53 protein-coding genes and 2 tRNA genes (1 of these 55 running past the window's edge) are annotated in these 57,671 nt (G+C 41.3%); 24 read left to right on the plus strand and 31 right to left on the minus strand.

Features of this window, described 5'->3' with window-relative positions; all coding sequences use genetic code 11:
- Positions 1–88, plus strand: an 88-nt coding sequence (locus FJX03_06130; GenBank protein MBM3633262.1) for an IS1595 family transposase, incomplete at its 5' end; no start/stop codon positions are given.
- A 143-nt stretch (positions 89–231) separates the two neighbouring features.
- On the opposite strand, the gene FJX03_06135 is transcribed toward FJX03_06130, so the two are convergent.
- A complete protein-coding gene (locus FJX03_06135) occupies positions 232–957 on the minus strand; it encodes a hypothetical protein (GenBank protein ID MBM3633263.1) in 726 nt (241 codons plus the stop codon).
- 500 nt (positions 958–1,457) lie between these two features.
- Between FJX03_06135 and accB the strand changes: the two genes are divergently transcribed.
- From accB to FJX03_06150, 3 genes are all read left to right on the plus strand, one after another.
- Entirely contained in the window at positions 1,458–1,928 is a 471-nt protein-coding gene (gene accB, locus FJX03_06140) for an acetyl-CoA carboxylase biotin carboxyl carrier protein (GenBank protein ID MBM3633264.1), read from the plus strand.
- Between the two features lie 10 nt (positions 1,929–1,938).
- Positions 1,939–3,327: an acetyl-CoA carboxylase biotin carboxylase subunit gene (gene accC / locus FJX03_06145; protein ID MBM3633265.1), complete on the plus strand. Its 1,389-nt coding sequence runs from the start codon at positions 1,939–1,941 to the stop codon at positions 3,325–3,327.
- A gap of 80 nt (positions 3,328–3,407) precedes the next feature.
- Positions 3,408–3,872, plus strand: a complete 465-nt coding sequence (locus FJX03_06150; protein ID MBM3633266.1) for a RidA family protein — start codon at positions 3,408–3,410, stop codon at positions 3,870–3,872.
- Here FJX03_06150 and FJX03_06155 read toward each other — a convergent pair.
- A complete protein-coding gene (locus FJX03_06155; protein MBM3633267.1) occupies positions 3,861–5,342 on the minus strand; it encodes a deoxyribodipyrimidine photo-lyase in 1,482 nt (493 codons plus the stop codon). The two genes, FJX03_06150 and FJX03_06155, sit on opposite strands and share 12 nt — an antisense overlap.
- A gap of 140 nt (positions 5,343–5,482) precedes the next feature.
- Between FJX03_06155 and FJX03_06160 the strand changes: the two genes are divergently transcribed.
- Positions 5,483–6,100, plus strand: a complete 618-nt coding sequence (locus tag FJX03_06160; GenBank protein ID MBM3633268.1) for a glutathione S-transferase — start codon at positions 5,483–5,485, stop codon at positions 6,098–6,100.
- A 56-nt stretch (positions 6,101–6,156) separates the two neighbouring features.
- On the opposite strand, the gene FJX03_06165 is transcribed toward FJX03_06160, so the two are convergent.
- On the minus strand, positions 6,157–7,812 hold the full coding sequence (locus FJX03_06165) for a cytochrome c biogenesis protein DipZ (GenBank protein MBM3633269.1): 1,656 nt from the start codon (positions 7,810–7,812) through the stop codon (positions 6,157–6,159).
- 393 nt (positions 7,813–8,205) lie between these two features.
- Here FJX03_06165 and FJX03_06170 point away from each other — a divergent pair, with 393 nt between their 5' ends.
- From FJX03_06170 to FJX03_06185, 4 genes are read left to right on the plus strand one after another with little or no spacing between them, the layout of a single operon-like run.
- Complete coding sequence (locus FJX03_06170) at positions 8,206–8,502, plus strand: DUF2282 domain-containing protein (protein ID MBM3633270.1); 297 nt, start codon at positions 8,206–8,208, stop codon at positions 8,500–8,502.
- 43 nt (positions 8,503–8,545) lie between these two features.
- Positions 8,546–9,424, plus strand: coding sequence for a DUF692 domain-containing protein (locus tag FJX03_06175; protein MBM3633271.1), 879 nt, complete (start codon positions 8,546–8,548; stop codon positions 9,422–9,424).
- Entirely contained in the window at positions 9,336–10,184 is an 849-nt protein-coding gene (locus tag FJX03_06180; protein MBM3633272.1) for a DUF2063 domain-containing protein, read from the plus strand. Before FJX03_06175 ends, FJX03_06180 begins: the two co-directional genes overlap by 89 nt.
- Positions 10,154–10,603 (plus strand): DoxX family protein, encoded by a 450-nt coding sequence (locus tag FJX03_06185; protein MBM3633273.1) that lies wholly within the window; start codon positions 10,154–10,156, stop codon positions 10,601–10,603. The genes FJX03_06180 and FJX03_06185 overlap by 31 nt, the downstream gene beginning before the upstream one ends.
- On the opposite strand, the gene FJX03_06190 is transcribed toward FJX03_06185, so the two are convergent.
- Positions 10,541–11,665 (minus strand): aminotransferase class I/II-fold pyridoxal phosphate-dependent enzyme, encoded by a 1,125-nt coding sequence (locus FJX03_06190; protein ID MBM3633274.1) that lies wholly within the window; start codon positions 11,663–11,665, stop codon positions 10,541–10,543. The genes FJX03_06185 and FJX03_06190 overlap by 63 nt on opposite strands.
- 339 nt (positions 11,666–12,004) lie before the next feature.
- Here FJX03_06190 and FJX03_06195 point away from each other — a divergent pair, with 339 nt between their 5' ends.
- The 3 genes from FJX03_06195 to FJX03_06205 all read left to right on the plus strand — a co-directional run bounded on the left by FJX03_06195 (position 12,005) and on the right by FJX03_06205 (position 17,427).
- Positions 12,005–12,394: an acyl-CoA thioesterase gene (locus FJX03_06195; GenBank protein MBM3633275.1), complete on the plus strand. Its 390-nt coding sequence runs from the start codon at positions 12,005–12,007 to the stop codon at positions 12,392–12,394.
- Positions 12,395–12,642: 248 nt separating this feature from the next.
- Complete coding sequence (locus FJX03_06200) at positions 12,643–14,583, plus strand: hypothetical protein (GenBank protein ID MBM3633276.1); 1,941 nt, start codon at positions 12,643–12,645, stop codon at positions 14,581–14,583.
- Positions 14,584–17,427 (plus strand): translocation/assembly module TamB, encoded by a 2,844-nt coding sequence (locus FJX03_06205; protein ID MBM3633277.1) that lies wholly within the window; start codon positions 14,584–14,586, stop codon positions 17,425–17,427. It abuts the gene before it with no gap.
- A gap of 42 nt (positions 17,428–17,469) precedes the next feature.
- On the opposite strand, the gene lpxK is transcribed toward FJX03_06205, so the two are convergent.
- Complete coding sequence (lpxK, locus tag FJX03_06210; GenBank protein MBM3633278.1) at positions 17,470–18,447, minus strand: tetraacyldisaccharide 4'-kinase; 978 nt, start codon at positions 18,445–18,447, stop codon at positions 17,470–17,472.
- A 143-nt stretch (positions 18,448–18,590) separates the two neighbouring features.
- On the opposite strand from lpxK, the gene FJX03_06215 reads away from it, so the two are divergent.
- Positions 18,591–20,045 (plus strand): TrkH family potassium uptake protein, encoded by a 1,455-nt coding sequence (locus FJX03_06215; GenBank protein ID MBM3633279.1) that lies wholly within the window; start codon positions 18,591–18,593, stop codon positions 20,043–20,045.
- 17 nt (positions 20,046–20,062) lie between these two features.
- Here FJX03_06215 and FJX03_06220 read toward each other — a convergent pair whose 3' ends face one another.
- The 4 genes from FJX03_06220 to FJX03_06235 form a co-directional block, all read right to left on the minus strand.
- Positions 20,063–22,030 (minus strand): acetoacetate--CoA ligase, encoded by a 1,968-nt coding sequence (locus FJX03_06220; GenBank protein MBM3633280.1) that lies wholly within the window; start codon positions 22,028–22,030, stop codon positions 20,063–20,065.
- Positions 22,031–22,042: 12 nt separating this feature from the next.
- Positions 22,043–22,930: a ParB/RepB/Spo0J family partition protein gene (locus tag FJX03_06225; protein MBM3633281.1), complete on the minus strand. Its 888-nt coding sequence runs from the start codon at positions 22,928–22,930 to the stop codon at positions 22,043–22,045.
- The gene (locus FJX03_06230) at positions 22,927–23,718 is read right to left on the minus strand and encodes a ParA family protein (GenBank protein MBM3633282.1); all 792 of its coding nucleotides are present in this window, start codon (positions 23,716–23,718) and stop codon (positions 22,927–22,929) included. The genes FJX03_06225 and FJX03_06230 overlap by 4 nt, the downstream gene beginning before the upstream one ends.
- Positions 23,719–24,076: 358 nt before the next feature.
- Positions 24,077–25,024 carry a hypothetical protein gene (locus FJX03_06235; protein MBM3633283.1) on the minus strand — a complete coding sequence of 316 codons (948 nt, stop codon included), beginning with the start codon at positions 25,022–25,024 and terminating at the stop codon, positions 24,077–24,079.
- A gap of 179 nt (positions 25,025–25,203) precedes the next feature.
- On the opposite strand from FJX03_06235, the gene recJ reads away from it, so the two are divergent.
- From recJ to FJX03_06250, 3 genes are all read left to right on the plus strand, one after another.
- Positions 25,204–27,012, plus strand: coding sequence for a single-stranded-DNA-specific exonuclease RecJ (gene recJ, locus FJX03_06240; protein MBM3633284.1), 1,809 nt, complete (start codon positions 25,204–25,206; stop codon positions 27,010–27,012).
- The gene (locus FJX03_06245; protein MBM3633285.1) at positions 27,012–27,683 is read left to right on the plus strand and encodes a hypothetical protein; all 672 of its coding nucleotides are present in this window, start codon (positions 27,012–27,014) and stop codon (positions 27,681–27,683) included. Before recJ ends, FJX03_06245 begins: the two co-directional genes overlap by 1 nt.
- 80 nt (positions 27,684–27,763) lie before the next feature.
- Positions 27,764–28,894: a beta-lactamase family protein gene (locus tag FJX03_06250; GenBank protein ID MBM3633286.1), complete on the plus strand. Its 1,131-nt coding sequence runs from the start codon at positions 27,764–27,766 to the stop codon at positions 28,892–28,894.
- 22 nt (positions 28,895–28,916) lie between these two features.
- Here FJX03_06250 and FJX03_06255 read toward each other — a convergent pair whose 3' ends face one another.
- From FJX03_06255 to FJX03_06280, 6 genes are all read right to left on the minus strand, one after another.
- Positions 28,917–30,719, minus strand: a complete 1,803-nt coding sequence (locus FJX03_06255) for an ATP-binding cassette domain-containing protein (protein MBM3633287.1) — start codon at positions 30,717–30,719, stop codon at positions 28,917–28,919.
- On the minus strand, positions 30,716–31,105 hold the full coding sequence (locus FJX03_06260; protein ID MBM3633288.1) for a hypothetical protein: 390 nt from the start codon (positions 31,103–31,105) through the stop codon (positions 30,716–30,718). Before FJX03_06260 ends, FJX03_06255 begins: the two co-directional genes overlap by 4 nt.
- Positions 31,066–31,141 (minus strand) — tRNA-Ala (locus FJX03_06265). Before FJX03_06265 ends, FJX03_06260 begins: the two co-directional genes overlap by 40 nt.
- A 65-nt stretch (positions 31,142–31,206) precedes the next feature.
- Entirely contained in the window at positions 31,207–32,334 is a 1,128-nt protein-coding gene (locus FJX03_06270) for a Fic family protein (protein ID MBM3633289.1), read from the minus strand.
- Between the two features lie 357 nt (positions 32,335–32,691).
- Positions 32,692–33,027, minus strand: coding sequence for a 4a-hydroxytetrahydrobiopterin dehydratase (locus FJX03_06275; GenBank protein MBM3633290.1), 336 nt, complete (start codon positions 33,025–33,027; stop codon positions 32,692–32,694).
- Between the two features lie 31 nt (positions 33,028–33,058).
- Positions 33,059–33,580, minus strand: a complete 522-nt coding sequence (locus FJX03_06280; protein ID MBM3633291.1) for a hypothetical protein — start codon at positions 33,578–33,580, stop codon at positions 33,059–33,061.
- A gap of 179 nt (positions 33,581–33,759) precedes the next feature.
- On the opposite strand from FJX03_06280, the gene FJX03_06285 reads away from it, so the two are divergent.
- Positions 33,760–34,482 carry an N-acetylmuramoyl-L-alanine amidase gene (locus FJX03_06285; protein ID MBM3633292.1) on the plus strand — a complete coding sequence of 241 codons (723 nt, stop codon included), beginning with the start codon at positions 33,760–33,762 and terminating at the stop codon, positions 34,480–34,482.
- Here the strand turns inward: FJX03_06285 and FJX03_06290 are convergent.
- Genes FJX03_06290 through rapZ form a run of 3 tightly spaced genes read right to left on the minus strand, consistent with a single transcriptional unit; the run spans position 34,469 to position 36,127 of the window.
- Positions 34,469–34,753: an HPr family phosphocarrier protein gene (locus FJX03_06290; GenBank protein MBM3633293.1), complete on the minus strand. Its 285-nt coding sequence runs from the start codon at positions 34,751–34,753 to the stop codon at positions 34,469–34,471. The two genes, FJX03_06285 and FJX03_06290, sit on opposite strands and share 14 nt — an antisense overlap.
- Before the next feature lie 13 nt (positions 34,754–34,766).
- Positions 34,767–35,213: a PTS sugar transporter subunit IIA gene (locus FJX03_06295; protein MBM3633294.1), complete on the minus strand. Its 447-nt coding sequence runs from the start codon at positions 35,211–35,213 to the stop codon at positions 34,767–34,769.
- A 32-nt stretch (positions 35,214–35,245) separates the two neighbouring features.
- Complete coding sequence (gene rapZ, locus FJX03_06300) at positions 35,246–36,127, minus strand: RNase adapter RapZ (GenBank protein ID MBM3633295.1); 882 nt, start codon at positions 36,125–36,127, stop codon at positions 35,246–35,248.
- Between the two features lie 228 nt (positions 36,128–36,355).
- Here rapZ and FJX03_06305 point away from each other — a divergent pair, with 228 nt between their 5' ends.
- A complete protein-coding gene (locus tag FJX03_06305; GenBank protein ID MBM3633296.1) occupies positions 36,356–37,096 on the plus strand; it encodes a putative folate metabolism gamma-glutamate ligase in 741 nt (246 codons plus the stop codon).
- Positions 37,097–37,136: 40 nt separating this feature from the next.
- On the opposite strand, the gene mlaD is transcribed toward FJX03_06305, so the two are convergent.
- Together mlaD and FJX03_06315 are read right to left on the minus strand one after the other, a co-directional pair.
- Entirely contained in the window at positions 37,137–37,625 is a 489-nt protein-coding gene (gene mlaD, locus FJX03_06310; protein MBM3633297.1) for an outer membrane lipid asymmetry maintenance protein MlaD, read from the minus strand.
- A 26-nt stretch (positions 37,626–37,651) separates the two neighbouring features.
- Positions 37,652–38,122, minus strand: coding sequence for a DNA starvation/stationary phase protection protein (locus tag FJX03_06315; protein MBM3633298.1), 471 nt, complete (start codon positions 38,120–38,122; stop codon positions 37,652–37,654).
- 217 nt (positions 38,123–38,339) lie between these two features.
- Between FJX03_06315 and FJX03_06320 the strand changes: the two genes are divergently transcribed.
- Entirely contained in the window at positions 38,340–39,158 is an 819-nt protein-coding gene (locus tag FJX03_06320; protein MBM3633299.1) for a class I SAM-dependent methyltransferase, read from the plus strand.
- Positions 39,159–39,253: 95 nt separating this feature from the next.
- Here the strand turns inward: FJX03_06320 and FJX03_06325 are convergent, their stop codons facing one another.
- From FJX03_06325 to FJX03_06370, 10 genes are all read right to left on the minus strand, one after another.
- Positions 39,254–42,853: a vitamin B12-dependent ribonucleotide reductase gene (locus FJX03_06325; protein MBM3633300.1), complete on the minus strand. Its 3,600-nt coding sequence runs from the start codon at positions 42,851–42,853 to the stop codon at positions 39,254–39,256.
- Between the two features lie 410 nt (positions 42,854–43,263).
- Positions 43,264–44,064: a porin family protein gene (locus tag FJX03_06330; protein ID MBM3633301.1), complete on the minus strand. Its 801-nt coding sequence runs from the start codon at positions 44,062–44,064 to the stop codon at positions 43,264–43,266.
- A gap of 141 nt (positions 44,065–44,205) precedes the next feature.
- Positions 44,206–45,219 (minus strand): hypothetical protein, encoded by a 1,014-nt coding sequence (locus FJX03_06335; protein MBM3633302.1) that lies wholly within the window; start codon positions 45,217–45,219, stop codon positions 44,206–44,208.
- A 66-nt stretch (positions 45,220–45,285) separates the two neighbouring features.
- Positions 45,286–46,047: a hypothetical protein gene (locus tag FJX03_06340; GenBank protein ID MBM3633303.1), complete on the minus strand. Its 762-nt coding sequence runs from the start codon at positions 46,045–46,047 to the stop codon at positions 45,286–45,288.
- A 223-nt stretch (positions 46,048–46,270) separates the two neighbouring features.
- Positions 46,271–46,762: a copper chaperone PCu(A)C gene (locus FJX03_06345; protein ID MBM3633304.1), complete on the minus strand. Its 492-nt coding sequence runs from the start codon at positions 46,760–46,762 to the stop codon at positions 46,271–46,273.
- A gap of 6 nt (positions 46,763–46,768) precedes the next feature.
- Entirely contained in the window at positions 46,769–47,443 is a 675-nt protein-coding gene (locus FJX03_06350; protein MBM3633305.1) for a site-2 protease family protein, read from the minus strand.
- Entirely contained in the window at positions 47,444–48,517 is a 1,074-nt protein-coding gene (gene nagZ / locus FJX03_06355) for a beta-N-acetylhexosaminidase (protein ID MBM3633306.1), read from the minus strand.
- Between the two features lie 58 nt (positions 48,518–48,575).
- Positions 48,576–49,955, minus strand: a complete 1,380-nt coding sequence (locus FJX03_06360; protein ID MBM3633307.1) for a hypothetical protein — start codon at positions 49,953–49,955, stop codon at positions 48,576–48,578.
- Positions 49,956–51,707: an arginine--tRNA ligase gene (locus FJX03_06365; GenBank protein MBM3633308.1), complete on the minus strand. Its 1,752-nt coding sequence runs from the start codon at positions 51,705–51,707 to the stop codon at positions 49,956–49,958.
- Between the two features lie 160 nt (positions 51,708–51,867).
- Positions 51,868–51,941: transfer RNA gene (locus tag FJX03_06370), tRNA-Cys, on the minus strand.
- Positions 51,942–51,948: 7 nt separating this feature from the next.
- Between FJX03_06370 and FJX03_06375 the strand changes: the two genes are divergently transcribed.
- From FJX03_06375 to FJX03_06390, 4 genes are all read left to right on the plus strand, one after another.
- Complete coding sequence (locus FJX03_06375; protein ID MBM3633309.1) at positions 51,949–52,758, plus strand: protein-L-isoaspartate O-methyltransferase; 810 nt, start codon at positions 51,949–51,951, stop codon at positions 52,756–52,758.
- Entirely contained in the window at positions 52,758–53,093 is a 336-nt protein-coding gene (locus FJX03_06380; GenBank protein ID MBM3633310.1) for a sulfurtransferase, read from the plus strand. The genes FJX03_06375 and FJX03_06380 overlap by 1 nt, the downstream gene beginning before the upstream one ends.
- Before the next feature lie 212 nt (positions 53,094–53,305).
- Positions 53,306–54,961: a TolC family outer membrane protein gene (locus FJX03_06385; GenBank protein MBM3633311.1), complete on the plus strand. Its 1,656-nt coding sequence runs from the start codon at positions 53,306–53,308 to the stop codon at positions 54,959–54,961.
- Between the two features lie 347 nt (positions 54,962–55,308).
- Complete coding sequence (locus FJX03_06390; protein ID MBM3633312.1) at positions 55,309–56,100, plus strand: DUF2497 domain-containing protein; 792 nt, start codon at positions 55,309–55,311, stop codon at positions 56,098–56,100.
- A 315-nt stretch (positions 56,101–56,415) separates the two neighbouring features.
- Here FJX03_06390 and FJX03_06395 read toward each other — a convergent pair whose 3' ends face one another.
- Complete coding sequence (locus FJX03_06395; GenBank protein ID MBM3633313.1) at positions 56,416–56,643, minus strand: hypothetical protein; 228 nt, start codon at positions 56,641–56,643, stop codon at positions 56,416–56,418.
- A gap of 353 nt (positions 56,644–56,996) precedes the next feature.
- Here FJX03_06395 and FJX03_06400 point away from each other — a divergent pair, with 353 nt between their 5' ends.
- On the plus strand, positions 56,997–57,671 hold the 5' portion of the coding sequence (locus tag FJX03_06400) for a tetratricopeptide repeat protein (GenBank protein MBM3633314.1). Its footprint extends 2,637 nt past the window's final position; 675 of the gene's 3,312 nt are visible here — the first part of the coding sequence; the start codon lies at positions 56,997–56,999; the stop codon falls past the right edge of the window.

Raw genomic sequence — 57,671 nt, forward strand, 5'->3', positions numbered from 1 at the left:
GAAGGAATGTGAGTGGCGTTTTAACAACCCTGACCCGAAAGCTCAATTAAAACAGTTAAAACAATGGGTTCAAGAGTTCTTAAACTAGTTATCTAGGACAGCCCCTAATTTTAAATTAGTTATTGATGGCAAAGGACAAAAAAAAGCTTATAAATTTTGATCAGTCACTTTTCTTTATATCGCAATTTATTTCATCCTCAATATCCACCATTGATATAAAGAGGCTCTGTATTAGAAATGATAAATTATACCGGCTTTTCCTGCATGTTCAGCAATACCAGTGTTAAAACTGCCATTTTCGCGGTACATATGATTTGTAGGAAAACTTGCAGTTTTGGTAATCATCTTACTTTTAGCCATAAAAGAATAGGAGACTCGAAAACTCAGGTTATCAAAAGCAGGGAGGGAAGTTTCCACCCCTATCTCTATTAAGGGGCGTAGGGATCGTTTTGACAAAGGAGCGGAGATTTTGTCTGCTTTTTCAAATAAGTTATGATGAAAGTATATTGTTTTGATACCTATACCCCCATAAAGCATGGTTCGTGAACTACTAAAATATCCACAGCGGAATAGTAAGGTGGCCCCAACGCCTTTGCGACCAGAAAGATAAATAAAACTTATATCCTCAGCGGCTTTTTTTATTCCGCTCTTTGTAAAATCAAATTTGCCTTCTAGACCAAAATATAATTTTTTCCTAAAAATTTGTCCCCACCCGAAAAAAAGTTCTGCGCAGGGTAATGTTTGTATAGTCGTTGAGTTAAAAGTGTCAGCATTTGCATTTCCAGGATTTTGCTCTGCATTGATGTAGGTATTTTGTTGGATATGGCCAAGGCTTGCGCCAATATAATAGCCGTCAAATTTTGCCTGCACGGGCGCCACGAAGCCCAGATTGGTACTCAATGCAAAAACGGCGATCTTTTTAATTATTTTAAAATCGTATACTTGAATAATTTCCATTTCATATCCTTGATTAAATAAATTTTCTAAAAGTCAATTTTAGTTAAATAAGAGCTAAGAAAAATTTTTGATAAAACCTTGAACACAAAAGACCGTTAATTCTATAGATTTATAAAATTAAAATGTCAATTTATTGAGATGCCCAAATTAACAAATGCCCATAATTTGACTTATTGACTTAGGAAAATAAAAATAAGAGGAGAATGATAAATGTACGTTCAAGCAGAAAATTTTTGTTCTCCTGCTTTTTTCAAATATTTTGAAAGGTTCGGTGACTTCCTTAATTCTAAATTTTCTTAAAGAAAAGTGTTTGAGAAGAAAGGGGCAAACTTGAATATGACAGGGAGAAGGAGCTTATAGTTCTCAGTATTGATCGATTACCTAACTTGGACTTTTAGAAGCCGTTGGTATAATGCCCAGTTAACGCAAAGGTTGCAGTATGAGTCACAAAACGGTATACCTAGGCCATAGAATGTTTTATTTAGAGGATTTTGGGGTATATGGCGACAAAGTTTAAGATTGATGGTGATGCAATTCGTCAACTGGCAGAAATTCTTGTCGATACGAAATTAACTGAAATTGAATATGAAGATGAAGGGCGTCGCATTCGGGTTTCTCGAGGAGGGGGGATTCACTCATCAACAGTTATGACTCAAGAGACTATTTCAGGGGATTCTGCGTTTGTTCCTTCACCACAAAATACAGCACCATCACATCCCTTAACGTTAAGCAGTCACCCTGGGACGGTTAAATCGCCCATGGTAGGCACAGCTTACATGTGCTCTGAGCCGGGTGCCGCTCCGTTTGTAAAGGTTGGGGACGTTATTACAAGTGGTCAGACACTAATGATAATTGAAGCAATGAAAGTTATGAACCCTATTAAAGCTCCTCAAGCCGGCAAAGTTACTCAAATTTTTGCCAAAGATGGAACGCCGGTTGAATTTGGCGAACCTCTAATGATTATTGAATAAGTTGATGAAAATGTCGTCCCTTACTTCCATTCTAAAAGTTCCCTCATCAGCTGAGCCTAAGCTATTTGACAAAATATTGATTGCTAATCGAGGTGAAATCGCTCTTCGGATTCAACGGGCTTGTCGTGAAATGGGTATTAAGACTGTCGCTGTACATTCAACAGCGGATGCTACATCTATGCACGTTCGTCTTGCTGATGAAAGTGTTTGTATCGGGCCCCCTTCCGGGCGCGATAGCTATTTAAAGATGTCCGCTATTATTAGTGCAGCAGATATCACGGGCGCAACAGCTATTCATCCGGGCGTAGGGTTTTTATCTGAAAATGCTGCCTTTGCGGGTATGATTGAAGAACATGGTATGACCTTTATCGGGCCAACGCCCGAGCATATTACCCTGATGGGAGATAAGATTACGGCAAAGAAAACCATGATTGATCTTGGTATTCCGGTTGTTCCCGGATCTGATGGGGGCGTTGATACGGATGATCAGGCCATTGAGCTGGGTAATACCATCGGATATCCCCTACTTATTAAAGCTACAAGTGGGGGTGGTGGAAAAGGAATGAAAGTTGCCAATACGGCTGAAGAATTGCCTCAAGCCTTGCGCCTAGCCCGAGCTGAAGCGAAAGCAAATTTTGGCAATGATCAGGTTTATATGGAAAGATATTTGAAGCGTCCTCGCCATATCGAAGTTCAGATTTTGGCAGACGCATATGGCAATGTTGTGCATTTGGGTGAGCGGGATTGTTCAATCCAACGACGTCATCAAAAGATTTGGGAAGAAGCGCCTTCGCCAGGCCTTTCCCCTGAAAAGAGAATAGAGCTTGGTCAAATTGTCACCAAGGCCATTAAAAAGATGGGATATCGAGGGGTTGGAACTTTAGAATTTCTTTATGAAGATGGGGAATTTTTCTTTATGGAAATGAATACCCGTTTGCAAGTCGAACATCCCATCACAGAAATGGTGACGGGTATTGATTTGGTCAAAGAGCAAATCAAAGTTGCGGCCGGTTTTCCCCTCACGTTGCGCCAAGAAGATATTAAGTTTACAGGACACGCGATTGAATGCCGTATTAACGCAGAACATCATGAAACTTTCGTTCCGTCTCCGGGAGAAATTACAGGTTATCATGCGCCGGGAGGTTGGGGCGTGCGTGTGGATAGTCATCTCTACCAGGGTTATCATGTTCCGCCTCATTATGACAGTTTGGTTGCAAAACTCATTGTATATGGGGATACACGCCAAGAATGTCTTAAGCGGGTAGAGCGAGCATTACGAGAATATGTGATTGATGGTATTGAGACAATACTCCCTCTTCACCGAACTTTAGTTGACGACCCCGATATTCAACGGGGAGATTACGATATTCATTGGCTTGAAAAGAAACTTAAGATGTGACGTCATCAAGGGTTATTTAATGGTCTTTTCAGGATTTTGTATATTTTCATTATGTTAAAATTGGATGAAAGATTCGCATTATGGTTTCTATTGATCAACTGCTCGCCTCTTTAAATATCTTTTTGCCAACCCCTCCTTTAGCTGTTGCGAATTATGTTCCTTATGTAATTGAAGGAAATAGAGTCATTATTTCTGGACAACTTCCTGTGAACGATGGCCAAGTTACCTTTAAGGGGAAAATTGGCCACGAAGTGTCTTTAGAAGAGGGACAGATGGCTGCAAGACTTTGCGCCATTAATATTCTCACTCAATTGAAAGTGGCATGTGAGGGGGATTTGGGTCGGGTACAAAGATGTTTGCGACTCGGTGGGTTTGTAAATTGCATTCCTGACTTTGCCGACCATGCTAAGGTCATTAATGGGGCGTCAGATTTAATGGTTGAAGTTTTTGGTGAAAATGGTCGTCATGCGCGTGCAGCAATTGGGGTTAGCTCTTTGCCATTAGGCGCTGCTGTTGAAGTTGAGGCAACTTTTCTAATCAGTTGATAAATAAGTTAAATTTTCAATTTTCATTTGCTGGTAGGCCCCAAGAGCTCTAGCGCGTGCTGCTGCATGATCCACGATAGGGTATGGATAAGTTTTGCCAATTTGAATCCCTGCTTTTTCAAGAATGGGCATCGGTGCTTGCCAAGGTTTATGGATGTATAAATTTGGGAGGGCTTTAAGTTCTGGCACCCAAAGACGAATGTAAGCACCTTCGGGATCAAATTTTTCAGCCTGCAAAGTTGGATTAAAAATACGAAAATAAGGTGCAGCATCTACACCGCAACCTGCTGCCCACTGCCAATTCATTGCATTGCTCGCAAGATCAGCATCCACAAGTGTATCCCAAAACCATCGTTCACCATCTTGCCAGGGGATAAGGAGATGCTTGACTAAAAATGAGGCAACAATCATGCGAACACGATTATGCATCCACCCCGTGTGCCATAATTCTCTCATGCCGGCATCAACGATAGGATAACCAGTCAGCCCTTTCTGCCAAGCTTTTAAACCCTCAGGGTCATAACGCCAGGGGAAAGCTTTAAATTGAGGGCGCAAAGGGTCATCACTCATGTGAGGGAAATGATACGCTAAGTAATAAGCAAATTCCCGCCAACCAATTTCTGCAAGAAATGTGTGACTATCTTGCGAGCTAGCTGGGTTTTGGACTTGCTGTGCTCGAATCACGTGCCATATTTGATTGGGACTTATTTCTCCCCAATGAAGGTGAGGTGATAGGCGAGAAGTTCGTTCATTTGCTGGGAAGTTGCGTTGAAGTTGGTATCCTACAAGATTTTCCTCGACAAAGGTGCTTAAACGTTCATGTGCTCCCCTTTCTCCTGGTGTCCAAAACTCTTCAAATCCTGCTGCCCAATTGGGCGCAACTGGTAATAAATCCCACGCTTCTAACTTATCTGAAGTCTCTTGTATAGTTGGGATGTATTGCGGGCTTGGATGGGGACGTTCAGGTCTTAAGATTTTTAGACAATGATTCCAATAGGAAGAAAATATTTGATAAGGTTTCCCAGATTGATTAAGCATAGTTACGGGATCTGAAAGTAGATTGCCTTTAGAAACTTGGCATATTATTCCGTAGGTTTGGAAAAATTCTTGAAGTACACTTTCATCAGGGTCAATTGATGTTCCATAACGCCGATTCATGAAAATTTGGGTGGCACCGACCTTTTGAATAAGCTCAAGAAGAATCGTTTTTGCATTTCCCCGCCGAAGACATAAATTTGGCAGCTGCGATTGTAAAGTTAGTAAACTTTTATGTAACCACCATCGAGAGGCTCCCCCTAAAAGACGTTTTATGGTGTGATCCTGATCGTCAAAAATAAACAACGGGAGAATAGGTTGGCCCGTTTTCAAAGCAGCCTGTAAAGCAGGATTGTCTGATAATCTTAAATCCTTTCGAAACCATAGGATGACAGGAGGCTGAGACGCGGAAGATTTGCTAATTGCCAGGGTCATATAAATTTCTCCATTTGAAATAAATAACCTTAAATGAGATAGTTGTCGAGATGGCATAGATGCCTCTTTTTCACTTAAGCTTTTAAAGCCATTGGTGGTGCTAAAACAAACAAGAAGATACCTGACAGGATAAATTTTTCATGACCGTACCTCTACCCATTTTGTATACATTTCGTCGCTGCCCCTATGCAATGCGTGCTCGCTTGGCAATTTATACAGCTAAAATTTCCCATGAACATCGAGAGGTTGATTTAAAGAATAAACCCCCTGAGATACTGGCGATTTCCCCTAAGGGTACGGTTCCTGTCCTGCAGTTGATGGATGAAAGAATTTTGGAACAAAGTCTAGATATTATGAAATGGGCGTTAAAAAATCCTCTATTATCTGAACACGATATTCAATTGATTCATGAAAATGATACGGTGTTTGCTCAAGCTTTAAATCGTTACAAGTACCCTAACCGATATCCTGAAGAAGCCAGCACAAATCATCGGGAGCAGGGTGAGATTTTTTTGAAAAAGGTAGAAAACAGGCTCACTCCGTTTTTAACGGGAAGTACGCTTACCTTAGTTGATATGGCCATTTTTCCTCTCATTCGCCAATTTATTTTAGTTGATAGGGCATGGTTTGAGAAGCAGTCTTACCCTCGATTAAAAGTATGGTTAGATTGTTTTACAACAAGTACCTTATTTGAGGAAGTGATGCGGCCGTATTCCCCTTGGTCAGCAGGGGATAAACCTATTTTCATTTCTTTTTAATTTGTCTGATGCCTGCAAGAAGCATCTTTCAAACTTTGGGGATGAGAAGTCTATACCTAACGACCAAAGGTAAAGGCATAGGCTTGCAAACCAGGCTCTAGGGCTTGAATTTCTAGCTGACCTTCTGCGAAAGAGGGTAAAGACACTAATTCGTATAGGGTATCTTTTGTAATTGTGACTTCATCATTTTTAACATCTGCACCAGAATTTTTTCCGAGACCCTGACTATTCAAAGTGATTTTTGCCTTGAGAGGCTGACCAGTCTCGCTTCCAAGAACAAGAAAGACTTTTTTGGCATTGAAATGAAGTTTGAGTTTTGCCTGGGCTTCTTTACATACACTTCTTTGTTTTTCAACAATCCATTTTCCTTCTAAAGACCAGCTATTAAGAGTGATATCACTAACATTTGGGTAATCAAAAGGTTGATCGGGAATGATGACGGAAGGGGAGGCAAATCTTTCGGCGCGTTCAGACCCTAAATAAGTTTCTGGAGTTATGGGATCGGTACCAATTTCTTTGGCTTCTACCGGAGTTTCTCCTTTTGAGGTTAATCCTAATAGATAGCGGATGTTGGACTCGGTGACATCATAATTTCCTTCACCAAAATGGGTATAAACTATTTTTCCTTCTCGGTCGATTAAGTAGTGGGCAGGCCAATAGCGATTTTTAAAATTAAGCCATGTTTTAAAGGCATTATCCAACGCTACACTGTAGTGAATATTATGTTGTTTAACGGCATTTTGGACATTTTTCAAATCCATCTCGAAGGCAAATTCGGGGGTATGAATGCCAATAATAACTAAGCCATTATTTCGATAGGTTTCATCCCATTTTATTAAATGAGGCAGCGTTCTCACACAATTTATACAAGAGTAGGTCCAAAAATCAATCAAAACGACTTTTCCTTTGAGGGAGTCTAAACTTAAAGGGGGGGAATTAATCCAATTTTGAATTCCAGCAATATTAGGAGCAGTATAGGGAGCCGGCAATCCATTTATTAATCCCTCTGAGGGGGGATTAATATTTTCTTTTGGCGCTTCTGTCGGAGCAAAGGAAGCTCCTGCAGGCCAAGCAGAATAAACAACGCTTATTAAAATAATAATTCCAAGCATTTTTCGAATAACGCCTGTATATGATTTCAGGGAAGAAACCTGTTTCATAATTCTTCTGCCCATTAAAATGAGAAACAACATAGGTAAAGATGCTCCGAGACTGAAAGATAGCAGGGTAAAGACAGTCTCAATGGTTGTTTGTTGCGTAACAGTTTGAACGATAACAGCTGCCATAATGGGACCAGCACAAGGGATCCAAATACATCCAATACCCACACCTAAAAATAATCCTCCTAGAAATCCCGAGTTGATAGCTTGGGTTTGCGCCAATTTTTCACCTAAATTGGCAAAATGAGTGGTCCATTTTGTAAATTTCTCACTTAAGGAATCGGAAATAAGCACAAGACCAAAAAGAAAGAGGAGAACAAAGGAGATATATCGAATGACGTTCACATCAATGCCGAGAGCTGTAATTAACTGGCGGGATAGGAGTGTTAACGCTGAGAAAGAAATCACAAAGCCGACAATGATGCCGTAGGGCCGCCACCTTGCCCCTTCAATGCCGACAGATAAAACAATAGGTAAAATGGGAAGGATACAAGGAGAGAGAATGAGGCCCAAACCCTCTAAAAATGCAAGTCCATATGCGAAAAAATTCATTTTGACCTCAATTCAGAACAAGAACTTAAACTCATTAATTTAATGCTATGTTTAAAATATTTATTAATCAAGGAACTTTAAAATACATTAATAATTTTCTAATTAATCTTGCGAAGATTGTTAATAAGCTGTTTTTTAAAACTAAAATACATAATTACTTTAAATTGGAATTGACCGGTATGAATGCCCATTGGGAGAAAATACGTGTAAAGGAATGAAACACAAGCCCCTTAGTCTACGGGAGCTAAGTCTGTATTAAGCAATATAACATTTTGATATGACAGAAAATTTTTTATCTTCATAATCTTTTTACCTCTTGTCTGTTATAAAAAATAATGTTGTCATAATACGTGTGACTACAGCAAAATTGGATTTATATTTTATTAAAGGGGAATTATCTTGAAAACTTCCTATATTTACTCTGCTCTAGTCACAGCAATTAGTATATCTGTGGCGAATGCCGAAAATGAGCCACCAAAAAACGACCATGAAAGATGTTATGGAATCGCCAAAGCTGGTGAAAATGAATGTTGGGGAACAGACAGAAATGGTGAAAAACATGCCTGCTATTCGTGGTCTGTTGAAGACAACGATCCTTACGCTTGGATTTTGGTACCCAAAGGGACATGTTTCGGAAGGAAGGGAACGCTAAAACCGCCACCTGTTCCGACAAAAAAGTCTCCCGTTTGATATCGTTAAGACACGGATTATGAAAGAATAGGAATCATTATTTATGAGTTTTACAGGCTTATCTCCACGTCAAGCGTCTGCAGGTGTTGGTTTGCGTAGGCCCCATTATACAGATTTCTTAAATGAAAAGCAGCCGATAGCTTGGTTAGAGGTTCATGCAGAAAATTTCTTGAACTTTGATACACCAGCTTTCAAAATCCTGGAGCGATTGCGTCAGGATTATCCCGTCAGTTTCCATGCTGTTAATTTGTCTTTAGGATCAAGTGATGGCATTGATGAAGAACATGTGAAGCGTGTGAAAGCTCTTATCGAGCGTATCAATCCATTTTTTGTGTCAGACCATCTTTCGTGGGGGCGGATTGATGGATACTACCTCAATGATCTGTTGCCGATTCCTTATACGCACGAGGCTTTAACTCTATTCGCCTCAAACCTTTCCCGCATACAGGATTTATTAGAGCGCCCTTTATTAATTGAGAATCCTTCTTCATACTTACAATTTCAGGTGAGTGAAATGAGCGAAGCAGAATTTTTAGGAGCTTTGGTACATCGGGCTGGTGCGGGTGTTCTCTTAGATATCAATAACATTTATGTCTCTTGTTCTAATCACGGATGGGATGCTCAGCAATACTTAAAAGCCATTCCCGCCGGAAAAGTCAAAGAAATGCACCTCTCGGGCCATGTCCTGCAAGGCAAACTTCGTATTGATGATCATGGGTCACAAGTTTGTCCCGAAGTTTGGGATTTATATCAAAAAGCCATAAATATCTTTGGTCCTGTCCCGACTCTCATCGAATGGGATAGCAATGTTCCGAGCTTGACTACATTGTTAGATGAAGCCTCAAAAGCACAAACGATTCTTGATTCTGTGCGCGTTCCTTCTAATACGACTCGAAAGGAACGCCATGTCCGGTTTGGGTAAAATACAACGGGATTTTCGAGAGTTTATTCTGGGTCATGGGTATGAAGATTTTATGCAGCATATAAAATCCACAGATTTACCTAAGGAAGAGTCTCTGGATGTTTACCATCATAATATTTTTTCCGTTCATCATCGCAGCTTAGTTAATGATTACCCCTTAGTATTTTCAATTATAGACGACACAACAGCGCGTCGTATGGTTCGCGCGTACGTTGAAGTCAGTTTACCATGTACAGGTTCCTTAGAAGACTGGGGAGGCGGATTCATATCTTTTATCCAGCGATATGAATTGGCGTCGCAATGGCCCTACTTAACAGAAATGGCTCAATTTGAATGGGCTAAACATATCGCCTATTGCGCAAAAGAAAAACCATTGTTAAATCCTGAGGATATGAGAAAACTTGTGGATTCTAGCCAAAAAGAGATTAGTTTTCATTTCCAACCCTCTTGTCAGTTGATGGCTTTTCTTCATCCCTTAGAACAAATTATTCAGACTCACCAAAATGAACCCAAAAAGCCTTTATCCGATTTAAAGGGAACATCTTATGCCCTTATTTTAAAGCATCAGGGGCACATTAATGTGTATTGGGTTTCTGCTTCTTTATTTGTTTTCATAAACCGCTTAAAAGAAGGTCAAGATATTGAAGTTGCCTTTGCTGCAGCCCAAGTTTTAGAACCAGAATTTGATGCTCAAGAAGCATTCAGTTTTCTTTTACAACATCCCATTTTATGCCGAGAAGGAGACGAAACATGTGTTTGACTAAAAAATTAACCCGTCTGTTTGAACGACTTGAGTATTATGGCTGGCCTGTCCTTTTGCTGGGCATTCGATTCTGGATGGCATTTACATTTGGCAGAACGGCAATCGTAAAAGTTAAACACCTAGACGCAACATTAAGTTTATTTCGATTTGAATATCATATTCCTTTTATATCTCCGGATATTGCAGCCTATCTGACAATGTTCTTTGAACTTGCTTGCCCGGCGTTATTAATTCTTGGCCTGATGACCCGACTGGCAACAATTCCGCTGCTTGTGATCGTCGGGGTTATACATTTCACATACATAACCCACCACGATCATATGGATTGGATACTGATGTTGGGTGTCCTTCTATTAAAGGGTGCCGGTCCCCTCTCGCTTGATGCCTTGTGGTGTCGACGGTATGTCACAAGATAACGGCCCGTCTATAGCGCATTCATCTAGAGCCTGAAGAAGCGCTTGGTTATTATTCTTTGTAGAAACCGAAATGCGAATAGCACTGGGGATGGCCCAGCGGCAACTGGCAACATAAATGCCCCTGTTCAAAAGTCTTGCAAAAGTTTTATCAAAATCCTTTAAAATCACCATCACAAAATTGGACTGACTCGGATAGACCTTACTAACGCAAGATAAACCTTTTAAGCTTTGAACAAGTTTATCCCGCTCTTGCTTTATGATCTCCCAAGATTGTTTAAGAGGAGTGGAATGAGTTAAACCTTCGCGCACCGAATCTTGTGTGGGAATAGAAAAGCTGAAGGGAGCCTGAACATAGAGAAGGGTGTTGATAATGCGTTTGTCTGCCAAGATAATTCCACAGCGTGCACCCGCCATACCCCACGCTTTGGACAGGGTTCTTAAGATGACAAGATTATCATATTTATGAAGCATCTTAGCTGCAGACTCCTGATCAGAAAACTCAATGTAAGCTTCGTCAATGACCACAAGTCCATTAATGGTTTGGCATATGTTTTCAATTGTTTCGGTGCGGACTTGGGTACCCGTTGGATTGTTGGGATTGCATAAAATAAAGATTTTTGGATCAATATTTTTAATGTTTTTAACAGAAATGTCTTCAAAATTGTCGCCTGTTAACGGAATTTTCTTAATAGGTAAATCATATAAAGTTGCCCAATGTTCATAGGCAAAATAAGTGGGATCGGTTACACAAATTACGTCACTGGGGGGTTGCGCAAAACCTCTTAAGATTAAATCAATGCCATCTGCTGAACCCACGGTAAAGAGAAGATTTTCGGGCGTTAAACTTTCATTCCCAATAAAATCCAAGTAAAGTTGCTTGAGTTCCAAGGGATCAATCATTGGATAATTTGGCAAATATGGGGAAAGGGGATTGGTATTGTTTGACAGATCAATTTGAAAGGGAATTTGTGAAAAATGCTTTTTCAAAGGTCCTTGAAGACCCAATTTTTTTATACTATCGCGGGCTTGGGGGTGAATTGTTAACATTGGCTTCGCGGACATATTCTTTTCCTTTCAATATTATTTTTTTGTGACGCACTTGACGTATCAGGTCATAACATTACTTTTTGGTTCATCCAACTTTCAGATTCTTAAGTTTTAAATTCGCGATCGATGCAGCTTCGCAAATTTATGAAAGTTTTTCCATAAGTTTTTTACGTAATTTCCAATTTTTCAATATAATTGATTGCTTAGGCGCCTTTAAACATAAGATTTGTGACTTGTTTTGACGTTTCCCAGCTCACCATTCTTTGAAAATAAACTAAAAATAAATTATTCATATCTTACACTGTAAAAAGCATCGTTTTTTTAATATGTGATAATAGAAAGTCGTCGAGTTCTATGGAAACATTTTTGCCACCGAATCGATTATTGTCAACGCGGGCTATTGCTATGCCATCAGACACAAATCCAAGTGGCGATATTTTTGGTGGTTGGCTCGTTGCTCAAATGGACTTAGCTGGTGGGAGTGTTGCTGCTGTTAGGGCAAGAGGACGCGTTGCAACAGTTGCTATTGATTCTCTCGTATTCCACGAACCTGTTTTTGTGGGCGATGAAGTGAGTTGTTATGCAGAAGTCACGCGCATTGGTTTTTCATCCTTAACGCTTCGCATAGAGGCCTGGGTTCGTCGGGCGTTGCGAGACGAGGTTATAAAGGTTACTGAAGGAACCTTTACCTTTGTTGCTATAGACAATGATCATAAACCTCGGGAAGTCCCCAAAGATAAGTAATTCTTTCTCCTTTTACGCCTCCTTTTTTTACCGCCTAAGAAGCCGGCCTGAAAAGCCACCCCAGAAGCAATCCTTGTATTTTATTTAATGAATAATTAGGGCTGTGATTTTTAGAGTGTGAATTGCCGCATCCTTACGCTCCTTGCAATGATGGGAAGGTGATTCCTTGTTTATCATTGCTTTCGCCCTTGCTATACTCAACTTTATTGAAGCCACCATCCGTAAATGGAACGACGTATAGGAATTTGATGTCATACTTGAAAAAAAGAAAAAAGTTAAAACTTCAAGCACGTCTCCATTCTGGCTCTTGGGTTCGTTATATGTTTTTTTGGGCTTCGTCTCCGGGTTTTTGGCTCTTGTTGTGTTTACCTTTGATGGGGGGGTGTTCTTGGTTTTTTGAAGAAGCCAATAAAGAGGTTGCAGAAGATATGAAGCTTGATCTTCCCCGCATCCCTTATACAACTAAGATTAATCTCAAAAGCGGGGAAGAATTTGTTAAGGAAGCTGATGACCACTTAAAAGCCGTCTCATTGTTAATAAAACTGGAAAAGCATCCCTCAACAAGTCTTCACGGTTTTCATCAACGCATTCGAAATGATATTGAAAGACTTAAGGAAGCTTTAGCTGAAAAAGGATATTTTGACGGTCAGGTAGATTTTGTAATTAACGACAAAGTTTCTCCTCTTGAGGTAACTTTGACGTATACGCATGGTGAACGATATCGAATATCAAAGATTACGGTTCTTGCTACCGAAAACTCTCGAGAACCTTTGCCCATTTCTCAAAGTAAAGCCGCAAAATTTCATCAACTAAACATTAATGATGAAGTGGACTTAAATCGTATTCAAGATGCCACTCTGCGGCTAGCTAAATATTTACGGGATCATGGATATCCATTTGTTGAAATGGCAGAGCCGGAAGCCGAAATTGATCGAGAGGCCAAACGTTTGCATATTCTCTTCCGGGTGAATTCTGGTTGTCACAGTTTCTATGGAAAAACAAATATTGAAGGATTAAAAAATCTTAATCCCCAATTTGTCCGAAATCGATTTGGTTGGAAAGAAGGCGGGTCTTCTGATGAACGTGAATTGGATAATACAAATCGAAAATTAATGGGAACAGGACTGTTTTCTGGAGTTGAAATTAAACCCGACGAAGCAGCAGGTGAGACTAAGGTGGTGCCTTTGAAAGTTCGGGTAACAGAAGGCCCGCCACGCACCATTGGAGCAGGTCTTAAATATGCGACAACGGAAGGTTTTGGTGGACAGGCTTTTTGGTCGCATCGTAATATTTTTGGTTCGGGTGAAAATCTTGGGACGATGCTTCGCATTTCTCCCAAATTTAGCAGAGCCAAGATTGATCTTGATATTCCTGATATTTTTGCGCCGGAGCAGCATTTGCGTAGTGAAATCAGTGGAACTCGTGAGAAAAATCGGGCCTATACGAGTCGCTCTTTAGATGTGGGTATGCGTCTGGAACATCCTTTTTCTGAAACGATAAAAGGAATGGTCGGGATAACGGGAGAGGTTGGCAAATCAAAGCGCGCTAACGTTATCTTCTTGAATCGATGGGTAGGATTACCTCTTGAAGTGCAAATTGATGAATCAAATGATCTCATTGATCCTACAAAGGGAGGGCGCTTAAGCGTGGAAGTCACCCCTTATTTTGGCAAATCAGGATTAGATAAGAAAATTTTAATTTCCACGGCAAAAGGAAGTTATTACTTAAGACTCATGAAAGATAGTCGAGCTGTGATTGCGGGTTGGGCTCATGGGGGAACCATTGGGGTATCCTCAATCGACAATTTGGCACCCAACAAACGCTTTTATGCAGGGGGTGTTGGTTCTGTGCGTGGGTATGGATATAAACTTTTGGGCCCCCTTGATGGGAGTCGTATTCCTGTGGGAGGGCGATCCATTCTAGAATATGGCCTTGAAGGACGTTTTAAAGTGACTGATACAATTGGGTTCGTCGTATTTGCTGAGGCAGGTACTGTCTCTGGTCAAGCGACACCCGATCTTTCGAGTCAAGCACGCCTATGGGGAGTGGGTGCAGGAATTCGCTATTACACAGGTATTGGCCCCATTCGCTTTGATGTGGCAGTGCCCATGAAACGGCGTCGGGACGGATCACCCAAACCAATAGATTCTGCCTATCAATTTTACATAAGCATAGGGCAGGCATTTTAAATGAAATTATGGAGATGGATTATCAGAATTGTACTTGTGACATTAGGCATTTGCTTATTTGTGTTGCAATCACAGCACGCTAAAAAAACGCTTCTGGAATTCATTGTGAATCAACCATTTAAAAACTCATCCTTCAAACTTGAAGTGGAAGGAGTTCGAGGTCTTTTTCCTTTTCAATTTGAGGTGACGACACTTGAATTGAAAAATAAGGAAGAGCATGTGGCTTCATTGTCAAATATCTCGGCAGTTTGGTCTGTGCCTGATTTGTTAAGTCAGAAAATAAAAGTGAACCTCGTCGTGGCTCATAAATTGGTAGGTGATATAGTTTATAAAATTGATAAGCATGCTTTTTTTGCGAGCCTTCAGGGAGAAGGATTGCCTCTTTGGCATAAGAGTCTTTTAACATCTGTTATTGTCGATCTTCCAGAGTTAAAACTGATAAAAGGAAATGCGAGCGCAGTTCTTGAAGATGGGCAAGATTCTTTGTCTTTAACCATGAAAATTGAAGAACCAGATTTGGATAGTCTTAAATTTAAAGATATTACTTTGACAGGAAAAGAAATTGCGGGCCACGGAGAAAGTATTATTTATCCTAAAGAAGATAAATGGGAAGGAACAGGCATTATTTCCGTTGCCAATCTCAGGGCTTATGATCATTGGGTTGAAATGGGATTGCAGGGTTCTGCCCATTTAACTTTTAAGAAAAGTTTTCAAGGTCAAGGAAATGTGGAGGCACTTCTCGCGCAATTTCATTATGGGGACTTTGAGTCAAAATCCTTGGAATTTAAGGCCCATTTTGATGAGAAAGATCGATGGAAATTAACTCTTCAGGGTCGTGAACTTTTATTGAACAATATTCCGTTTTCAAATTTATTGGCGCGGGGATCTTTAGAACAGGGACAAGGGGATTTTGATGTCGTCGCCAAGGGCCCCCAAAATATTTCTTTTCACACTCAAGGGGTTATTGATCTTTCAACCGATGAAGTTTCTCAAACGGAAATTACACTAAAACGGGCCGAATTAACGCATCCCTTACATCAATTTTTCTTAAAACAACCCACAACAATTATATGGGGTGAAAATGACATTCGCACCCCCAAAGTCTCGATATCAACAGGCAGTGGAACCCTTGTGATTGATGACTTAACTATTAATGAGGAGACTCTATCTGGAAATATGCGTATTGATCGACTCCCTTTGACAATTCTGCGTGTTATTAACCCAGATTGGATTGCTACCGGATCCTTAACAGGTATGGGAATTTTAAAGGGCACTCTTGAAAAGCCTGATGCTGAACTTATCTTGGAAGGGAAATCTTTGGAATGGGGGGAGCCTTTACAAGTGCTGAAGGGGGAGAAAAATCAGTTGGGGAGAATCGATGTCTCCACTGCTTTTAAGCTTTCTCAAGGATTTTTATCCTGGAATGTTAAATTGGGGAAAGGGAGTGCGTTTGCCCTCGTTTCTGAAGGAAAACTTTCTGTCGACCAATGGTATCCAACAGCGACAAGTTCATTTGAAGGGCTTCTTAAGGGGCAAGCGGACATGCGAATTCTTTCCTTGTTTATGGGGAACGGAGACTTAATTCAAGGACGCGCCTCATTAGATTTAATAGCCAGAGGCACTGTGGAAAAACCTGCGATAGATGGACGTATATCTGTAGTTAATGGTCTCTATGAAAATGCCAGTTTTGGAACTTTGATTCGGAACATTAGTATAGAAGGTAAAGCTACGCGAGATGTGATTACGATATCAAGTATAAGAGGTCAAGATAATGCAGTAGGAAATGTGAGCGGTCGATGTACAATAAAATTGACGTCCATTCTGAATCCAGAAATTGATCTGCACTTGAAGTTGGCAAAGCTCATTATCCTTCAAAATGATGAGCTCTCAGGCAAGGCCAGTGGGGATTTAAAAATTCAAGGTTTCTTGTCAACACCAGAATTTTCAAATCTGAAGATTACCGGGGATATAATCATTCAGCCTTTAGAGATACGTCTTGAAGATTACTCTGAAAAAATCATGACAATAAAGTTATTAGAGAAAAGAAAAAATGGAACCTATCAAGCGGCTCGAGATAGTCACCACCAAACGCAGCATCATCATAATTCTTCTTTCCTACCCTTAAATATTAACCTGACATCTCCAGGAGAAATTTTCGTGCGGGGTTATGGGCTGGATTCTCAATGGAAAGGTAAAATGCGAGTAGTGGGTAGCATAAAGGATCCTTATATCGTGGGTGAAATTAATCTTGTGCGGGGACGGTTTGATTTGTTGGGTAAACCTCTGAAGTTAGAAGAAGGAAAAATTATTTATTCCCACGATCCCAAAAATGATCCGTTATTATCTGTGGTGGGAACTAGAGAGGTCAATGAAATAACAGCAAAAATGCGCGTCGAGGGACAGGCCTCAAATCCAAAGATTACCTTTTCTTCGACGCCGGCGTTATCTCAAGAGGAAGTACTTGCAAGGTTGTTATTTGGTGGTGGTCTTGACAGTATATCTGGAACTCAAGGGTTGCTTTTGGCCAATGCACTCAGTTCATTTAAAGGGAAAAATAATTTGAATTTTACCAATAAAATTCGTTCGGCATTTGGCCTGGATGTTCTAGAATTTAAGGAAAGAAAACCCATTGAGGGGGAAGATTTTAAATCCGCTAGCCAGTTGGTGAGTGTAGGCAAACAACTCTCTGATAAAGTGTATTTGTCTTTAGATCAATCGGTAAGCGGAGATGGGGAAACAACTGCAACCGTTCAATTTGATGTAACGCCTACTTTTAAAATTGAAGCTGATGTGGGGGGAAACAAAAATACAGGTGTTGGATTTGCTTGGGTGAAAAAGTACTAATCTCTTTTGGGTTTTTGATTTAATAATCCTGTAAGTATATGCTCAACTCTCTATGCGCGTGTGCATTTTCTTTAACTCAGTTTCAAGTGATGAGGCGGGTTCAAACGCTAAATCCATGGGAAGGATAAGAATATTATTGCGACAGTTATGAGGAATGCGCATTGCATCTTTTTCTGTTGTGATGAGAAAAACTTTTTCCACGCGGGCTCTCATCCGTAATTTTCGTAAATCGTCTTCAGTGTAGGGATAATGATCAGGAAAGGATTTAAAAATTTTCACTTCATACCCAGCTTGTTCGAGAGTTTGGCGAAATTTTTCTGGATATCCAATGCCAGCAAACCCCATCACAGCACATGGTTTTGGGGAAATGGGAATGATTCTGGCTTGAATGACTGGACAGGAAATTGAGCGTAACGCGGGGGGCACTGGGTCATTATCTTGGGAGATAAAAACAATTGTGGTGGCTTCTTTTAACCCGGATTGAATGGATTGTCGTAAAGGCCCTGCTGGAAAAACTCGTCCATTTCCAAATCCGTTTGAGCCGTTAACAACAACAAAGCATAAATCTTTTTTTAGAGTGTAATTTTGATGCGCATCGTCCAAAAGCAAGACATCGGCGCCAGATTTTATGGCTAACTTGACAGCGGCTTTACGATTCTTAGAAATCCACGTTGGAGCATATTTTGCTAAAAGGAGTGGCTCATCCCCCACTTGAGAGTATTGATGCTCAAGATTGACTTGTAAGGGCCCTTTCAGGACTCCTCCATACCCACGGCTAATGATGTGGGGTGTGTATCCCATACTTATCAAAGTTTTTGCAATTGCAATTGTTACAGGGGTTTTACCTGCACCACCAAGAATAATATTTCCAATAGAAATTACAGGAACAGATGCTTGATAGGGCTTTGAGATTCGATTATGAATAACCGTGCCAATACGATAGAACCAACTGAAAGGTTCAAGAATATAGGACAGGACACTGCCAGGTTTATTCCAAAATTTCGGGGGTGATAGAAACATAAGAATCTTTCCCAAGGGTATATGATGATGAAAGGTATAAGAGCATGAGCAGAGTTGTCAATGGATTGTCAACACGCCTCATTTGAGAGTATGCTCGAGGGGATTAGAAAAAAAATTTTTGAAACGAAGAGGCAAAGAAAGCTGTGATCGCATTTCGGGCGGTTTTTTACCTAATCGGCATATTACTTAGTATTAGCTCTGTTGCGATGCTAATTCCCTTAAGCGTGGAATTGTTGATTTACCACACAAGTGGATGGAGAGGATTTGCAATTTCTTCTTTCCTAACAGGGCTAGTGGGCACTTTGTTGGTATTATCTAATCGGTCCGAAGGTAAAACCGAACTTCGGGTAAGAGAAGCATTTTTGTTAACCACGGTTAGTTGGATTGCCACGTCTTTATTTGCGGGGCTGCCTTTCTTTTGGTCCTCTTTGTCGATTAATTTTTTGGATAGTTGGTTTGAATCTGTTTCGGCGCTGACAACAACTGGATCCACAGTTTTGGCCCATTTGAATAAAGTTCCCAGAGGTATATTGTTGTGGCGTGCTCTTTTGCAGTGGCTTGGGGGGACGGGTATTATCGTCATGGCCATGACCATTTTACCAATCTTGCGCATTGGGGGAATGCAGTTATTTCGTAACGAATTTTCGGATCGTTCTGAAAAGATTTTACCTCGACTTTCTCAAATTGCCTCTGCCATTTTATCCATTTATTTTGTATTTACCTTTACATGCGCTATTTTTCTTCATTTGGCAGGCATGGAATGGTTTGATGCGATTTGTCATGCTATGTGTACGGTATCTACGGGCGGACTCAGCACCCAAGATCTTTCCATAGGTGCCTATCGTAGCCTATCTATTGAGCTCATTTTGATGGCATTCATGATTATGGGAGGAATGACGTTTATTCTGTTTGTCAAATTATGGCATCGCAACTTTAAAGCGGTTTGGAAAGATAGCCAATTACGGGTGTATTTAAGTATCATTGGAATTGGATCTCTTTTGGGAGCGTTGTGGCTTAATCTTCATCAGGAGATCAATTTTTGGAGGAGTCTTCGCTATTCTGCATTTGCGGTTATTTCAGTCATCACCTCCACAGGATACGCAACAGAAGACTACACGTTGTGGGGATCTTTTCCACTTGTCTTGTTTTTTCTATTAAGTTTGGTCGGGGGATGTACAGGTTCCACCTCTGGAGGAATTAAGATCTTTCGATTTCAAGTTTTAATTGCCGTCGCTTTGAGCCATATGCGACAATTGCGGCGTCCCCATGGGATATATGTTCCTTTATACCAGTCTCAAAAAATTTCTGAAAATATTGCGATGTCTGTGTTTACGTTTATAACACTGTATGCTTTTTGCTTAATTCTTCTTACCGGCGGATTATCAATTTGCGGACTGGATTTTGTGACCAGTTTAACGGGCGCTGCAGCTGCACTGGGCAACTTAGGGCCAGGGTTGACGCCGATGATTGCACCCTTAGCCTCTTTTGCTGATTTAGATATTGGATCTAAATGCATCTTAATGTTTGGAATGATTTTAGGCCGCCTTGAGTTATTAGCGATTTTAATTCTTTTCATGCCATCATTTTGGAAAGATTAAGAGAACCTGTAAGTTTCTTAATCTTTTGCGAGTTCTGGATGATTGATATATTGATCAAAAGCTTCAGGGTTGGCGAGGGCCTCCTGATTTTTAATCGGTTCTGCATGAATTAAATCGCGAACCGCACGTTCAGCAATTTTGCCATTTTTTGTGCGCGGTATATCCGTAACAGCAATGATTTTGGAGGGTACATGACGCGGCGTAGTGTTTTGTCGAATCTGAGTTTTGATTTTTTGAATAAGGGTCTCTGTCAGCGTTAGGCCCTCATTCAGCTGAACGAATAAGATGATGCGTTCATCATTTTGCCAAGATTGTCCCACAGCAACACAGCCATGAATTTCAGGTATTTGGTCGACCTGACGATAGATTTCTGCTGTACCTATTCTCACTCCTCCAGGGTTTAAGACGGTATCCGAACGGCCATAAATGATCATGCCTCCTTGAGGAGTTAATTCCACAAAATCTCCGTGGTGCCAGACATTGGGAAAACGATCAAAATAAGCGGTATGGTATTTATGTCTTAAAGAATCATTCCAAAATCCTAAAGGTTGAGAGGGAAAAGGTTTCGTGCAGACGAGTTCTCCTTTTTTACTGATCTGCGATTGGCCTTCTTCATTGTAGACTTCTACGCTCAAGCCCAGTCCGCGTGTTTGAGCTTCCCCACGCCAAACATCACCGATAGGATTTCCTAAAACAAAGCAAGAAATGATGTCTGTGCCGCCTGAAATCGAAGCTAAACATACATCTTTTTTTATGGAATCATAAACGTAATCATAGTTGGCGGGCGATAAGGGTGATCCTGTTGAGGTGATCATGCGTAAAAGAGGAAGAGGGTGGGTTTTGATTAAATTAACGCCCAGCTTACTTAAAGAATCAATATACTTTGCAGATGTACCAAATAAAGTAATCCCCTCTTTTTCTGCAATATCGAATAAGACCGTAGGTTGGGGATAAAGGGGGGAACCGTCATACAAGACGAGACTTGCGCCGCTTCCTAATGCCGAAACAAGCCAATTCCACATCATCCACCCGCAGGTCGTATAGTAAAAAACCTGGTCATTGGGTTTTATATCGCAGTGGAGTTGATGCTCTTTTAGGTGCTGCAGCAAGGTGCCCCCTGCACTGTGAACGATGCATTTCGGGATTCCTGTTGTGCCTGAGGAAAAAAGAATTACAAGAGGATGAGCAAAGGGTAAAGGTATAAAGTCAAGAGTTGAGACTTTTGTGCTTGTGAGGAGCTCATCCCAAAGGTCAAAGGGGCTATCGATATCCTGGGCTCTGATAGCTTCGGACGTGGATATATAGGGGATTATAATGACTTTTTCTAAAGAGGGAATGTGGCTGCGAATGGTGGGTAGCCTGTCAAGGTAGGCAAAAGTTTTTCCGCCATAGAAATAACCATCGGCGATCAGCAGAACTTTGGGCGTTATTTGCGAAAGGCGATCGATAGCACCTTGTGTGCCAAAATCAGGTGAACAAGAGGACCAGATAGCGCCTAAACTGGCCGCAGCAAGCATTGCAATAATGGTTTGCGGTAAATTGGGTAAGTATCCGGCAATACGATCTCCCGGTTGAATGCCCCACTGTTTAAATATATTAGCAATCTTTGCTGTTTGCTGATAAATTTCTTGAAAGGTAAGTTTTTGAACAATTTTGTCTTCCCCGTAAAACGTAATGCCGATACTTTGATCTCTTCGTCTCAATAGATTCTCAGCAAAATTAAGATGAGCGTCGGGGAAAAATTTTGCATTTTCAATGTCGTGATTGTTTTCAAGAACGCGTTCACCTTGATCCTTTGCAATGACGCCACAAAAGGACCAAACCGCCCGCCAAAAGGAGTCTGGATGTTGCACGGAAAACGTGTAAAGGGAAGGAAAATCCGTCACAGTCGAATTGTAACTTGTGTGAACTGTCGCAATAAAACGAGTGAGATTGGCTTGTTCAATGGCCTCTGGAGAGGGGCGCCAGAGAATATCGGAAGTCATGAAAAAACTCCCTTAAATTTCGATGGCCCTCAATCTATCCATAAATTCATCAATCTCTTCATAACTATTGAATTGTACAGTTAAGGTTGCTCCTGTTTGCTTCACTTTTAAGGAAACATTTAAGCGCAAAAGATTTGCAATCTCATTTTCAATAATCTTGGTTTGTTGAATAAATTCAGAATCAGGAATCTCAAGATTTGGTTTTGTGGAGTTTCTTTTCTTGAGTTGCTCGGCTTGGCGAACATTGAGATTATTGTCGATAATATTTTGAGCCAACTCTTCCATATTTTCTGAATTAACAAGAGTTCGGGCGTGACCAGCTGTGATCTTACCTTCTTGAATCATGTCTTTAATGTGGCTTGGAAGTTGGTTGAGGCGAAGCATATTCGCCACATGGCTGCGGCTTTTTCCGATTGAACGGGCCAATTCTTCTTGAGTATAATTAAATTCTTCCAGAAGACGGTGGTACCCTTCGGCCTCCTCAATAGGAGTCAGGTCATCGCGCTGAATGTTCTCTACGAGGGCGACCTCAAGAGCTTCACGATCGCTATACTCGCGCACGACAACAGGAACAGTCTCTAAGTTGAGTGTCCGCGCAGCGCGCCAGCGACGCTCACCGGCAATAATTTCATATGTGTTACTCTCAAGAACGCCGTCCGCTTTTTGCAAAGTGCGGACCACGAGCGGTTGAATAATGCCCTTTTCACGGATGGAATCAACTAACGTTGTTAGTTTCTCATCGTCAAAACAGTAGCGAGGCTGAAATTTTCCTGGCTTTATAGCAAGGGTAGGAAGGGAAAATATGGTGCCAGGTGTTTCGCTTTCTAATATAGCAGATTCGCCAAGAAGGGCTGAAAGCCCACGACCTAAGGGATTTTTTTTGGCTTCTGTTTCCATCATGCGACTTTTACCTCCTGAATAAGCTGAGCGTCTCGAATTAAAACTTCTCGGGCCAAGGACATGTAGGCCTGAGATCCTGTACACTTGAAGTCATAAATCATTGCGGGTTTACCATGGCTTGGAGCCTCTGATACCTTTGTATTCCGCGGGATAACGGTTTCAAATACTTTATCTTTTAGGTAGGAGCGCACATCTTTCGCGACCATGTCGCATAGGGAGCTGCGCCGGTCAAACATGGTGAGTACAATTCCAAAAAGAGATAGTCCCGGATTCAAAGTTTTTTTGATTTTTTGAATAGATCCGAGTAAATAACTCAAACCTTCTAGAGCGTAGTATTCGCACTGTAAGGGGATAATTACATCCGTGGCAGCAACCATGGCATTTAAAGTGAGAAGGCCCATAGAAGGCGGGCAATCAATCAAAATATAGTCAAACATATGGATGTAGGGGGCAATAATGTCTTTCAAGATATATTCCCGACGCTCCATGCCCACCAGTTCAATTTCTGCGCCCAACAAATCAATGGCAGAAGGGATGATACATAGCCCGGGTATAGCTGTCTTTACGATAACTTGACTCATGGTGTAGTCACCAAGTAGGAGGCCATATGAATTGAGAAGGCGTCGTTGTTTGCTTAAGCCCAGACCCGTAGATGCATTGGCTTGGGGGTCAAAGTCGATGATCAAAACACGTTTGTCGACGGCAGCTAGCCCTGTTGCAAGGTTAACAGTCGTTGTTGTTTTCCCCACACCGCCTTTTTGATTTGATACGGTAAAAATTCGACTCATTGTCTTGCCAAAGCTCCATTTATCGTCTGTTAAAGATGTATTTTCATGATCTCATAATCATATTTATACCTGATTCTTTGTAAACTCTCTAGTAGATCGATTCATTTACTTTTGAGCATCTTTAAGATTCAAGATAATATTATCACTCTCAGGGGATTGAATTCTGTCATTGTAGCTGAATAACATAATTTACTGGCCGAAAAAAAGTCTTTAATAAATCAACAATAGCACTTTTAAAAGAACATTTTTCAGTAAAGAGCATTTTTACAATACAACTTCTCAGAATCTAACGATTTTTGATTTATAATTCAACTTTTATTATGGGAAGGATAGGCCATCCCTCCCATAATTCTTATTTTTAGTGATTGAGTTCTAAAAGTTCGCGATTAATCATTTCTAATTGATATAAGGCAGCAGCGTAGTTTTGTTGAGCCTGTTTGAGAAGATCTTTCAGTGTGTTATATGTTTGTTGAGAAGGTCCTGTAAAGTTAATTCTCTTGGCATTAAGCTCTATTCCGAGATTGACTACAAAGTCTTCAGGTGTTTGATCTTCTTGTGTTTTTGCCCAAGCAACCTCATGGTTGTTAAATCGTTCTGCCAGGTTCGGGGAGTTGTTTTCAATAATGTCTGAGCGCATTCCCATTACGGCAATCGTTAAATTGTCATAGGTTTCTTTTGCTTTTTTTTCCAATTGTTGGGCGTCACGTTCTCTTGCTTTTAGCGAACTAAGTTTCTCTGCTTTCTTGGGATCGATAGTTTTTTCTAATAGAATTATATTTGCTTGAACGGCTTCTTGGGCTGCCAGAACTTGTTGTTCAGCGGCTTGCATATTTTGACCTTCTTTCTTTTGGGCAATCACTGGACGTAAGACGATTCTTTTATGTTCAGGAGATTTTGGAACTGCAGAAGATACTGGACGCTCTCCAGCAGGCTTCAACTTTGGCAAGGCTGGTTGAGCATCTGCTTTTTTTTCTCCTTGCTTACCACCGGTCTTCTCTTTTTCGGGGGCATATCCGTTACACCAGGCAAGAACGGTAGCTGCCTTAGCGCCGATGAGACCTTCTTTTAAAGCTGCATTCAGGAACCCTTTATGAGTAATGTCGGCGCATAATACACTTTTATCAGCTACGCGAGTACTTAGAATTTGACTGACAGACTGAATATTTTTAGCGCTTTTACATTGATTAACGAGTTCCAACACAGGGGGTGAAAGTATAAGGTTTGATTCAATTATTGGCTCTGATGCGTAAGAAACAGGAGCTAAAAACGTGCTGGCAAAAATAAGACCGTAAGAAAAGTGGCGCATATAAATTCTCCCTAATGGTTATAAACCTATAGAATAATTATCTATAAATATTATGAATAAAGCGTTAATTCTTCCTAAAAACTTATTTATTTTTAACTTCAAAATTTGAAGTGTGCATTGCGGACACTGCCTTCAATGTGGTACTGAAGATAACCATCTAAGTCGTAGGGATAGATAATATGAATGCCCTTAATTCCGTCACACAGAAGTCGCATGACATCCCGTCTGGTTTTGAGTCGTTATTTAATTCAAAATACTCTGTTTCGGGGAAAATTTGGCAATTTCGCCCGTGTGATGATCGTCAAGCTCTCGTCATTACCCAACGGCATGGCCTTTCGGCAACAGTGGGGCAGTTGCTTTCAAGCCGAGGGATCTTCTTAGAAAACGTAGAGTCTTTTTTGGAGCCGACATTACGTAATCTTATGCCAAACCCATCTCACCTAAAAGATATGGATTGTGCCATAGATAGAGTAATTCAAGCCCTAAAAAATAATGAAAAAATTGCTGTTTTTGGGGATTATGATGTGGATGGAGGAACATCTTGTGCCTTGCTTCACCGTTATTTTTCCCTATTGGGTCAGTCAATACGTATTTATATTCCCGATCGAATTGATGAGGGTTATGGGCCAAATAATGAGGCTATGCATACGTTAAAGAATGAAGGATATCCTGTTGTTCTCATGGTTGATTGTGGAACAACAGCTTTCGAGCCGTTAGCTTACGCGAAAACTTTGGGTCTTGACGTCATTGTGATTGATCATCACTCAGCACAACCCGCTCTTCCAGAAGCTTATGCGCTTATTAACCCCAATCGTTTAGATCAAGAATCTCCTTTGAAGCATCTTTGTGCTGCTGGTTTGTCATTTATCTTTCTTGTGGCTTTACAAAGGGCTTTACGGGAACAAAATTGGTTTGAAGGCAAAACTGAGCCAGACTTAATGCAACTGCTTGATCTGGTAGCCTTGGGTACGGTTTGTGACGTCATGCCCTTGACAGGTCTAAATCGAGCCTTTGTTTCTCAAGGATTAAAAGTTGCCAAATGGCGTCAAAATATAGGATTAACAGCATTAGCAGACGTGGCTGGATTAAAGGAAGCTCCAACAGCCTATCATTTAGGATTTCTTCTTGGTCCCCGCGTGAATGCGGGCGGACGAGTTGGCCAGGCAACACTAGGGGCGCACTTGTTGTCTACACACGATGAGGCACAAGCCCGCACTATGGCCCAACGTTTGGATATGTTGAACCGGGAACGACAACAAATTGAAGCCACTGTCCTAGAGGAGGCGATCAATTTGGTCGAGTCCACCGATCTTCTCAGCAAACCGATTCTCTTGGTCAAAGGTGAGGGGTGGCATCCCGGTGTAATTGGTATCGTTGCAAGTCGTTTAAAGGAACGATACGCTCGCCCTTCTTGCGTCATTAGTTTTACCGATGATATGGGTAAGGGTTCGGGACGGTCAGTATCAGGAATTGATCTTGGTACAGCTATGCATGCGGCGACACATTGCGGCCTTTTGGTGCATGGAGGCGGTCACGCGATGGCTGCGGGTTTTACAGTTACTCGTGCTCTTTATAATGAATTTTATGCATTTTTGCTTCAACGTCTCAGTGCGGATATGAAGAATATTTTGCCAACTCTTGAGATTGATGTTTCCATTACTTTAAAGGGGATAACAACGGATTTGCTGCAAAGTTTAAGTTGTTTAGAGCCCTTTGGGGCGGGGAATCCAACGCCAAAGTTTATGATACATAATGTGCGCATTGCCTATGCAGAAATTTTTGGCAATGACCACGTGCGCTGTACGCTTTTAAGTGAAGATGGTGCCCGTCAAAAGGCGATTGCTTTTCGCGTTGCTCAACAACCCTTGGGCAAAGCACTGTTGACAGCGAAAAATCAGCTGAAGCATATTGTGGGAACGTTGCGTCTAGACACGTGGGGGGGCAGAAATGAGACTGTCGTCTATATCGATGACCTTATGGAAATGTGATGGAAACATCTTTATCCCTTCTGGCCAAAGGTTTTTTGCTTTTTAGTCATGGTGTCGTCCTTGTTCCCCTTCTTCTAATGGGATTTTTCACTAAGGGGAATTTTTTACTCAATTTCCCTTTCAAAAGAGGGTCTGTTGATTGGGGAAATGTTATTGTTTTGGTTCTTTTTACGATGATTTTTAATGGGTTTTTAAAATCTATTTTTCTTGTGCCGCTTAACCCGGCCCTTGGCATACAAGGATATGCATTTCCCAGTGGCCATATGCAAGTTACAACAGTTTGTTATGGACTTTTATTACAGATGTATTCTCACACCTATTTGCGTATCATTCTTCCGCTTATTATTGGCGGAGTTGGTTTCGGACTGATTCACGAGGGCTACCACAATTTTACAGATGTAGGATGTGCGCTTCTCTTTGGTGTGGCGAGCCTTTTCGCGTTTGCTAAAGTATCATCTCTTTCCGCAATTCGTCATGCTCCTCATCAAATAGGCTTTATCCTCATTCCCATAACTGGGTTTATGATTTTAGGTGTCATTCTGCGAACAGGAATATTTGCACACGTGGGAAAAGTTTGGCTTGGACTTATTAGCTTTTCTTTTTTTTGGCAACTATTCCCTAGGATTGTTAAAAATAAAAAAAACCAAGATTCTCCTGAAAAAATTCCCTAATTTTAGAAAAAATTAATTCCTTTACCTTTATAAAAAAAATTAAACCTTAATCCTATCACAGCAATGGTTAAGAGTGTTGCATGACTCGTTTAGATAATTATATTAATAAAATTGCTCTAAATAATAAGTTGCAAGCCAATATTTTTGTTGCCAAGGGTTCAGAAGTTCTATTGGAAAGAAGTTTTGGCTATGGAAATATTGAGCTCAAGAAGCCCCTTACCCCTTCCACAATATTTAAAATAGGTTCCGTGACAAAGCAGATGACAGCTGCACTGATTCTCAAACTTGTTGAGGAAAATGTGTTGGATCTGTTTACACCCATTTCTACTTATCTCGACTCTTCTTATGAGGGATGGAAAAATAATAAACCCTCTTGGGCGAATGAAATTAATAGTCATCAGTTGTTAGCACATTGTGCAGGCATTCCTGATTATATGACCTTATCCCACTTTGTCGATTTATCAAAAAGCGCCCATACCAAAAGAGATATTATTGACATTATCGCAAAACAAGACCTGTTGTTTGAGCCCGGAACACTCTATGAATATTCGAATTCGGGATATATTCTCTTGGGAGAAATTATGGAACAGGCGACAGGTCAATCTTATGATGATTTGATGGATGCTCTAATTTTAGAACCGCTCGGTTTAAAAAATACCATGAGTATTCGTCTTCATCATAAAGCGAATTCATCCGGTTTTATCTCGAGTCATCAGGATTTTGCTTATGGATATTTAATATCTCCTAAAATGCCAGATGAGTTATCAGTTATTGGGAATGCTTTTCCCTTTAGTTCATTTCCTTGTCAGACATTGCCGGATGGGTCATTAATTTCAACGGCCCGGGATTTGCATCTTTGGAATCTTTCTTTATACAAGGGCAAAGTTATAGGTCAAGAGGGACTTCAGAAGATGTTGACCCCCCATGTGCGTATAATTCATCCCCCATCGATGGCGAAAGTTACTAAAAAATTAGATCTTTGGTATGGCTATGGAATTGCTTGCGCTTATAATCCAATTCTTAAGACAATCTTTTATCGGCATGGGGGTATTGGGAGTGGTTTTCGCACAGAATTGCTTTATCTGCCTGCAAAAGAAGTGACTGTTGCTTATCTTTCGAATGTGACTTGGTCGGATCAGAGGGTAGATCCTTTGCGTGAAATTCGTCGTCATGTTCAAATTTTGTCTGAGCTTGCTGTTGCAGAGTCATAATCAAAAAAGGGTCTGAAAAGCCTCATCCCATAGAGCGTATGTTGGTGGTTTCAGAATATTGCATTCGAGCGAGCCGGCGATAAAGACCATCTTCACACATGAGCTCCGCATGGGTTCCCACAGCATCTATATTGCCACGATCCATTACGATAATCCGATCAGCTTTTAATACGGTTGCTAACCGATGAGCAATTACAATTGTAGTCCGTGTCGTCATGAGATGATTAAGACCCTTTTGAACTAAGATCTCACTTTGAGAATCGAGAGCGCTGGTGGCTTCATCCAGAAGGAGAATGGAGGGATTGCGCAAAATTGCCCGAGCTATGGCGACACGTTGCCGTTGTCCCCCTGACAAGCGAACTCCTTTCGTTCCCAGGAGCGTATGTATCCCTTGGGGCAAATCTTCAATGACATCAAGCAAATAGGCTAATTCTGCTGCTTTCCAGACTTCGGTCTCACTCGCATTTGGTCGACCATAAAGAATGTTTTGATAAAGGGATTGGGAGAAAATCATAGGATCTTGAGGAACCAATCCCATGCGGGCGCGGACCTCTTGAACGTCGACGTCGCGGACATCAATCCCGTCCAAATATAGGGAGCCGGATTGAGGGGAATAAAAGCGTAAGAGAAGGGATAGAAGAGTACTTTTTCCAGCACCTGAAGGACCAACAATGGCGATTTTTTCTCCCGGTGCTGCTGATAAAGTTATATTATTTAAAATGGGTTTCTCTGGGTTGTTGGGGTAGGAGAAGCAGATATTGTGTAGAGCCACAACGCCGCTAGACGGAATAGGTAATTTGCGATGTGTTACAAAGGATGTTGTCTTCAATGTTGGACTTGTTGCAAGCAGTTCACGCAAGCGATCAAGGGCTCCCATGGCGCGCTGAAGATCGGCAAAGATTTCTGAAAATGACCCTGCAGAAGAGGCAACGACAATGGCATAAAAAATAAATGCGGATAGGTGACCTGCCTCGAGGTTACCGGCAATGACATCCCTTCCTCCATTCCAGAGAACAAGACTGACGCCACCAAAAACTAAAGTCATGACTAGGCAAGCTAGGAGGGAACGCAAATGAATGCGCTTTATAGAAACTTGGAATGCGCGATCAGCCTGGTCTTTGAATTCGGCCTTATCATGGTCCTCGTGTTGAAAAGCTTGGGTGGTCCGAATTCCACTCATTGTTTCTTCTAAGAATCCAGAAACGTCGGCAATGCGATCTTGCGTTTTTTTGGAAAGTTGCCGAACTTGCTTACCGTATATGAGTATGGGAATAAGCACAAAAGGAACAATGATGAGTGTGAGAAGGGTGAGTTTTAGAGAAGTGGCAAGCATCATAATGAGCCCCCCCATCAATAGTAAGAAGTTCCGTAATGCAGCGGCGGCAGATCCTCCAAGAACTACTTGAATTAGCGTTGTATCGGCTGTAATGCGAGATACCAATTCTCCTGGGCGAATCAACTCAAAAAAACCAATATCTAAAGATAGTAAATGATTAAAGACGCGTATGCGTAAGTCTGTCATGACACGTTCCCCAACCCAACCAATATAATAACTTCTCCCAAAGCTTGCGATGGATAAAAGAAGGACCGCGAGGCCCATCATCAGAAGTGTATAATCCAGGGCGTTTGCATCTCCTTGGCTGAAACCATAATCAATTAAGTTTCTCAACCCCCAACCCAAACTTAAAACCATCACAGCGGCTAATGTTAAGGAGAGGATCGCTAGGATGATGGGAGCACGGTAAGGTTTCGTAAAGGCAAGAATATCCTTTAGTTTTTGTAGGTTTTTCTCAGATACAGTATCTGGGGAGGTGAGTTGGGTCATGAAAGAGTAACGGCCAATTCCGTTTCGAGTAAAGAGATGAGATTTTCCGTCCCTCGTGTGGAAATCCATAGTCCGTTTTGCAGCCGAAAGTGATGCGCCCCAGAAACAGGAGATGCTAACCAAATTTCTTGGGCAACGCCATGGTAGTTAAGGAGGTAAGGGCGCCCATCGGGCAAATCGAAAGCCAGGGAGTGTCCATCGCAATCTCCTTCAAATCCAGCTTTTTCAAGCTGTTCAAACAGACTGTTCAGAGTTTTGTAGGCTTCTACTACAAGAGGAGACAAAAATAATTTATCCTTTGGTGTTGTATATGTGGTTACACAAATAATCGATAAATTTTCAAATTTGGTGGAGCCAAGGAGGATCGAACTCCTGACCTCTACAATGCCATCGTAGCGCTCTCCCAGCTGAGCTATGGCCCCACTTCATCATCAGACCTATCAATAGCTCCCTTTCTAATATTTTTCAAGCGGAGATCGCATTTTTTCTAATAAATTTGTTCTAAAACATCAAGGTAGGATTTAAATAGATAGGTTCGATTCCGCTTTTGGTCGGATCCAGGTATGAGGATGCGCAGTTCACCAAATTTATCCATCAGTGCGCCGACACTATTATAGCTTTTTCCTAAATGTTGAGATGCTTCTGTGATGCTGATGACCGGATATTGAAACAGCAATGAAAGCATATGGAGTGCATCTTCGCGGGTTTTAACAAATAAAGAACTATCTACAATTTTCTTTGTTAAATTCTTTTCTAAGAGTTCGATATCCTTCGCTCGTGCCCAAGCATCTTCCGCACTTTCAATAAGGGATTGAAGGTAAAAGCGAATCCAACCCTCAAAATCACCCTTAGATCTGACATTATCAAGGGCTACGTAATATTCCAGTTGATGTTTTTTAAATGCGTAAGAGGGGTAGATAATTGCCTCACTTAGCAATCCTTCTTTTAGAAGCATTAACACAATGAGAAGTCGTCCAATACGGCCGTTGCCATCGAGAAAAGGGTGAATGGTTTCAAATTGGACATGAGCAAAACCGGCTTTTAGGAGGGGAAGAGTTGTTGTATCTGCATTGATATAGGTTTCCAGATCTTTCATTAGAGCGGGAATATGCGGTGCTGTGGGGGGCACATGGTCGCCTACGCGAACACTTTGTAGGCGATAAGACCCGGGTGCCGCTCTATCCCCGTCACCGCCTTCCATTAATGTTTGATGAGCAGCGAGTATGACACGCGATACAAGAGGCATATCTTGGTTTTGAATGAGATCAAGGGCAACTTCTAGAGACTTTGTATAATTTAGAACAAGTTGAGCTTCTTTATTAGGGCGCACCTCAGAGGATTGTTCAGAAAAAACATCTATGAGGGTAGTTTGAATGCCCTCAATTTCCGAAGATAAAAGTGCTTCTTTTGTAATATATGCTTTAATAAACCGTTGAATATTAGGGATTCGTCGTGTCATTTCATTTAAATGCCCGAGTTGATGCATGGCTTTGCCATAGAGTTCAATCAGGTTGTGGTCCATTTGAAAGGAAGGGTTGTTAGGTGGTAAGGGAAAGGGAATAAAATGATTTAAATTTCCTAAACTTTCATATTTCCCTGAAATTCGCTCTTGCATGTTCTTTCCTTATTTCAACTTGGAGCCTTAAGCTGAAATAAGGATACCAAATCCCGCGTCTTATTTCAACTTAGAAGGATAACTTGAAATAAGAATGTCGATTTTGAATCCATATTTCGAGTTAAAATCTCGAATTGAAATAATGGATTTTGATGTATTCAGATGAAAAATTGTGTTCATTTTTAAAAATATTGTCATGAATTTTATGAAAAAATACATCCTTAAAGTTATTAAATGTTCTAGGAAAAAAGAGAATATAAGAGTCAAGCGGAAAGATTGTGAGGGGAAGGTATCAGTTAAAAAAATCGAATTGCTCTTTTTCTCAAAATAGGAATTGAGGGGGAGCAATAGTTTGCATTAGCAGATTGCTTCGATTTTTGCGGCTAAAATAAAGTCGCTTTCTGAGAGTCCTTGAATTTTGTGGGTCCAGACTTCCACGGTACATAAGCCCCATGAAATGGTGAGATCAGGATGGTGGCCTTCTTTTTCGGCCAAATCAGCGATTTTCTGGGCAAAATCCATGGTCCCCACAAAATTTTTAAATTTAAATGGCTTGTAAAGGTGCCCTCGAGAATTAAATTGCCAATCTGCCCCCAGTTCACTGAGATATTTTTGGGTCAATTCCGCAGCCATAGGAGGGAAGTTAGCCTGACAAGGAATGCAAGTTTTATGAGCGAGGGGAGTCGAGTCCATAGGGGGTATTTCCTTGTTGACTTAAAATCTATTAATAAGAGTCGTTACCATGGGTTTCATCCTTAGTCGCTTCCGTTACACATAATTCGCAAGCTTCATATTGATCAATAGTATCTACAAGAGAAGAATTCGCCCGTCGAAAGAGCTCACGATGAAGAAACATAAGTTGGTAGATGGCTTTCTTTTGTAAATCAATGACGTCTTCAGCTTGGGTGTGGGTATTTGCTGCCATTAATTTCCCCCATAAACACCGCCATGATCCTGTAACAGTTTTGGGGGGATGATGGGGTAGAGAGTCTTTGTGGGGGGGGAACAGAACTTCAAAACACTCATCAAAAATTTTTAATACGGTTGTTTGTTCTAATATGGGATGAAAAATGGGGATCATCTCAGAGAGGGTATAATGAGCGGGTTTGTCGGGAATCACTATTTTGGCTTGGATTGCAAAGTCAGATGGGGATTTTTCTTCCTGGACTTGTTCGTTTGCGAAAGCCGGCAAAGAAATGAAAAATAAAACAGCGATGCAACTGTTGATGATAGATAGAATTGTCATCTTCATATTTCTCCGAAAGGTCTTTTAAATGATTGTTCTCATATTGTCTCATCATCTTTGCTTCTGTCTAGAGGATCTTTTGATCCCTAATTTTCAATTGTTTTTGAAGCATAGATCTTGGATAGTAGATCCAATAAGGTATCGTATTTAAAGCATAAGAATCTTCGAACGTGGCCAAAATGTTGACAAGAATTCATTATCCGTCTCCGAATTTTGAATCTCGCCCTGCAGGGGCTTTGGTAGATATGATTATTCTTCACTATACAGATATGACATCAGCACAAAGTGCTCTCGATCGGTTGTGTGACCCGGAAGCAAAGGTAAGTTCACATTTTCTGATTAGCAAGGAGGGAACTCTCTACCAGCTTGTGGATCCTGTCTACCGGGCATGGCATGCAGGGGAAAGTTCTTGGCAAGGGCGTCAAGATATTAATAGCTACTCTCTAGGCATTGAACTTGATAATCTTGGCCATACATTTGGGCCGGAACCCTTTCCCGAAGCTCAGATAATAACCCTATTAGAATTATTAACAGAATTGACAACGGAGTATGGGATATCCCCGAAAAGTATCTTGGGACATTCTGATATTGCTCCTTTGAGAAAAAGGGATCCAGGGGCTATGTTTCCATGGGCTCTTCTCGGGAAAAGGGGATTTGGGCAGGTTCCTTTACCAACTGCAACAGAGGAACAATTCCCACAGATGACAATAAGCGAAGTTCAGGGAGCCTTGCTTAAAATTGGTTATTTTTGCCCTCAAACCGGGGAATGGGATGAGGATTCTCAAAAAGTTTGTCGGGCCTTTCAGCAACATTTCACACCCTATGAAGTAACAGGGCATCCCACGAACTTAATGTTACAGGTTATAAAAGGGCTGGTTCCCCATGATATTATGACTCGGTAAGGTTTTCGCCAAAACCATTTTCGATTAAATTTATAACCGCACTTAAGGCAGCATTCGCTTCAGGCCCCGTTGCTTTAATGGTTACAACATCCCCCTTACTTGCTGTGAGCAAGAGCAATTCCATTACGGAATCCCCGCAGGCAACTTGAGTGTCCTTTTCTACGGTAATGGCGGCCTTAAATTGCATTGCCGTATTCATCAATTTACCTGCAGCCCGCGCATGAAGGCCAAGTTGATTGATAATCTTAACGGATTGAGAAGAAACACTCATGATTGATCTTAAATTATCCATTTCCTTGCATAATTTGGTCGGCCGTTACGGGGGCCATTACGTTGCCTTCAAGTAAAGTTGAAGCTGCATGAATATATTTACGACCGGCTTCTAATCCTTCAGCGACAGCGTCTTTTAAAGATGTTTCCTCAGGAAGTCGTGCTAGACGAACAAGCATGGGTAAGTTTATTCCCGCAATCACATCAATGGACTTCAACCCGAGGGCTGAAATCGCTAAATTGGACGGGGTTCCCCCAAAAAGATCTGTGAGCAATATGACACCCTTACCCCTATCAACTTCTTCAACGGCCTTTAAAATATTTTCTCGATATTTATCCGTGTTTTCAGTGGGATAAATGCAAATTGCTCGAATATTTTCCCTGGGTCCCACAACATGCTCAATGGCTTCTGCAAATGATTTTGCAAGCTGACCGTGGGTGACAATCACTAGACCAATCATCTTTTCTGTCCTTTCATTTTTATACAACCCTTTCAAATATGGCTGGGTAAGTCCCGATGTTCAATAATAACTCTTTCACCTGCATTGTGAAGCCATTTTGATATTTGTTCTGCTAAAAAAACAGATCGATGCTGCCCGCCTGTACAGCCACAGGCAATTGTGAGATAACTGCGCCCTGTTAAACGAAATCCTTTTAAAGAATGCAGAATAATGGCTTGCAAGGCTTCATATACGGATTGCCAATTTGCGTCTTGGGTCAAAAATTTACCCACTTCTACATCCTTTCCTGTTAAGGCCCGAATGGGTTTTTCATAATAAGGATTAGACAAAAAACGGGCATCAAATACCATATCAGCTTCTCGGGGGAGTCCCCGTCGATAAGAAAAAGAAATCATACGGATTAAGAGCTTAAGGGGCTCTTCCAAACTGAAGTGTTGGCGCAGCATTTGACCAAAAGTGGGCATAGAGAGTTGTGAGGTATCAATGACCAAATCTGCCAAAGATTTTAGCGGGTCAATTAGTTGCCGTTCTTGGGTGATTGCATCGGGGAGAGAAAACTCTCCTATAGGATGACGTCGCCGTGTTTCTGTAAAACGGCGCAGCAGAACATCATCATCGCAATCAAGGTACAAAAGGCGGAATGTAACATTGGCGGTGGCGGAGAGAGATTGGAATAAATCCTGAAAAGGTGTTAAATCAAAACCATAGGATCGGGTATCAATGCCGATGGCTAAGGGATTTTGCCAAGTCCATGAGATCATTTGATCGCATAACTGAGGCAGTAAATTTAAAGGAAGATTATCAATAGCTTTATATCCTAAATCTTCCAACACTTTAAGGGCGGTTGAACGCCCAGCTCCCGACATACCTGTTACAAGGATTATTGTTTGTGGGGTGGATGATTTTATTGACATTGGTCTATGCCTTTAAAGATCTTGCGAACACATTATACGGACATGGACTATGTAGATTCTACGTAAGTATACCCAATTATAAGAGTTGGTGCACGTAAATTTTCGAGAAGGTTCCCCTTCACAGATAGGCAATAATCAACCCAATCTATTGACTTCCTCAGCCTCATATGTGAGATTGCCTGACCATATGCAGAATAAATTCGACGGCATTAAGTAACAAAAAAACCAATGAAAATTAATACGATAAAAACACATGCAATTGAATTCGGCGAGTCGCTTATTGCAATTTTGGATCAGTATATGCCCTCTCTTAACTCAAAAAACATTGTTGCCATAACCTCAAAAATTGTCAGCCTAAGTCAGGGACGAGTTGTACCAAAAAATTCTGTACAAAGCAAATATACACTTATTGCACGCGAAGCGGATGCTTACCTAAAAGAAAATCAAAGTTTATATAATGCTCATCTCACCATCAAAAATAATATATTGATTCCTTCTGCGGGTATTGATGAATCGAATGGAGATGGTATGTATATACTCTACCCTCATAATTGCCAAGAAACTGCAAGACTAATATGGGAGCATTTGCGCGAGAAACATGATGTTACTCATTTGGGTGTTATTATTACAGACAGTCACACAACACCCCTTCGTAAAGGGGTTACAGGTATTGCATTAGGGTGGTGTGGCTTTGAGCCATTATATAGCTATATTGGCAAGCCAGATATTTTTAATGTGCCTCTTCAAGTAACTCAAATCAATATTTTGGATGCCTTGGCTACGGCAGCAGTTTTTATGATGGGAGAAGGAGCAGAGCAAACACCGATAGCTTTGATTAAAGATGTACCGAAAGTCCAGTTTTTAGACCGCCCTCCCTTTGAGCAAGAGGAGAAAATGATTCAAATTTCTCTTGAGGAGGATATTTATGCTCCCCTGTTAAAAAGTGTGGAATGGATTCGAAAATTATAAGGATTGAAAAGGATGGGTCAGCACAAAGCTTTCCTCATCCTTATTTCTTCGTTGAATTTTCAGGAGAGGAAGGACCAGGAGATTTATTATCTTTACTAGAAAATAAGTACTTTCCTAAAAGCGATTCCAAACTTACAGAGGACTGGGTATAGGTTATTCTTTCATTAGGTTTTAAGGTCTTATTCGACCCACCAGGGACGAGGGCAATATACTTTCCCCCCATCATACTTTCACTCATTATTTCTGCAGCCGAATCGGTTGGGAGAGCTAAGCCATTTTGAACAGTCATCACTACCCTTGCTAAGAATGTTTTGGGATCGATGGTGACACTGGTTATACTCCCCACTTTTACACCGCTGATACGAACATCATTTCCGACGGCTAGGCCATCAATACGATCAAATTTTGCAATCAGCGGGTAACCTGTATAAACGCCCCCCTTGCTCGATGTGTAGGCAAAAACTAAAAAAAATGTGGCAATGATTAAAACAATAGCTCCCATGACGGCTTCAATCATATTTGCTTTCATTAGTTATGTCCTTACTTTGTTATAGATTATTCTAAGTGACTTCGTAGCATCCACGCTGCTTTTGAATGGATGTCCATTCTCATGGTTATCATGTCAGCGGTGACGCTATCATTGTTAGTTTCAGCAATATCAAATACTTCTTTTAAGCGACGTACCATCAGCTCATTATCTAGCGCCAACTGTCGCAACATATCTGCAGCATCATAAATATGATGTGTTTCCTCTTTTACTGCAGAAAGACCTGAAAATTCAGAAAAGGAACTGGGTGCCCAGTAGCCTAATATCCGAATCCGTTCTGCAAGGGTGTCGCCCCCTTCAATCAGGTCTTCATACAACTCTTTAAAAAAATTATGAAGAGTGTAAAAGTTAGGACCTGTTACATTCCAATGAAAACTATGGGTTTTTGCATAAAGAATGAAGGTATCTGCAAGAACACGCCTTAATGCTTCTGTGATAACTTTTCTATCTTTCTTTTGCAACCCTATATCCATGATCATTTGACTATCTCCAGGCCAAAAGGCGCAAGTTAGCTGTTTTACTTAGCATACAAAATGAGGAATTAACAAGGGGTTAAAGAAAGAATTATCTATTATTTTCATTAAATTGTGAAAACAGATTTCATAATCTGGGGCTTCCCTATTTTTTTGTGTGGCATGTTGGAAAAACCTTAGCGTATATTCTAGCATAATTTGAAAATTGTTCGGGAGAGTGCATATGGTTGACAAAGAAGTCAGATTTGGATTTGGAAAAAATTGGTCTTCATACTTAACTTTATTGGACGAAAATAGAATTCAGGAAGCCGAAAATTCATTAAAAAAAGCTATGAATCGTACTGATCTTGCCGGATTGCGATTTTTGGATGTTGGATCTGGTAGCGGGTTGTTTAGCCTGGCGGCAAGGCGCTTAGGAGCCTACGTTCATTCTTTTGATTATGATTTGCAATCTGTGGCTTGTACTCAGTCTTTAAAAGATAAATTCTATCCTAAAGATGTCAATTGGATTGTAGAGCAAGGATCCGTTTTGGATAAGAGTTATTTAGAATTATTAGGCCAGTTTGATATTTTGTATTCTTGGGGAGTATTGCATCATACAGGTAACATGATGCAAGCCTTTGAAAATGTAACGTCAATGGTTAAGCCAGATGGATATCTCTTTATTTCAATTTATAATGATCAAGGAGGTGGGAGTCGTCGGTGGACATGGATTAAAAAAACCTATAACGAATCTGGAATTGTGGTTCGATTTCTGCTAACGATTTATACACTTTTCCGACAATGGACATGCACATTTGCAAAGGACTTCTTGAAGTCAGGAAATCCCTTCAAAACATGGCTTAGTTACGCTCAAAATAGGCGGGGAATGTCTGCTTACTATGATTTAATAGATTGGGTTGGTGGTTACCCCTTTGAAGTGGCAAAGCCTGAAGAGGTTTTCGAGTTTTTTAAGGGGAAAAAATTCTCACTTCTTTTCTTGAAGACATGTGCAGGGGGAATTGGTTGCAATGAATATATTTTTCAACAAAAGTTAGATTAGCGTTTTTCTATATTCTCCTTATTTTAAAGGAATATATTACTATTTTCATTTCCTCTTTCCCTAATGGAAAAGAGGAAATAACACCCATTCAACCTCTAAGAACACCCACTGGTTGCCCCGCAGGTATTGCACTTGAGGCATGTTCCATTCCGTACCATGGTAAAATTGCCGCAGTCGCCACAAGCATCTCCTTCATAGCCTTGCAAACGAGCTCGCCGCGCACTATCGATGGATGTGGTTTTGCGATTTCCCACAGCAAAACCGTCTGTTCCTGTTGCGGCTAAGGTTGTTGCTTCCTCATTTCGAAGGGGGAGCACATAAAGATTGTTGGGTCGGTTGTCGGCAATTTCTTGACCCCGTTCCATAACCGTATCTTGAGAGGCTGCAACAGAGGTTTCTTCAGCCAAGGCTACAGGATAACTTGTTGTTTCGCCAATTGTGTCAGGGCGCAAATCCATGTCGCCGATTTGAACATGGGCTAAGTCATGTCGTCCAAGGTATGTAATGGCAAGTTCTCGGAAAATGTAGTCTAAAATAGAAGTTGCCATTTTAATGGTCTGGTTGCCTTCAACCATGCCGGACGGATCAAAGCGTGTAAATGTAAAGGCTTCGACATACTCTTCCAAAGGCACGCCATATTGCAAGCCAATGGAAATGGCCATGGCAAAGTTATGCATCAAAGATCGGAAGGAAGCGCCTTCTTTATGCATATCAATGAAAATTTCTCCAATAGATCCGTCTTCATAGTCGCCCGTTCTCAAATAAATCTTGTGGCCCCCAACGGAAGCTTTTTGAGTATACCCTTTACGACGGTTTGGCAATTTGGTGCGTTGAGAAGCCTGATTGGCTTTCTCAATAATACGTTCCACGATGCGTTCGGCAACGACTTGAGCTTTTTCGGAGTTGGGCATTGAGGCTAGGTCTTCTAGATTCTCATCTTCAAACAACAGGGTGTTGAGAGGCTGAGAAAGCTTTGAACCATCCCGATAAAGAGCATTAGCTTTCAGACACAGTTTCCAGGAAGTTAAATAGGCTTTCTTACAGTCCTCAATGGATGCTGAGTTAGGCATATTAATGGTTTTTGAAATGGCACCAGAGATAAACGGTTGCACGGCAGCCATCATGTGAATATGACTATCAATGGACAAGAAACGCTTTCCTAACTTTCCACACGGGTTTGCGCAATCAAAAACGGGAAGATGCTCGCTCTTCAAATGAGGGGCGCCTTCAACAGTCATTGTTCCACAGCAAAAGTTATTGGCTTCATCAATTTGTTCTTTTGTGAAACCAAGAGCTGTGAGCATATCAAAGTTAAAATCATTCAATTGTTCATCTGTGAACCCCAAAGTGGTTTTGCAAAAATCTTCTCCCAGAGCATATTTATTAAAAGCAAATTTAATGTCAAAAGCACTGGTTAATCCATCAGTTAATTTAGTCAAAATTTCATTCGTAAATCCTTTGGCTTTAAGAATTTCAAAGTTGATGCCGGGGGCATTTTCAAGCGTTCCATGACCGATTGCGTAACGGATGATGTCATCCATTTGTGCGGGTGTATATCCCAAAACGGTCAAGGCTCTTACAACCATTTGGTTGATGATTTTAAAATAGCCACCGCCGGCCAATTTTTTAAATTTGACAATAGCAAAGTCAGGCTCAACGCCGGTCGTATCACAATCCATAACAAGGCCAATGGTTCCTGTGGGGGCAATCACTGTTGTTTGCGCATTGCGATAGCCATATTTTTCTCCCAGCTTAACGGCTTCATCCCATGCTTTTTTGGCAGAATCTGCGAGGCCAGCTAAGGTACAATCTTTCGATTTTAAAGGAACAGGTAGAATGGAGAGACCTTCATATCCCCCTTCTTCTCCATAGGCTGCGAGACGATGATTGCGCATGACGCGAAGCATGGCAGATCGATTAGGCGCGTATCCAGGGAAGCTTCCCAATTCTTTAGCCATTTTAGCAGAAGTGGCATAGGAAATACCGGTAAGAGAGGCCGCCAAAGCCCCTGCAATAGCCCGTCCTTCTTTGCTGTCATAAGGGATACCCAGAGCCATCAAGAGGCCCCCTAAGTTGGCATAGCCAAGGCCGAGGGTGCGGAATTCATATGACCGCAGAGCAATTTCTCGTGACGGAAATTGAGCCATCATGACAGAGATTTCAAGCGCCATAGTCCATAATGTGGTGGCGTGCTCGTACGCTTCAATATTGAAGGTTTTGTCTTTGCAAAATGTAACTAAGTTGAGAGACGCTAAGTTGCAGGCTGTGTCATCAAGGAACATATATTCCGAGCAAGGATTTGACCCATTAATTCGACCGCTTGCTGGGCAGGTATGCCATTCATTAACGACCGTGTCGAATTGCACACCGGGGTCAGCAGATGCCCACGCGGCAAAAGCAATCTTATCCCAAAGATCTTGAGCACGCACCGTTTTGTGGGTGGAGCCATCCGTCCGGCGTTTAAGGTTCCATTCTTTGTCTTTAAGAACGGCATCTAAGAATTCGTTGGTGACGCGTACTGTATTGTTTGAATTTTGACCAGAAACAGTCAAATAGGCTTCTGAATCCCAATCCTTATCAAAAACGGGAAAATTAACTTTTGTATGGCCTTGACTGGCAAGTTGTAACACACGTTGTACGTAGTTTTCGGGGATCATTGCTTTACGCGCTGCGCGAATGGCTTCTTTTAAAGCTGCATTTTTCTTGGGATCTAATCGATCTTCCTTGGCAATCTCAGGGCTTTGACAAGCGGCCATGACAGCGTCAGCATGAAGTTTATTGAGTTTAGATCCGGTAACGAGAGCGGCAACTTTTTGTTCTTCTTGAACTTTCCAATCAACAAACTCTTCCACGTCGGGGTGGTCAATGTCCACGATGACCATTTTTGCTGCGCGTCTTGTTGTCCCACCTGATTTTATGGCGCCGGCTGCACGATCTCCAATGCGCAAGAAACTCATTAAACCTGAAGACTTCCCACCGCCAGAAAGAGGCTCTCCCTTGCCCCGGAGATTGGAAAAATTGGAACCAGTACCCGATCCATACTTAAATAATCGAGCTTCCCGCACCCATATATCCATGATACCGCCTTCATTGACGAGATCGTCGCGAATGCTTTGAATAAAACAGGCATGGGGCTGGGGGTGTTCATAAGCTGTTTGGGATGTAACTAATTTTCCTGTTTTATAGTCCACATAGAAATGTCCTTGAGCCGGACCATCAATACCATAGGCCCAATGGAGGCCTGTATTAAACCATTGAGGAGAATTGGGAGCGGCCATTTGCGCGCAGAGCATGTAACGCATTTCATCAAAGAAAGCCAATGCATCTTCTTCTGCGTCAAAATACCCACCTTTCCAACCCCAATAAGTCCAGGTTCCGGCAAGGCGATCAAAAACTTGACGGGCGGATGCTTCGCTGCCAAAGGTCGTCCCTTCTTTTGGGGCATGACGCCATAACCAACTGGGAACCGTGTTCTCCTCTACAGGCACTGTTTCTTGGGGGATGCCGGCTTTGCGAAAGTATTTTTGCGCCAGAACATCTGAGGCAACTTGCGACCAAGACTCAGGGACTTCAATGTTTTCTTGGCGAAAAACAATGGAGCCATCGGGGTTGCGAATTTCACTACTGGTTTGGCGAAAAGCAATCGATGCGTAAGGTGATTGGCCTGCCGTTGTGAAAAGACGCTGAATTTTCATGAAATTTTCCCCTTTGTGCTACTAAATATAGTTTAATTTTGCGATATGACAACAATATCTTGTGTTAAAGAAACATATTGACTCTGTAAAAAACAGTCTTGTTTTTTATTTTGAATCATGCATCAACGGTCAACCCTGGAAACTTTTTTTTAGGGGCAGAAAAGTGAGGTTTTCTGCCGAATTATATTAACTATTTCCCTGAACGACTGATTATTATAGGAAATTTTTTAAAGACAATTAAGTACATCAAAAAATAGGGAGCAACTTAAAATTAGATACCATTCTATCGTTAGAATTAAATCTCATTAATCTTAAAAATTATCGTTAAAGTAGCCCATCTCTTTTGAGAAACTGTATTCCCAAAAATATTTGGTGTTAAAAGTTCATTTTTCAATGAAGAAATAAATCTCTTATAGTGAGAAAAACGTCGTTAAGCGAACCGCAAGTGCTGAATAGGAAAGATCAATCTTTTTATTAACACTACCGGCAAAGTTCCCAGGAATAAGTCCTCCAGGACCAACACCGACGGGTACGGAATAAGAAATATACTGATTCTTTGAAGCGGGTCGATGAATGTGGTGAACAAAATCAATACTTAATGCATAATTCTTCTTGAAAAGATATTCCATACCGAAACCGAGACCAACACCAATATCATTTTTATTAAGAAGAAATTTATTAACAGTACTATTGCCAGAAATTTGGCGAGACTGGTGGGACCATTTTGTTATGGTGGGTCCTAGAAGGCCATAGACCAAAGTACGGGGGGTAAATTGATAACCCACCTTTAATAAGACATCCGTGTAATGCCGTAAAGTTAGTTCATGTTCAAAGAAAAAAATCTCCCGAATGGGGGAGCGTGAGCGACTTTTGGCTCCTGAATGCCGCCAACTTAATAGCAGGCCGACGTAATAATCTTTTGAAAATGTTTTTCCAATTTCGATACTGGGGGCAACTTGAAAATGCTTTACCGTTTGGGATTGATCACTATCAAAACTATTCAAAGTACCCGTTCCTGCAAGGGGGCGAATTTTGACTTTTGCATCAGCATTTAAATACTCGGCAGCAAGTCCAAATCCTAACCGCCATTGACTAAAAAGAGAAAACGGTGTGGCTTCAGCAGATTTTTGTGAGGAATGTGCTAGAGTGGGTGTACTATAAACTGCCCACGGAATGAGAAGGAAAGAAATCGGGTATATAATTTTTTTCATTTCGGGCACTTCTTACATATTTTTCTTTGGGTCAATATAGGGCCCCAGAAATTAAAATGTCAATTCACTCAATTTCTGGGGCCTCGATTACTTATTAAGGAACTTAAGAGTAAAAAGCTTTAAATTCCTTCACTATTTATACTATTTCTTATCCCCACCGGAAGCGAAATTCGCTTTGGGCAGTTGTTTCTTTGGTGCTACAGCATCAGCTGGTTTGGACTCAGTAGAACTGGCAGAAGCTATGGGAGCGCTTACAGTCGCAGTTGCAACCACTGAAGCCACTGGTTTTGTTTCAACTGAAGCTGGAGCTGCAGGTTCCACAGAAACGGTGGAAGTTGGAACGTCAGTTTTCGCTTCATTGAGCTTACGAATTCCTTCCGCAAGAGCTTCTTTTGCCTTTCTCTCTTGGTCACGCTCATGTTGTGCGACTTCTAAAGCTTCCCTTGCGGCGCGCTCTTTTTGCTCTACAATAATTAACTGTTGTTTTTTATCGGCAAGAGCATTCAAGAGGCTTTGCATAGCATCTTTAGACATTGTATTAACTTGTTGTGCTTGTGCAACTTGTTGCTCAAGAGCTACTCTTTCAGCAAGGATTGTTTCTTTACTTTTTGATGCAGCTGCTAATTGTTGTGATAATTCTTCTATTTTCTTTCCATTATCAAATATTATAGCCTCATAATTTGATATTTCCATTTTCACTTTTGCTTCTAAAGCTGCGAGTTCTTGTTGATGTTTTTGATGTTCAAGTTCATAGGTTCTATCGTTGGCTTCGTTTGCTCTTTCTACTCTTTTTTTAGAGGCAGTTTCTTTGATTGATTTTAATGCCGCCTCTAAATCTTTCTCTCTTTGTGCTTTTCTAATTTCTACAGCTGCTTGAAGGAATATTTGCTTGCTGCCATCATCTAAGGGAGTCTGATCTAATTTAACTTTTTCTTGCTGTACGATAGTTGGTGTATCGGGTCCCTGAGCTCTGAGATGCTTTAACTGGCTGGTTTCTTCATTGCTAATAGGAGTTCCAGGTTGGCTTTGTTCCTGTCGAAGTTGGCTAAGAGGGCCTTTTGAAGGGGTAGTGAATTCAGCGTGCTGTGATGCACAAGAGATTGTGGGAAGCATAATTGTTGTGCAAAGTAAGGTGTAAATTGTTGTTTTGTTCATGTTTTTTTTCCTTATTTATTAATGTGTTATTGTTAATTTTTTGACGATTATGTAATATTTTTTCGACTACCTCCCCCAATAATGAAGAAAGAGATATAATGCTCCCGCACCCGTAGCTAGCGCAAGTGGTATTGATATTCCTAGAGCTATTTTAAATTTTGTATTAAGACTACGCAGGGATGCTTCACGCTCATGAGCTTTGCTTAACACGGGAAGTGTTTCTTGTAAAATTTTCTCACGAGCAAGTTTTTGAGTTTGGTACAACTGAATTTGTCGCATAAGGGCTGCTTTTTGCTTTATTAACTCTGCATTTTGCCCGACAAGTCCTCCAAGAACTTGAGATAAAGGGCCCTCTGTCGCTTGAGTAACCGCTTGTTGTGAAAGAAATGCTTGATTTAATTCAGGTGTGGCTTGCAGTTTTCCTGCTTCTTGCAGTTGTTCATTAATATCGCCTTGGTAATCAGGATCTGAATAAAAAAGAGCCTGGATAACAGTGTTCATTCCATCTTCTGCGGGTTTTGCATCAATCGGCACCACGCGGGAAAGTCCAAGGTCGTCTTGGATTGAAACATCTGCTAGCGTTGCATTGATTTCCCTTTGCAATGTTGCAATTGATTTTACCCGTGGCTTACCTTCTTCCATCTCGCGTGTGCTCAGCAAAGGTTGACGTTCATCTTCTGAGGTATTAATGAGCCGTTCACGCTCTACAGCGCAAGTAGAGGAACAATAAAGACCAATTAATAACAAACACAGGGATACTGCGGTAAAGAGTTTAGAGAATGAGGAAATACGTGAATTAAATTTCTTAGTTGTTTTGGTTGATAACATAATCTTTCCTCATATCTTTTCTATTTTTAATTATTAATTTTTTTATTAGAGGACCTGTAGTGAGTAACTCACTTTATCTTAGGTTGTGGCTAGAATTACGGTAATAAATTTATTATGTCAAGAGGGTTTAAATCCTCTTATTCAAATTCTTCATAAAAAAATTGCTTAATATTTAAAGAAAATTTATTGAATAAGCAATTTGTACAGTCTCTCAACCTTGATTTTAAGGTTTTGCAGGCTCTTTTACGGAGAAGTTGACAGTAACACGTCCTGCTTTATCAAAAACGAGGGTCATGGGTATCTTTTCTTTACCTTGGAAAGACTCTTTTAAGCCCATAAGCATAATATGGAGACCCCCGGGTTTGAGTTCAACTGAGTCTTTACCAATATCAATGGCAGGCACGGGGCGCATTTTTATAATGCCGCCTTCTTCAATATTATTATGCAACTCGACAGTCTCTGCATAATCACACTCAACTTTAATGAGTTTGTCAGGTACACCCCCTTGGTTTGTCATGGTAAGATAAGCCGCTGTGTTGGGTCCTTTAGAGGGGCGAATCCAGCGATGTCCCGTAAGGGTTACATCCCCAATGGAAATGGGGGGGCAAGCTAAGGCCACGGCGGTGAAAAATCCGGCTAAGCAAAAACTGATCCCTAATATTTTCTTTAAGAGCATTTTTATAATCCCGTTTGTTAAGTGTTGGTTGATCCTCATATTAATCTAACCGTGGCCCCCTAAGAATAAAACTGTACGAGTCAGGTGCATGATGGCAGGTGTTAGGATGTCTCGTAGGGGATCTTGTTGTATGCCCCAGTAGGGTTTCAGAACCATGCTGGGAAGAATAATAAGTCCCAGTAAAATGAGAAAACCATAAGGCTCTAGTTTTGCCAAAGCTCGTCCCAATGGTTTTGGCAAAATGCCTATAAGAACGCGTCCACCGTCTAGAGGGGGTAAGGGTAACATGTTAAATATAGCAAGTACAATGTTGAAACGAATGGAGTTTCTTAAAATTTCATTGCCTAAAGTAGCTTCAATATAATTGACGTGAAGGAGCAAGGCAGAAATCCAAGCCAAGATTAAGTTCATCCCCGGACCTGCAGCCGCTACAAGAATTGTACCCAGCCGTTTTGGGTTCAGATAATCAAAATTTACGGGCACGGGTTTGGCGTACCCAAACAAAAATGGCGCGCCGGCTATCAACATGAAGCCCGGTAAAACGATGGTGCCAAAGGGATCAATATGTTTGAAAGGATTTAAAGTGACCCTTCCCAGTCTTGTGGCAGTATAATCGCCAAATAATCGTGCAACAAAACCATGGGCGGCTTCGTGACACGTAATAGCGATGATTAATGCTACGAGAAAGGCGATTGTTTCTAAACCTGCTTGGGATGCCATTTACGTCTGTTTCCTTTCTAATAAAGGTTGTAATCCTTCTAAGTTTAAATTTTGCTCGAGTTTGTATAATACTTCTGCTTCAGATTCAAAGGAATTTTGCGGCATGTTTAAAAAGCTTCGATTGAGGCGATTTTGGGATTCCGCTTTCAAGGGAGATGTTTGAGCGGCGACTTCAATCATTTCTTCAAGGATGCCACTGCAATGCAACACAGCATCACACCCAGCGTCTAGGGAGTTGCGGGCTCTTTTCCCAAGGTTGCCCTCGAGGGCTTTCATAGTTATACAATCGCTGATTAAAAAGCCAGAGAAACCAATATGTCCTCGAATAACACTCTCAATAACAAGGGAAGATTGTGTTGCAGGGACGGCAGAGTCAATTTCGCTATAAACAACGTGAGCTGTCATGGCCCACGGAAGAGTGTCTGACTGCCTTTTGAAGTGTTGGCAAACTTGACGAAAGGCTTCAAAGTCCGTAGCGGCAAGATGGTCCAAAGATGCTGAGACAACGGGTAATTTATCGTGACTGTCCACGGTGGCATGGCCGTGCCCCGGAATATGCTTAATAACCGGAATGACTCCTGATTCTTGGAAACCCCGAATGGATTGAAGGGCTAATGTTGCGACAATATCAGGGTGATGACTAAAAGACCGATTTCCAATAATAGGGTGGGTCATTTCCTGAAGGACATCAACCACAGGAGCGCAGTTAACATTGATTCCCAAACGGGCAAGTTCAAGCCCTATAAGCCACGCGTTTGCCTTGGTGCACCAACTTGCCTTTTCCGGATCTTCCTCAGCCATAATGCCAAATGTTCCCGCAGGGGGGGCTGCCCTCCAGTTGGGAGGTGTCAATCGGGCTACCCGGCCCCCTTCTTGATCAATAAGAATAGGGGCATCGGGTCGGTTGATGGATTGGCGTAAATGATAAACAAGTTCTTGTATTTGTTCTACGGACTCACAATTACGGGCAAAAAGAATGAAACCTAACGGATTTGTCCTTTGGAAAAAAGCTTTTTCCTCAGGGAGAAGGCGGGTTGTTTGACAACCAAAAATTACAGCCTTTGGGTTAGACATTTATCTCTTCTTTCCTCACATCTTTAGACAAAGTGTATCTCCAATGGCAGATTATTCACTACTCATTTGCAGGACTCATAACCCGACATCCAATTTTTTCTGCCCGTAATTTTTTACAAAATTTCGCAGCAGCATCCTGAGTGGGAAAAGATCCAACAAGCAAGCGATGTGTTGAACCTTTGTCGGCACCTAAGTTCAGTCTTTGTACTTTCCAGGGTTTGTTTTGAAATAGAGATGCGTGTGTTTTACGCAAGCGCTTCATTTCTTGTTCCGCCATAGTGCGAGAGGGGAGAGATGCAATTTGAACTTTGTGCTTTTGCGAACCCATCGGAACGGATTTAGCGTTTTTTTCGTCTCGCTTTTGCGCATCACGCTTTTCTGAAGCGCCAACATTTTTAGCAATGAGCTGGTCCAGCTCATTGCGCTCGTCCTGCGCGATGCTTACTTCACTCTCTTTTTCCGTATCTTGAGTCGGTTTGATTTCCTCCGCAGGTTTAATTTCCTCAACCGTTGTAAGACGTTGGGGGACGAGAGGATTCGAGGTGTCTTTCAACGGAATTTTGGGTGGAGTATCCCCAGGCGCAGTGGGCGCAGTAGGTCCATAAGGGGACGGAGGTATAGTGGCCGTTGGATAAGGTGTTTGTCCCGGCAAGGGTTGAGGTTGAGGATAGAGCGCTTGTGGGGGTACGGTGTAATGTTGAGGTTGCCCTTGTTGCTGCATTCCGGGGTTTGTTGTGGGATGGGCAGGTTGGTCTTGTGGTTGGGGCGCATACCCTTGTTGAGGAGGGGTATAGCCAGGTTGTTGAGGTGGATAGGCTTGGTGTTGGGGATAGGGGTGTTGCTGGGGCGCATTCATAGGCGGAGCTGCCATCAGAGGTGCCGGCATAGAAGGGGGATTCTGCTGAGGGGCATTCATAAGAGGTCCTACTGGAGTGGGCGCTGCCATAGGGGGTGGGGCTGCCATAGGCTGTTCCGGTGGAGGCAACAACCGTTCAATCGGTTGAGGTGCGTCTTGACTCAAGCGACCATAAATTAACTTATCTTGATGGGGAATCATCATTCCGCCGGGATTTTCTGGACGTACTTTAAAGGGGGCTGTATCTGCAGGAATAATTGGGGGAGTATTTGAATTTTCGCCGGCAGCCCATTGAAAAAGAAACCAGAGGAGAGTACTGGCAACAACCAAAATGACGATGGCTAGAATAAAAGGAGCGGGAGATTGGCGCTCTGTCCATTCATCTTCTCCCTTGCTTTCTGAGTCTAAATTGCCCCAAAAAGACAGTTTTTTGATGTTTTGTGTGTCTGCTTGTCGACGATGATAAGGTGATTCCCTATTTTCATGGGCATAAGAATCGGACGACATTCTCAATTTTACATCATCCTCTCTTATTGAAGATGCTGGGGATTGAGAGGAAAATCTGGCTTTGAACTGGGACATTTAACGCATCTCCTCAAGGGGGGTAATGCCAAATAACTCTAGACCTGACGCAATAACAATAGCGGCTCCTTTTACCAGGGCTAATCTTGCAGCTGTTATTGCAGGATTCTCGGGGTCGATGAAACGCAAATGAGTTTGATCCTTACCTTTGTTCCACAATGCATGAAAGGCTGACGCCACATCATGTAAAAAATAGGCAATTCGGTGAGGTTCCCGAACCATTGCAGCAACTTCAACTTGTTTTGGCCAATTCGCTAATAGCTTCATCATCTCTAACTCTGACGCATCGGTCAAGAGAGAGACGTTTATTTTTGATAAATCTTTAAAGGTGGCGGGAAAAAGGCTTAATCCATGCCGGAGTACGGAATATACACGGGCATGGGCATATTGAACATAAAACACTGGGTTGTCTCGGGTTTGCTCGACAACTTTTGCAAAGTCAAAATCAATTGCCATATCGTGGCGACGGGTGAGCATGATGAACCGAGTTACATCTTTTCCAACTCGATCGATGACATCTTTGACTTTAATAAAAGTCCCAGCTCGCTTTGACATTTTAAGGGGGACGCCATTTTCTAAGAAATTGACCATTTGGCAACTTTTCACTTCCACGTAACCTTGTCCAGCTGTAACAGCTGTCGTTGCGGCTTGTATGCGTTTTAAATAGCCACCATGATCGGCACCAAGCACATCAATCATCTGATTATAACCGCGACGAAATTTATCCATATGATAACCAATGTCGCTGGCAAAATAAGTCCAAGTTCCGTCAGATTTCTTTAAAGGCCGGTCCACGTCATCCCCATAGGCTGTTGCGCGAAACAAGGTTTGGGGGCGGGGCTCCCAATCTTCGACATTATGACCTTTGGGAGCCTCTAAAACACCAACATAGAGATCACCTTTATCTTCGAGAACTTGTAAGGCTTCTTCAACGCGACCCCCTTCAACAAGTTTTTTTTCTGAGGTGAATACATCCATATAGACACCTAAATCTTCTAAGTCCTTGCGAATGAGGTTCATCATCGCTTCTACAGTGTACTGACGAATTTTCTCAATCCATACGGATTCAGGTTGATTAATCCATTGGTCACCTTTTTCCGTTGCCAGAGATTTCGCTACGGGAACCAAATAATCAGCTGCGTACATTCCCTCCTTAAAATCTCCGTCTTCAATGGGATGACCCAAGGCTTCTCGATAGCGGATATATACAGAGCGAGCAAGAGCATCAATTTGCCCTCCTGCATCATTAATGTAATATTCACGACAGACATCATATCCTACTTTTGCAAGAAGGGCCGCAATAGCATCTCCCAGAATAGCATTTCGTCCATGACCTGTGTGCAAGGGGCCTGTGGGGTTGGCGGAGACATACTCAACATTTATTTTTTGGTTGGCACCCAACGTGCTACTCCCATAGGCAGGGCCAAGCTTCAAAATATCCAGAAGTTGACGTTGCCAAAATTCGGGCGTTAATGTCATGTTGATGAACCCGGGGCCGGCAATCTCTACCTGCATGACATCTGGTAATAAACGGAAAGATTTTGCCAGGATATCAGCAAGCTCTCTCGGGTTTTTGCCGGCAGGTTTTGCCAAAATCATAGCCGCATTTATCGCCATATCCCCGTGGGTAATATCTTTAGGAGAATCAACGGTAATGCGCGATAAGTCCATGCCATCGGGCAAAATTCCCTCATGAATGAGGTTTTGAATAACTGTTAAAACAGCTTCTTTAAAAAAATGAAAAACATTCATTGTGATTGTTGCGCTCTCGATTGTTCTACCCATTTCAATATCACGAAACATCTCAATTGACCAGAAATTATACGGAATGAATTTCAGGTGAATTTTTTAGGAGTAGGGGCTGAATGCTGATGAGAATATTTAAGAAAGGTATCAAATTTAATATTAAGCTTGGAGGCCGGGACCGGAATCGAACCGACGTACAAGGATTTGCAATCCTCTGCATGACCACTCTGCCACCCGGCCAAGCTTAATGTTAAGCGTGAACAATCGTTTATTAACTCAATCAACGCTAGTTCATGAAGCCTTTTTCTCGTATAGTACTCTTATAACCCTTTCGTCAAGAAGAGATGATATGCCGCCATCAGAAAGATTATTAAAAGATAGGGCTCACCCTCGGTTGAATATGATTAATTGTCAATTACGTCCCAATGGGGTGGGTGAGTCGCGTTTGATCCAAGCTTTTGAGACTGTTCCTCGTGAAGCTTTTGTGCCGCCAGTGATTCAGTCAATCGTTTATGCAGATGCTGACTTACCATTAATGCCAGATTCACCGACGAAGAGATGGCTTATTGCGCCCCAAACACTCGGAAAATTGTTACAGCTTGCTAAAATATTGCCCACAGATAAAGTCTTAATTATTGGGTGTGGAACGGGTTATAGTGTTGCCTTGGTGGCTCAGCTAGCTGCGCATGTCATTGGCGTTGAGTGCGATGAGGGTTTAGCCTATGTGGCTCGCGCTTATGCAGCAGAGCAAGAAATTTTTAATACGCAAGTTGTTTCAGGGACATTAAGTGTAGGTTATGCAAAGGGGGCCCCCTATGATGTTATTATTATTGAGGGTGCAGTTGATGAAATCCCCATGGTTTTAATAAATCAATTATCCTCTCATCAGGGGCGTCTTGTTGCCGTGGTTAAAGGCCAAACGGAGAGAGGACAGCTTGCATTTGGTCAGGGTATTTTGATCACACGTAAAGAAGATCAGTTAGAGCGCGTCGCAGAATTTGATGCGAGTTGTCCTTTGTTGCCTGAGTTTGATCATAAGGAAACATTTAAATTATGATGACAAATGATTTCTCCGTTGAAACGGTAACAGTCCTTCAACTTAGAGATCTCCTATTATCGGTGAATCCCCCTATTGTTCTCGATGTTCGTGAAAAGCATGAGGTTGCCGTGTGTGCTTTACCAACTTTTGTTCATATTCCTTTGGGAGATCTTGTTCGAGAGTGGCATCAACTTCCTAAGGGGGCGACTATTGTAACTTTATGTCATCATGGATACCGTAGCTTAAAAGCTGCACTTTTTTTGAAAAGTTTAGGTTTTGAGTGTGTCGCCAACATTCAAGGGGGTATTCAGGCATGGGCAGAACAAATTGATCTCGATATGCCACAATACTAATTTAGTGTGTTTTTCTTGCAACATAAGAAGGGAATCGTTTGAATATTCTTAAGGCATAACTTGTGTCAAACGTAATATTTCTCTATGAAATTAGGGCAAAAATAAATTAAGAATATTCATGTAAAATTTTTTTAATTTTTTGGGAACTCTTAACCATCTGTTAACAATATTCATTCGAAACTTTTAATATAAACGGGGAAAAAGTTCCAAGGTTGGAGCGCCCAAATCAAGAAAGTTTGGAGGTTTTGATGTTGTTGAGTATGGGTCAGAAAAAGTGCAATGCAACGAAGAAGAGGATTGAAACAATGAAAAGTCAACATTCCAAGGCACTCTGGAGTTTAAGATTGGGAATTTTGGGATTAGCCCTATCTGCTTCACCATTATTAATAGATGTAAGTTTGGCTGGTGAGACTGCAAATGCAAAAACACCAGCTTCAAATAAGAACCAGAATAATATTTCTGCCGTTAAAAAGGATGACGAAAATCCTTATAAAGTTGATAAAATTGCCGCGGCTCGCAAGCCTGAGGGAAGAGTTACAGTACACAACGTTGAATCTGCCTTAGAAGCAGCGTATCGAAACAATACTGAGCTTAAAGAACTCCAAGCTCAAGTTCGCTCAAAAGATGAAGGTGTTCCTCAAGCTTTAGCTGGATGGCGTCCGACAGTCTATGCAAATGCAAGTATCGGTAAGGAAAAGGATATTTACTCTGGCAGTAAAAAAGAGACGGGAGATAATGGGAATACCCTTACGCGAAGTGGCGACACTTATTCAACAGCAGAAGCGGACATAACTTTGCAACAGAACTTATTCAATGGTGGTCAAACCGTTGCGAAGACTTGTCAGGCTGAAAATTTGGTTCAAGCCGCTCGATCTCAATTAGCTGATAAAGAACGAGAAATTTTATTTGCTTCTGTACAGGCTTATTTTGCGGTTATCGCAAGAACAGCCGAATTAGAATACAGGCGCAGTAACGAGAAATCCTTAAAAGCAACTCTTGATGCCACTAGAGCTAAGTATGATGTTGGTGAAGAGACCCGGACAAGTATCGCCCAAGCTGAAGCAAGTTTAGCACAAGGAACGGCCGAACGTGAAGCCTCAGAGGCGACTTTGTTGTCAGCTGAGGCAACATTTGAGAGAGTAACGGGAGCTCGTCCTGGCAAGCTTACTAAGCCAGCTGAGCCTGCAATTCTTCCCCAGGGATTGAAAGAAGCTATAGAGATTGCGAAGAAAAATAACCCAGCAATTTTAGCAGCTATCTATCAAGAAAAAGCTGATCGAAGTGCAATCAAAGTTAGCGATGCTGATTTATTACCGAAAATAGATCTTAATGGATCTATCGGTCGCTCGACCACAATTGATCGATACAATTTTCAATCTGTACCGACACAAACGCACGATTTTCAAACGACCGAAAAAGTCTCTGTTAACTTGAGAGTTCCCCTTTATGAAGGTGGTGCTTTTAGAGGAAGAACCCGCGAACTTCGCGAAGTTGCGGAACAGTCGCGAATTAAAATTGAAACAAAACGTCGAGAAATCATTCAGGATCTCGTGACAGCTTGGGAAACCTATTTGGCAGCGAAAGCGAACGTTAAGAGCTATAAAACGCAAGTTCAGTCAGACCAAGTCAGTCTTGAGGGGACACGTCAAGAAATGTTGGTAGGTTCAAAAATTCTTTTGGATGTATTGAATGCTCAACGAGAATTGGTGTCAGCTCAATTAAGACTTGTTCAAGCTGAACAAAGCTATCATGAGAATGCTTATAAAGTACTAGCTATCATGGGACGTTTAACAGCTATGGATATGAAGCTAAAAGTAAAACGCTATGACCCGCAAGTGCACTATCAGGATGTGCGCAACAGCTGGTAAGATAAGAAAATTTTCCTCGGGAAATTTCTTTTCTCGTAAGCTATCATTTATCAATGAACCTACCTTACAATTTGTATTTGTGAGGTAGGTTTTTTTCTTGTATAAATATTCAAAAAATAGTTTGTACCTCTTAGTAGAGGTGTTATGTCTTCACTTATCTAAGTCCCTGCAGAAATGCCAATGGGATGGGCAACTGAAAAGAGAACATTTATTATGGGCTTTTTTCTTGTAAATACGGTTCTTATTTATTAAAAAGACATGCGACTAAAATCTAGTTCTGGAATATTCTGTATCGTTCGGTGTAGACTATTTTTATATTATAATGATTTTTACCAGAGGAAAGAGTAATGACGCCGAAGCGCGACCATGAAGATGAGATGTCGATGGAGGAAATCCTAGCCTCAATCCGTAAATTTGTTACGGATAATCCTCCTGAAGATTCTAACAAACAAAAATGTTATAAGAGAGATTTGTCACAGTCTGTTGTCCCTCCGGCTACAGACCTTCCTCATTCTCATAATACATCAGCGATTCAAGCCGAGAGAGAAGTTCGTCCGCAGGTTGCGACCGTGACAAAAGACAGTTTTACGCCTCCTATCTTTGATCTTCAAAATGAGACGCGTTCTCATGCGTCTCAAGTCAATCACCAACATCAGGGAGCGGTGCCTCTCTATGATCATGATATTTTGGAATTGAAAAGTCCCCTATCATCTGGACATTCCCCCCAGCAGACCTCGCAACATCAGAGTGCATGGACGCCTCCTTCTCGAACACAATTGGGTAAGAAAGTTCTTGAAGAGTCTATTATGACTTTGACCAACCCTATTGACACTAAAAAGGCGGAAAAATCTCTGCGTTCTCCCTTAAAGGGATCTTATTCTATAGAAGGTGAAGAAACATTGGGATCTACGCAAGTGATGGCAGCTTCAGCAAGCTCTTTAATGCGTTTGGCCCAAGCTTCAAAGTCTATTCCCAAGAAATCACCTAGTTTAGCAGATCAGCGGAATGTGACGCTTGATCAGTTGATTCAAGATTTAATTCGGCCAATGATTAAGCAATGGATTGATACCCATCTTCCTTCACTTGTTGAAGAGATGGTGGCAAAAGAAATCAAGCGAATTACAAAACACCTGGGATAAACCTATCCCTTTCAAAAATCGACTTTCCTCAAAAACCTTACGGTTTATCTATTGAGGCACGCTTCTTTCAAGATTATTGTAGTTTTCATTACTGTCCTATTCGTTACTTGTAATAAGTGAGAAAAATTACGTATGAGAGTGTGAAGAAGTTTTAAAAAATATCTTTTTATGGTTCGAGCTTTGCAGACGGTATATTACTAGGGAGGTCTGTGGGATTTATTGTTACACAGAGTAGCCCTAATAATAGGATGAGGATAGGATACATTATTGTTTCTCCTTAGAATTTATATTATTTTTCTTCATTTCAACTATAGGTTATGCGTCATTTAGTCCCATCTTCGCTACAATTTGTCGGTTAGGTATTTGTTCTATAGGCTCTTCAGAATCAAATTCGGGTGTCATAATACCTGTTTTATTCTTTCGATAAAGGGATGACACATATCGCATGTTTATAAGATTATCTTCTCCGTAAGCATACTGGAGGGTAAGAATGAGTACTACGAAAACCACTTCTAGACAGGCTCTTTTGCGAGTGGGTATCATGGATCCCTCCTTTACAATTCTTAATATTTTTCCTATATTTCCACTCTAGATTAAAATAAGGAGAGTGTTTTATCCGGAAAATCAGCGTAAGTATCTTACCTACGTACAGTTTACGTATAGTGTTTTGGTCTCTACACGGGGATGTTAGATCGTATGTTTCGTAAACATTACGTGATCAGCTTTAAAAAGCTGATAGCAAATAAAAATAAGTCTTACCCGCGCCATTGGGCGACATTGACGATGATATAGAACCCGACTACTACTATTATTGGATAGGTAGTGAATAAGACTTGGTAAGGATTAAAAGAAGAAAGAAATTTCGGGACTTTTAAAATGAGCTAATAGGAAAAACAATGGAAACCAACAATATTTTAATTCCTCCTTACGACGATCGTTTGCTCACGATAAATGGGATTAAATTTACCCATCGAGAAATAGATGTCATTACCTTCATTTTTCATACAAGAGGTTCAAGCAAAATTGCCTCCCTCTTATCAATTTCAACACGAACTGTTGAGACGCATACAGCAAATGTCATGCGGAAAATGGATACGAATTCGCGGGAAGGTATCATTGACTTTCTCGAGAAGCACAACCATATTAATCTCATTAAAAAGCATTATAGAATTCTTCTTCTGCAATTTAATTTTTACCGCGTTTTGAGAGAAGTTAATCTCTTAATCAAAGACAAGGGCATACATTGTTATCTTGTATGTGATTCCCAACAACATTCTCAAAGTCTCTTTATCAAAAGTCTTAAAACGCATCTTAACTTATGTGGAATTAATGTCAGTTTAATAGAACAAGGGGACGTACATCATCAAAATTCTTTCCTAAATTTAGGGAATTCATCTTCTAATGATCGTCTCATTTATGTTTTTTCTCCAGGATTTGTTACAAGCTTACCAAAGGAAGATGACGAGCAAATCTGTGCGGTTAATAAAATGCTCCCTTCCCATTTTGTAAACTCAGGAAATGTTACGTATGTATTTTATAATGCGAACGTACCTTCTACGTTTAGCCCTAGC

Source organism: Alphaproteobacteria bacterium (genome assembly GCA_016870095.1).
In the GTDB taxonomy this organism is placed as follows: Bacteria; Pseudomonadota; Alphaproteobacteria; order Paracaedibacterales; family VGCI01; genus VGCI01.

Excerpts from the sequence above, each read along its gene's own strand:
- FJX03_06135 (MBM3633263.1), bottom strand. The coding sequence starts at position 957 with ATGGAAATTATTCAAGTATACGATTTTAAAATAATTAAAAAGATCGCC.
- accB (MBM3633264.1), top strand. The coding sequence starts at position 1,458 with ATGGCGACAAAGTTTAAGATTGATGGTGATGCAATTCGTCAACTGGCA.
- accC (MBM3633265.1), top strand. The coding sequence starts at position 1,939 with ATGTCGTCCCTTACTTCCATTCTAAAAGTTCCCTCATCAGCTGAGCCT.
- FJX03_06150 (MBM3633266.1), top strand. The coding sequence starts at position 3,408 with ATGGTTTCTATTGATCAACTGCTCGCCTCTTTAAATATCTTTTTGCCA.
- FJX03_06155 (MBM3633267.1), bottom strand. The coding sequence starts at position 5,342 with ATGACCCTGGCAATTAGCAAATCTTCCGCGTCTCAGCCTCCTGTCATC.
- FJX03_06160 (MBM3633268.1), top strand. The coding sequence starts at position 5,483 with ATGACCGTACCTCTACCCATTTTGTATACATTTCGTCGCTGCCCCTAT.
- FJX03_06165 (MBM3633269.1), bottom strand. The coding sequence starts at position 7,812 with ATGAATTTTTTCGCATATGGACTTGCATTTTTAGAGGGTTTGGGCCTC.
- FJX03_06175 (MBM3633271.1), top strand. The coding sequence starts at position 8,546 with ATGAGTTTTACAGGCTTATCTCCACGTCAAGCGTCTGCAGGTGTTGGT.
- FJX03_06180 (MBM3633272.1), top strand. The coding sequence starts at position 9,336 with ATGAAGCCTCAAAAGCACAAACGATTCTTGATTCTGTGCGCGTTCCTT.
- FJX03_06185 (MBM3633273.1), top strand. The coding sequence starts at position 10,154 with ATGCCGAGAAGGAGACGAAACATGTGTTTGACTAAAAAATTAACCCGT.
- FJX03_06190 (MBM3633274.1), bottom strand. The coding sequence starts at position 11,665 with ATGTCCGCGAAGCCAATGTTAACAATTCACCCCCAAGCCCGCGATAGT.
- FJX03_06195 (MBM3633275.1), top strand. The coding sequence starts at position 12,005 with ATGGAAACATTTTTGCCACCGAATCGATTATTGTCAACGCGGGCTATT.
- FJX03_06200 (MBM3633276.1), top strand. The coding sequence starts at position 12,643 with ATGTCATACTTGAAAAAAAGAAAAAAGTTAAAACTTCAAGCACGTCTC.
- FJX03_06205 (MBM3633277.1), top strand. The coding sequence starts at position 14,584 with ATGAAATTATGGAGATGGATTATCAGAATTGTACTTGTGACATTAGGC.
- lpxK (MBM3633278.1), bottom strand. The coding sequence starts at position 18,447 with ATGTTTCTATCACCCCCGAAATTTTGGAATAAACCTGGCAGTGTCCTG.
- FJX03_06220 (MBM3633280.1), bottom strand. The coding sequence starts at position 22,030 with ATGACTTCCGATATTCTCTGGCGCCCCTCTCCAGAGGCCATTGAACAA.
- FJX03_06225 (MBM3633281.1), bottom strand. The coding sequence starts at position 22,930 with ATGATGGAAACAGAAGCCAAAAAAAATCCCTTAGGTCGTGGGCTTTCA.
- FJX03_06230 (MBM3633282.1), bottom strand. The coding sequence starts at position 23,718 with ATGAGTCGAATTTTTACCGTATCAAATCAAAAAGGCGGTGTGGGGAAA.
- FJX03_06235 (MBM3633283.1), bottom strand. The coding sequence starts at position 25,024 with ATGCGCCACTTTTCTTACGGTCTTATTTTTGCCAGCACGTTTTTAGCT.
- recJ (MBM3633284.1), top strand. The coding sequence starts at position 25,204 with ATGAATGCCCTTAATTCCGTCACACAGAAGTCGCATGACATCCCGTCT.
- FJX03_06245 (MBM3633285.1), top strand. The coding sequence starts at position 27,012 with ATGGAAACATCTTTATCCCTTCTGGCCAAAGGTTTTTTGCTTTTTAGT.
- FJX03_06250 (MBM3633286.1), top strand. The coding sequence starts at position 27,764 with ATGACTCGTTTAGATAATTATATTAATAAAATTGCTCTAAATAATAAG.
- FJX03_06255 (MBM3633287.1), bottom strand. The coding sequence starts at position 30,719 with ATGACCCAACTCACCTCCCCAGATACTGTATCTGAGAAAAACCTACAA.
- FJX03_06270 (MBM3633289.1), bottom strand. The coding sequence starts at position 32,334 with ATGCAAGAGCGAATTTCAGGGAAATATGAAAGTTTAGGAAATTTAAAT.
- FJX03_06275 (MBM3633290.1), bottom strand. The coding sequence starts at position 33,027 with ATGGACTCGACTCCCCTCGCTCATAAAACTTGCATTCCTTGTCAGGCT.
- FJX03_06280 (MBM3633291.1), bottom strand. The coding sequence starts at position 33,580 with ATGACAATTCTATCTATCATCAACAGTTGCATCGCTGTTTTATTTTTC.
- FJX03_06285 (MBM3633292.1), top strand. The coding sequence starts at position 33,760 with ATGTTGACAAGAATTCATTATCCGTCTCCGAATTTTGAATCTCGCCCT.
- FJX03_06290 (MBM3633293.1), bottom strand. The coding sequence starts at position 34,753 with ATGAGTGTTTCTTCTCAATCCGTTAAGATTATCAATCAACTTGGCCTT.
- FJX03_06295 (MBM3633294.1), bottom strand. The coding sequence starts at position 35,213 with ATGATTGGTCTAGTGATTGTCACCCACGGTCAGCTTGCAAAATCATTT.
- rapZ (MBM3633295.1), bottom strand. The coding sequence starts at position 36,127 with ATGTCAATAAAATCATCCACCCCACAAACAATAATCCTTGTAACAGGT.
- FJX03_06305 (MBM3633296.1), top strand. The coding sequence starts at position 36,356 with ATGAAAATTAATACGATAAAAACACATGCAATTGAATTCGGCGAGTCG.
- mlaD (MBM3633297.1), bottom strand. The coding sequence starts at position 37,625 with ATGAAAGCAAATATGATTGAAGCCGTCATGGGAGCTATTGTTTTAATC.
- FJX03_06315 (MBM3633298.1), bottom strand. The coding sequence starts at position 38,122 with ATGATCATGGATATAGGGTTGCAAAAGAAAGATAGAAAAGTTATCACA.
- FJX03_06320 (MBM3633299.1), top strand. The coding sequence starts at position 38,340 with ATGGTTGACAAAGAAGTCAGATTTGGATTTGGAAAAAATTGGTCTTCA.
- FJX03_06325 (MBM3633300.1), bottom strand. The coding sequence starts at position 42,853 with ATGAAAATTCAGCGTCTTTTCACAACGGCAGGCCAATCACCTTACGCA.
- FJX03_06330 (MBM3633301.1), bottom strand. The coding sequence starts at position 44,064 with ATGAAAAAAATTATATACCCGATTTCTTTCCTTCTCATTCCGTGGGCA.
- FJX03_06335 (MBM3633302.1), bottom strand. The coding sequence starts at position 45,219 with ATGAACAAAACAACAATTTACACCTTACTTTGCACAACAATTATGCTT.
- FJX03_06340 (MBM3633303.1), bottom strand. The coding sequence starts at position 46,047 with ATGTTATCAACCAAAACAACTAAGAAATTTAATTCACGTATTTCCTCA.
- FJX03_06345 (MBM3633304.1), bottom strand. The coding sequence starts at position 46,762 with ATGAGGATCAACCAACACTTAACAAACGGGATTATAAAAATGCTCTTA.
- FJX03_06350 (MBM3633305.1), bottom strand. The coding sequence starts at position 47,443 with ATGGCATCCCAAGCAGGTTTAGAAACAATCGCCTTTCTCGTAGCATTA.
- nagZ (MBM3633306.1), bottom strand. The coding sequence starts at position 48,517 with ATGTCTAACCCAAAGGCTGTAATTTTTGGTTGTCAAACAACCCGCCTT.
- FJX03_06360 (MBM3633307.1), bottom strand. The coding sequence starts at position 49,955 with ATGTCCCAGTTCAAAGCCAGATTTTCCTCTCAATCCCCAGCATCTTCA.
- FJX03_06365 (MBM3633308.1), bottom strand. The coding sequence starts at position 51,707 with ATGAATGTTTTTCATTTTTTTAAAGAAGCTGTTTTAACAGTTATTCAA.
- FJX03_06375 (MBM3633309.1), top strand. The coding sequence starts at position 51,949 with ATGTTAAGCGTGAACAATCGTTTATTAACTCAATCAACGCTAGTTCAT.
- FJX03_06380 (MBM3633310.1), top strand. The coding sequence starts at position 52,758 with ATGACAAATGATTTCTCCGTTGAAACGGTAACAGTCCTTCAACTTAGA.
- FJX03_06390 (MBM3633312.1), top strand. The coding sequence starts at position 55,309 with ATGACGCCGAAGCGCGACCATGAAGATGAGATGTCGATGGAGGAAATC.
- FJX03_06395 (MBM3633313.1), bottom strand. The coding sequence starts at position 56,643 with ATGATACCCACTCGCAAAAGAGCCTGTCTAGAAGTGGTTTTCGTAGTA.